55 protein-coding genes and 1 riboswitch (2 of these 56 running past the window's edge) are annotated in these 55,702 nt (G+C 70.0%); of the genes, 33 read left to right on the forward strand and 22 right to left on the reverse strand.

The window, feature by feature from the left end:
• Together CSC71_RS06560 and CSC71_RS06565 are read left to right on the forward strand one after the other, a co-directional pair.
• Positions 1–57 carry the 3' end of a hybrid sensor histidine kinase/response regulator gene (locus CSC71_RS06560; RefSeq protein ID WP_162373562.1) on the forward strand. The gene continues 3,393 nt to the left of window position 1, outside the view, so the window shows 57 of its 3,450 coding nt (coding positions 3,394–3,450); its start codon lies beyond the left edge, outside the window; its stop codon occupies positions 55–57.
• A 227-nt stretch (positions 58–284) separates the two neighbouring features.
• Positions 285–689 (forward strand): DoxX family protein, encoded by a 405-nt coding sequence (locus CSC71_RS06565; RefSeq protein WP_162373563.1) that lies wholly within the window; start codon positions 285–287, stop codon positions 687–689.
• Positions 690–752: 63 nt separating this feature from the next.
• On the opposite strand, the gene CSC71_RS06570 is transcribed toward CSC71_RS06565, so the two are convergent.
• From CSC71_RS06570 to CSC71_RS06600, 7 genes are all read right to left on the reverse strand, one after another.
• Complete coding sequence (locus CSC71_RS06570; RefSeq protein ID WP_162373564.1) at positions 753–1,157, reverse strand: transposase; 405 nt, start codon at positions 1,155–1,157, stop codon at positions 753–755.
• Positions 1,158–1,718: 561 nt separating this feature from the next.
• Positions 1,719–2,645 carry a LysR family transcriptional regulator gene (locus CSC71_RS06575; protein ID WP_162373565.1) on the reverse strand — a complete coding sequence of 309 codons (927 nt, stop codon included), beginning with the start codon at positions 2,643–2,645 and terminating at the stop codon, positions 1,719–1,721.
• 8 nt (positions 2,646–2,653) lie between these two features.
• The gene (locus CSC71_RS06580; RefSeq protein WP_162373566.1) at positions 2,654–4,162 is read right to left on the reverse strand and encodes a sensor histidine kinase; all 1,509 of its coding nucleotides are present in this window, start codon (positions 4,160–4,162) and stop codon (positions 2,654–2,656) included.
• A 2-nt stretch (positions 4,163–4,164) separates the two neighbouring features.
• Positions 4,165–4,671 carry a Rab family GTPase gene (locus CSC71_RS06585; RefSeq protein WP_162373567.1) on the reverse strand — a complete coding sequence of 169 codons (507 nt, stop codon included), beginning with the start codon at positions 4,669–4,671 and terminating at the stop codon, positions 4,165–4,167.
• Positions 4,668–6,392: a hypothetical protein gene (locus CSC71_RS06590; protein ID WP_162373568.1), complete on the reverse strand. Its 1,725-nt coding sequence runs from the start codon at positions 6,390–6,392 to the stop codon at positions 4,668–4,670. The genes CSC71_RS06585 and CSC71_RS06590 overlap by 4 nt, the downstream gene beginning before the upstream one ends.
• A 17-nt stretch (positions 6,393–6,409) precedes the next feature.
• A complete protein-coding gene (locus tag CSC71_RS06595; RefSeq protein ID WP_162373569.1) occupies positions 6,410–7,006 on the reverse strand; it encodes a hypothetical protein in 597 nt (198 codons plus the stop codon).
• A 107-nt stretch (positions 7,007–7,113) separates the two neighbouring features.
• Positions 7,114–7,863, reverse strand: a complete 750-nt coding sequence (locus CSC71_RS06600; RefSeq protein ID WP_162373570.1) for a GntR family transcriptional regulator — start codon at positions 7,861–7,863, stop codon at positions 7,114–7,116.
• Positions 7,864–7,999: 136 nt separating this feature from the next.
• Here CSC71_RS06600 and zwf point away from each other — a divergent pair, with 136 nt between their 5' ends.
• The 3 genes from zwf (at position 8,000) to CSC71_RS06615 (ending at position 10,833) form a co-directional block, all read left to right on the forward strand.
• Positions 8,000–9,478, forward strand: coding sequence for a glucose-6-phosphate dehydrogenase (gene zwf, locus CSC71_RS06605; protein WP_162373571.1), 1,479 nt, complete (start codon positions 8,000–8,002; stop codon positions 9,476–9,478).
• 10 nt (positions 9,479–9,488) lie between these two features.
• Positions 9,489–10,202, forward strand: coding sequence for a 6-phosphogluconolactonase (gene pgl / locus CSC71_RS06610; protein ID WP_162373572.1), 714 nt, complete (start codon positions 9,489–9,491; stop codon positions 10,200–10,202).
• A gap of 115 nt (positions 10,203–10,317) precedes the next feature.
• Positions 10,318–10,833, forward strand: a complete 516-nt coding sequence (locus tag CSC71_RS06615; RefSeq protein WP_162373573.1) for a c-type cytochrome — start codon at positions 10,318–10,320, stop codon at positions 10,831–10,833.
• Positions 10,834–10,923: 90 nt separating this feature from the next.
• Here CSC71_RS06615 and CSC71_RS06620 read toward each other — a convergent pair whose 3' ends face one another.
• Positions 10,924–11,787, reverse strand: a complete 864-nt coding sequence (locus CSC71_RS06620; protein WP_162373574.1) for an EamA/RhaT family transporter — start codon at positions 11,785–11,787, stop codon at positions 10,924–10,926.
• A gap of 78 nt (positions 11,788–11,865) precedes the next feature.
• On the opposite strand from CSC71_RS06620, the gene CSC71_RS06625 reads away from it, so the two are divergent.
• Together CSC71_RS06625 and zapE are read left to right on the forward strand one after the other, a co-directional pair.
• Positions 11,866–12,534: an alpha/beta hydrolase gene (locus CSC71_RS06625; protein ID WP_162373575.1), complete on the forward strand. Its 669-nt coding sequence runs from the start codon at positions 11,866–11,868 to the stop codon at positions 12,532–12,534.
• Positions 12,531–13,640, forward strand: coding sequence for a cell division protein ZapE (gene zapE, locus CSC71_RS06630; protein WP_162373576.1), 1,110 nt, complete (start codon positions 12,531–12,533; stop codon positions 13,638–13,640). The genes CSC71_RS06625 and zapE overlap by 4 nt, the downstream gene beginning before the upstream one ends.
• On the opposite strand, the gene CSC71_RS06635 is transcribed toward zapE, so the two are convergent.
• Positions 13,637–14,566 (reverse strand): alpha/beta hydrolase, encoded by a 930-nt coding sequence (locus tag CSC71_RS06635; RefSeq protein WP_162373577.1) that lies wholly within the window; start codon positions 14,564–14,566, stop codon positions 13,637–13,639. The genes zapE and CSC71_RS06635 overlap by 4 nt on opposite strands.
• A gap of 212 nt (positions 14,567–14,778) precedes the next feature.
• A riboswitch (cobalamin riboswitch) is annotated at positions 14,779–15,066 on the forward strand.
• 291 nt (positions 15,067–15,357) lie between these two features.
• Between CSC71_RS06635 and CSC71_RS06640 the strand changes: the two genes are divergently transcribed.
• Positions 15,358–17,667, forward strand: coding sequence for a ribonucleoside-diphosphate reductase subunit alpha (locus CSC71_RS06640; protein WP_246192048.1), 2,310 nt, complete (start codon positions 15,358–15,360; stop codon positions 17,665–17,667).
• Positions 17,668–17,710: 43 nt separating this feature from the next.
• Here the strand turns inward: CSC71_RS06640 and CSC71_RS06645 are convergent, their stop codons facing one another.
• Positions 17,711–18,067 (reverse strand): four helix bundle protein, encoded by a 357-nt coding sequence (locus CSC71_RS06645; protein ID WP_162373579.1) that lies wholly within the window; start codon positions 18,065–18,067, stop codon positions 17,711–17,713.
• A 67-nt stretch (positions 18,068–18,134) separates the two neighbouring features.
• Between CSC71_RS06645 and CSC71_RS06650 the strand changes: the two genes are divergently transcribed.
• Both CSC71_RS06650 and hglS read left to right on the forward strand, forming a co-directional pair.
• The gene (locus CSC71_RS06650; RefSeq protein WP_162373580.1) at positions 18,135–19,181 is read left to right on the forward strand and encodes a ribonucleotide-diphosphate reductase subunit beta; all 1,047 of its coding nucleotides are present in this window, start codon (positions 18,135–18,137) and stop codon (positions 19,179–19,181) included.
• A gap of 112 nt (positions 19,182–19,293) precedes the next feature.
• A complete protein-coding gene (gene hglS / locus CSC71_RS06655) occupies positions 19,294–20,664 on the forward strand; it encodes a 2-oxoadipate dioxygenase/decarboxylase HglS (RefSeq protein ID WP_162373581.1) in 1,371 nt (456 codons plus the stop codon).
• Positions 20,665–20,680: 16 nt separating this feature from the next.
• Here hglS and CSC71_RS06660 read toward each other — a convergent pair whose 3' ends face one another.
• The gene (locus tag CSC71_RS06660) at positions 20,681–21,175 is read right to left on the reverse strand and encodes a GNAT family N-acetyltransferase (RefSeq protein ID WP_162373582.1); all 495 of its coding nucleotides are present in this window, start codon (positions 21,173–21,175) and stop codon (positions 20,681–20,683) included.
• 143 nt (positions 21,176–21,318) lie between these two features.
• Here CSC71_RS06660 and CSC71_RS06665 point away from each other — a divergent pair, with 143 nt between their 5' ends.
• On the forward strand, positions 21,319–21,963 hold the full coding sequence (locus tag CSC71_RS06665) for a glutathione S-transferase family protein (RefSeq protein ID WP_162373617.1): 645 nt from the start codon (positions 21,319–21,321) through the stop codon (positions 21,961–21,963).
• A gap of 39 nt (positions 21,964–22,002) precedes the next feature.
• On the opposite strand, the gene CSC71_RS06670 is transcribed toward CSC71_RS06665, so the two are convergent.
• On the reverse strand, positions 22,003–22,194 hold the full coding sequence (locus CSC71_RS06670) for an oxidoreductase-like domain-containing protein (RefSeq protein WP_162373583.1): 192 nt from the start codon (positions 22,192–22,194) through the stop codon (positions 22,003–22,005).
• A 90-nt stretch (positions 22,195–22,284) separates the two neighbouring features.
• Between CSC71_RS06670 and CSC71_RS06675 the strand changes: the two genes are divergently transcribed.
• From CSC71_RS06675 to CSC71_RS06700, 6 genes are all read left to right on the forward strand, one after another.
• Positions 22,285–23,040 carry a glutathione S-transferase family protein gene (locus CSC71_RS06675; protein WP_162373584.1) on the forward strand — a complete coding sequence of 252 codons (756 nt, stop codon included), beginning with the start codon at positions 22,285–22,287 and terminating at the stop codon, positions 23,038–23,040.
• Between the two features lie 106 nt (positions 23,041–23,146).
• Entirely contained in the window at positions 23,147–23,965 is an 819-nt protein-coding gene (gene queF, locus CSC71_RS06680; protein ID WP_162373585.1) for an NADPH-dependent 7-cyano-7-deazaguanine reductase QueF, read from the forward strand.
• Positions 23,966–24,073: 108 nt separating this feature from the next.
• Entirely contained in the window at positions 24,074–24,376 is a 303-nt protein-coding gene (locus tag CSC71_RS06685) for a LysM peptidoglycan-binding domain-containing protein (protein WP_162373586.1), read from the forward strand.
• A 35-nt stretch (positions 24,377–24,411) separates the two neighbouring features.
• Positions 24,412–24,891 carry a hypothetical protein gene (locus CSC71_RS06690; protein WP_162373587.1) on the forward strand — a complete coding sequence of 160 codons (480 nt, stop codon included), beginning with the start codon at positions 24,412–24,414 and terminating at the stop codon, positions 24,889–24,891.
• A 308-nt stretch (positions 24,892–25,199) separates the two neighbouring features.
• Entirely contained in the window at positions 25,200–27,425 is a 2,226-nt protein-coding gene (locus CSC71_RS06695; RefSeq protein ID WP_162373588.1) for an NADP-dependent isocitrate dehydrogenase, read from the forward strand.
• A 410-nt stretch (positions 27,426–27,835) separates the two neighbouring features.
• Positions 27,836–28,393 (forward strand): pseudouridine synthase, encoded by a 558-nt coding sequence (locus CSC71_RS06700; protein WP_162373589.1) that lies wholly within the window; start codon positions 27,836–27,838, stop codon positions 28,391–28,393.
• Positions 28,394–28,446: 53 nt separating this feature from the next.
• Here CSC71_RS06700 and CSC71_RS06705 read toward each other — a convergent pair whose 3' ends face one another.
• Both CSC71_RS06705 and hrpB read right to left on the reverse strand, forming a co-directional pair.
• Positions 28,447–28,818 (reverse strand): hypothetical protein, encoded by a 372-nt coding sequence (locus CSC71_RS06705; RefSeq protein ID WP_211367912.1) that lies wholly within the window; start codon positions 28,816–28,818, stop codon positions 28,447–28,449.
• 132 nt (positions 28,819–28,950) lie between these two features.
• Positions 28,951–31,452, reverse strand: a complete 2,502-nt coding sequence (gene hrpB, locus CSC71_RS06710; RefSeq protein ID WP_162373590.1) for an ATP-dependent helicase HrpB — start codon at positions 31,450–31,452, stop codon at positions 28,951–28,953.
• 116 nt (positions 31,453–31,568) lie between these two features.
• Here hrpB and CSC71_RS06715 point away from each other — a divergent pair, with 116 nt between their 5' ends.
• Both CSC71_RS06715 and CSC71_RS06720 read left to right on the forward strand, forming a co-directional pair.
• On the forward strand, positions 31,569–32,360 hold the full coding sequence (locus CSC71_RS06715) for a TatD family hydrolase (protein ID WP_162373591.1): 792 nt from the start codon (positions 31,569–31,571) through the stop codon (positions 32,358–32,360).
• Positions 32,361–32,595: 235 nt separating this feature from the next.
• Positions 32,596–33,000, forward strand: a complete 405-nt coding sequence (locus CSC71_RS06720) for a winged helix-turn-helix domain-containing protein (RefSeq protein ID WP_162373592.1) — start codon at positions 32,596–32,598, stop codon at positions 32,998–33,000.
• Positions 33,001–33,044: 44 nt separating this feature from the next.
• Here CSC71_RS06720 and panE read toward each other — a convergent pair whose 3' ends face one another.
• The 3 genes from panE to CSC71_RS06735 are packed head-to-tail and all read right to left on the reverse strand — an operon-like array spanning position 33,045 to position 35,795.
• Entirely contained in the window at positions 33,045–33,983 is a 939-nt protein-coding gene (gene panE / locus CSC71_RS06725; RefSeq protein WP_162373593.1) for a 2-dehydropantoate 2-reductase, read from the reverse strand.
• 43 nt (positions 33,984–34,026) lie between these two features.
• Positions 34,027–34,845 (reverse strand): ABC transporter permease, encoded by an 819-nt coding sequence (locus tag CSC71_RS06730; RefSeq protein WP_162373594.1) that lies wholly within the window; start codon positions 34,843–34,845, stop codon positions 34,027–34,029.
• Positions 34,842–35,795, reverse strand: a complete 954-nt coding sequence (locus CSC71_RS06735; protein WP_162373595.1) for an ABC transporter ATP-binding protein — start codon at positions 35,793–35,795, stop codon at positions 34,842–34,844. Before CSC71_RS06735 ends, CSC71_RS06730 begins: the two co-directional genes overlap by 4 nt.
• 110 nt (positions 35,796–35,905) lie before the next feature.
• Between CSC71_RS06735 and CSC71_RS06740 the strand changes: the two genes are divergently transcribed.
• From CSC71_RS06740 to CSC71_RS06770, 7 genes are all read left to right on the forward strand, one after another.
• Positions 35,906–36,670, forward strand: coding sequence for a ferredoxin--NADP reductase (locus CSC71_RS06740; RefSeq protein WP_425501924.1), 765 nt, complete (start codon positions 35,906–35,908; stop codon positions 36,668–36,670).
• 149 nt (positions 36,671–36,819) lie between these two features.
• The gene (locus CSC71_RS06745; RefSeq protein WP_162373596.1) at positions 36,820–36,978 is read left to right on the forward strand and encodes a hypothetical protein; all 159 of its coding nucleotides are present in this window, start codon (positions 36,820–36,822) and stop codon (positions 36,976–36,978) included.
• A complete protein-coding gene (locus CSC71_RS06750) occupies positions 36,975–37,562 on the forward strand; it encodes a hypothetical protein (RefSeq protein WP_162373597.1) in 588 nt (195 codons plus the stop codon). The genes CSC71_RS06745 and CSC71_RS06750 overlap by 4 nt, the downstream gene beginning before the upstream one ends.
• Positions 37,559–37,756 (forward strand): helix-turn-helix transcriptional regulator, encoded by a 198-nt coding sequence (locus CSC71_RS06755; RefSeq protein ID WP_162373598.1) that lies wholly within the window; start codon positions 37,559–37,561, stop codon positions 37,754–37,756. Before CSC71_RS06750 ends, CSC71_RS06755 begins: the two co-directional genes overlap by 4 nt.
• 33 nt (positions 37,757–37,789) lie before the next feature.
• A complete protein-coding gene (locus tag CSC71_RS06760; protein ID WP_162373599.1) occupies positions 37,790–39,328 on the forward strand; it encodes an alpha/beta fold hydrolase in 1,539 nt (512 codons plus the stop codon).
• A complete protein-coding gene (locus CSC71_RS06765; RefSeq protein WP_162373600.1) occupies positions 39,325–40,080 on the forward strand; it encodes an ABC transporter ATP-binding protein in 756 nt (251 codons plus the stop codon). Before CSC71_RS06760 ends, CSC71_RS06765 begins: the two co-directional genes overlap by 4 nt.
• Positions 40,077–41,306 carry an ABC transporter permease gene (locus CSC71_RS06770; RefSeq protein WP_162373601.1) on the forward strand — a complete coding sequence of 410 codons (1,230 nt, stop codon included), beginning with the start codon at positions 40,077–40,079 and terminating at the stop codon, positions 41,304–41,306. The genes CSC71_RS06765 and CSC71_RS06770 overlap by 4 nt, the downstream gene beginning before the upstream one ends.
• A gap of 66 nt (positions 41,307–41,372) precedes the next feature.
• Here the strand turns inward: CSC71_RS06770 and CSC71_RS06775 are convergent, their stop codons facing one another.
• The 5 genes from CSC71_RS06775 to rpmH all read right to left on the reverse strand — a co-directional run bounded on the left by CSC71_RS06775 (position 41,373) and on the right by rpmH (position 46,477).
• A complete protein-coding gene (locus tag CSC71_RS06775; protein ID WP_162373602.1) occupies positions 41,373–42,359 on the reverse strand; it encodes an energy transducer TonB in 987 nt (328 codons plus the stop codon).
• A gap of 83 nt (positions 42,360–42,442) precedes the next feature.
• Complete coding sequence (gene mnmE, locus CSC71_RS06780) at positions 42,443–43,786, reverse strand: tRNA uridine-5-carboxymethylaminomethyl(34) synthesis GTPase MnmE (protein ID WP_162373603.1); 1,344 nt, start codon at positions 43,784–43,786, stop codon at positions 42,443–42,445.
• Between the two features lie 268 nt (positions 43,787–44,054).
• A complete protein-coding gene (gene yidC, locus CSC71_RS06785; protein ID WP_162373604.1) occupies positions 44,055–45,764 on the reverse strand; it encodes a membrane protein insertase YidC in 1,710 nt (569 codons plus the stop codon).
• 13 nt (positions 45,765–45,777) lie between these two features.
• The gene (rnpA, locus tag CSC71_RS06790; RefSeq protein WP_162373605.1) at positions 45,778–46,242 is read right to left on the reverse strand and encodes a ribonuclease P protein component; all 465 of its coding nucleotides are present in this window, start codon (positions 46,240–46,242) and stop codon (positions 45,778–45,780) included.
• 94 nt (positions 46,243–46,336) lie between these two features.
• Complete coding sequence (gene rpmH / locus CSC71_RS06795) at positions 46,337–46,477, reverse strand: 50S ribosomal protein L34 (RefSeq protein WP_162373606.1); 141 nt, start codon at positions 46,475–46,477, stop codon at positions 46,337–46,339.
• Between the two features lie 256 nt (positions 46,478–46,733).
• Here rpmH and dnaA point away from each other — a divergent pair, with 256 nt between their 5' ends.
• From dnaA to CSC71_RS06830, 7 genes are all read left to right on the forward strand, one after another.
• Entirely contained in the window at positions 46,734–48,071 is a 1,338-nt protein-coding gene (gene dnaA / locus CSC71_RS06800; RefSeq protein ID WP_162373607.1) for a chromosomal replication initiator protein DnaA, read from the forward strand.
• A 373-nt stretch (positions 48,072–48,444) separates the two neighbouring features.
• The gene (gene dnaN / locus CSC71_RS06805) at positions 48,445–49,545 is read left to right on the forward strand and encodes a DNA polymerase III subunit beta (RefSeq protein WP_162373608.1); all 1,101 of its coding nucleotides are present in this window, start codon (positions 48,445–48,447) and stop codon (positions 49,543–49,545) included.
• A 118-nt stretch (positions 49,546–49,663) separates the two neighbouring features.
• On the forward strand, positions 49,664–50,755 hold the full coding sequence (gene recF / locus CSC71_RS06810; RefSeq protein ID WP_162373609.1) for a DNA replication/repair protein RecF: 1,092 nt from the start codon (positions 49,664–49,666) through the stop codon (positions 50,753–50,755).
• A 121-nt stretch (positions 50,756–50,876) separates the two neighbouring features.
• The gene (gene gyrB, locus CSC71_RS06815; protein WP_162373610.1) at positions 50,877–53,360 is read left to right on the forward strand and encodes a DNA topoisomerase (ATP-hydrolyzing) subunit B; all 2,484 of its coding nucleotides are present in this window, start codon (positions 50,877–50,879) and stop codon (positions 53,358–53,360) included.
• Between the two features lie 31 nt (positions 53,361–53,391).
• Positions 53,392–54,216, forward strand: a complete 825-nt coding sequence (locus CSC71_RS06820; RefSeq protein ID WP_162373611.1) for a CPBP family intramembrane glutamic endopeptidase — start codon at positions 53,392–53,394, stop codon at positions 54,214–54,216.
• A 67-nt stretch (positions 54,217–54,283) separates the two neighbouring features.
• The gene (locus CSC71_RS06825) at positions 54,284–55,090 is read left to right on the forward strand and encodes a M48 family metallopeptidase (protein ID WP_162373612.1); all 807 of its coding nucleotides are present in this window, start codon (positions 54,284–54,286) and stop codon (positions 55,088–55,090) included.
• 124 nt (positions 55,091–55,214) lie between these two features.
• Positions 55,215–55,702: the start of a tetratricopeptide repeat protein gene (locus CSC71_RS06830; RefSeq protein WP_162373613.1), read on the forward strand. Its footprint extends 712 nt past the window's final position; only the first 488 of its 1,200 coding nucleotides appear in the window; the start codon lies at positions 55,215–55,217; its stop codon lies off the right edge, out of view.

The following is a 55,702-nucleotide window of genomic DNA, read 5'->3' on the forward strand; positions in this document are numbered from 1 at the left end:
CCGGCCTCGCTGCGCGCCTTCCTCGCCGCCGCGCAGAGCCAGGCGGTCGGCGCCTGAGCCCGGGGCTTCCTCACGAATCTTCCGGTTCCGATCCGCCCCCTGCGGAAAGGGGGAATCCCGGCCCCGGGAATATGGGAAGACCTTGGCCTGGAAGACGCGGGGAGGCGGCCTGCCCGCAGACGCAGCGCCTCGTTTTCCTGCTTGCCTGCACGAAGGTCGCGCGCCTATCGTCGCCTCGCCGTCGCCGGCCCGGGACGGCCCACCACCAACTTGGGAGAGAACCGATGAAGGATTTCGCCGTGTTGCTGGGCCGCATCGGCCTGGCGCTGGTTTTCCTGTGGTCCGGCTGGGGCAAGCTGCAGGGCTACGACGCCACCGCGGCCTACATGGCGTCGGCCGGCGTCCCGGGCGCGCTGCTGCCGCTGGTGATCTTCGTCGAAATCGCCGGCGGCCTGGCCGTGCTGACCGGTGCGCTGACGTTCTGGGCGGGCACGGGCCTGGCCCTGTTCTCGCTGGCCTCGGCGTTCCTGTTCCACCGCGCGGCGCCGGGCATGGACGCGATGGCCGCGATGAACCAGCAGATCCACTTCATGAAGAACGTGGCGATGGCTGGCGGCCTGCTGGTGCTGGCCGCGCACGGACCGGGCGGCCACAGCATCGATGCGTGGCTGAAGAAGCGCAGGAAGTAGGCGTTCCGCCACGGTTCCGGCGTCCCCTCGCGCCCGCGCGGTGCGGGCGCGAACCGGCGCGTCTCAGCCGCGCTGGCGCTTGCGTTCGCGTCGCGACGCGATGTTGTCGGCGTATCTGCCGACCAGCGCGCGCAACGCGGCCTGCGCTTCGGGCAGCATGCCCATCGCCGCGATCACGCTGGGCCACAAGCCCTCGTCGTGCCAGCGCCCGAAGCGGATGTAGATGGTGTGCCAGCGGCCGTATTCGGCCGGGATGTCCGACCAGTAGGCCTCGGCCTGCGCGACCCACAGCACCGCCTCGACGAAACGCCGCGCATTGCCGCCGTTGTGCGCGCGCGCGCCGACCCGGCCGGGCAGCTCCGCTTCGATCCGGTTCCATTGCCGGTCGGTGAGCCGCAGCCGCGAGTGCCATTGCGGCGGCTTGGCCCGCTTCTGGCCATTGCTGTCCGTGGAAGTTTCCAGCGCCATTGCCCTGTCACCGAATATCGCGAAAGGATCGGGGGGCGGATGACCGCCCCCCGACGATGTCGCCATCGCGGCGACGGCCGGATCCGCGCGAGCTCGGGGAAGGCGTGCGGACCGGCTTCGGGGAAACAGGAAACGGGTTCCTGCCTCCCGACAGCCGCCAGTGGGGATAGACCGGCGGAAGCCTGAAATTTGGCGCCCCGTCCATGGGGCCTGGATCCCTGGGGGATCCCTTGCGGTCGCCGCCTGGCGACCGCAAGGGCGCAGGCCGGCCCCCATGCCTGCGTGTGCGGGTTCTGCTCGTCCGTAAGCGGAAGTCCGCACGTCACTGCTCCATGGCGCACATGGTTGGCGATGTGACTTGGGTCTCATAGCGGCCGGGCACGAACGCTTGGTTGCCGAAGCGCGAACGGTGCCGGCAGCGGCGCGGCGGCGAGCCCCCTGCCGCGCGCAAGCACCTTCGAATCGCCGCTGGCGAGGCTGGGAGACGCCCGGGGATGGAGGAGATTTCCCGGAAGCCGGCCAAGGGCGGCCCGGGACGCGCAGCGCGGCGCCTGGCGGCCGCTAGCCGCGGATCGCCGCTTCCATCGCCGCCTGCCAGGGCGGCGGATCGGTGATGCGCTCGGCGAGGAACCCGAGCAGGGACTGCACCTTCGGCGAATTGCGCCGGCTCTTCGGATAGACCAGCGAGACCGGCTCCGGCACCGGCGCGTGCTGCGGCAACAGCACGCGCAGCTGGCCGGCCACCACGGCATCGACCGCGACCGGGCCCGGCAACAGCGCGATGCCGAGCCCGGCGACCGCGGCATCGCGCAGGTGCACGGCGCTGCTGCTGCGCAGGCGCTCGCGCACCCGGCAGGCCTGCGCCTCGCCGCCGGACTGCAATTGCCAGAAGCCGTTGCCGTCGGCGAGCGCGTCGAGCAGGCCATCGTGCCCGGCCAGGTCGGACAGCGATTGCGGCGTGCCGTTCGCCTGCAGGTAGGCGGGGCTGGCGCACAGCCAGCGCCGGAACGCGGTCAGCGGCCGCGCGACCAGGGTCGAATCGCCGAGTCGGCCGACGCGCAACGCAAGGTCGAAATGGCTTTCGCTGAGGTTGGCGTCGCGCTCGCCGGATTCGACCTCGAGCAGCACTTCCGGGAATTTCGCCGCGAACGCGTCCAGCAGCGGCAGCAGCAGGCGCGCGCCGGCATCGCCCGGCACGGCGATGCGCAGGCGGCCCCTGACCAGCTGGTTGTGGCCGGCGACGAAGTCGTTGGCGGCGCCGACCGATTCGAGGATGCGCACGCACTTGGCGTAGTAGACCGCGCCGACCTCGGTGGCGCGCACGCTGCGCGAGGAGCGGTCCAGCAGCGAGGCGCCGAGTTCCTTTTCCAGTTCGGCGATGCGCCGGCTGACCACCGACTTGGTGGTGCCGAGCCGGCGCGCGGCGTCGGTGAAGCTGGCGGTTTCGACCACGGCGACCAGCGCGGTCATGTCGGCGAATTCGACCATGGCGACCGCTACGCCCCCATCGCCAGCAGTTCGGCGAGCACCGCGCGCAGCGTGTCGCGGTCGGCGTGCGGCGATGCGACCGCGCTGCGGCCGTCGCGCGTCCAGCCGGTTTCGCCGGTGCCCGCGGCGGCGTCGAGCAGCAGCACGGCGACGCCGGCTCCGCGGCCGAGTCCGCGCGCCAGTTCGCGGCCAGCGCCGTCGCCGAAGTCCGCCGACAGCACCAGCAGCGACACCGCGCCGTCGCGCAGCAACGCTTCGATCCGCGCCGGTTCCGTCGCCGCCAGCGCCGGCACGCCGAGCGCGGTCAGCACTTCGACCAGCGCCTCGGCGGTGCGCGCCGGTTGCGCCGCGACCACCGCGATGCGTTCGGCGCCGGTCCGGGCCGCCGCGCCCGCCCGTTCGCCCGCGTGCGATCGGGTGGGCGCGCCGACCACGCGCGCGACCGGCACGCGGATCCACAGTTCGTGGCCGCCGGCCTTGCGCGGGACCAGTTCGACCCTGGCCTTCATCCGCCGCAGCAGCAGTTGCGACGCCGCCAGCGCTAGGCTGCCGCCGGCATCGGTCTGCGCGAGCAGGTCGGAGCTGGTGGCCAGCGCGCCGAAGCGCTGCGCGTCGAAGCCGTCGGGCTCGCGCGCCAGTTCGATCTCCAGCGCGCCCGACGCGGCCGCCAGCGACACGGCGAGGCTGCCGGACTCGGCGCCGTCGAGCGCATGGATGACCAGGTTGATCAGCACCTGGCGCAACCCCAGGTCGTCGACCTCGACCGTCGCGCCGCGCTTGGGCAGGCGCACTTCGAACGCGATGCCCTGCGCGCACGCCTGCAGGCCGAAACTCTGCTGCAGCAGCGCGGCCAGCTGCGCCAGTTCCAGCACGCCGGGCGCGCCGTCGGCATCGGGCCCGCCGAGCGCGAGCAGCGCGTTGTTCGACATCGCCTCCAGCCGCACCGCGGCATGCTGGATCGCGGCGACCGAGCGCTGCGTGGCCGGGTCGTCGCGGTGGCGCTGGCCGAGCAGGCGCGCGTGTCCGGCCAGCAGCGCCAGCGGCGCGCGCATCTCGTCGGCGAGTCCGGCGAACAGCTCGGCGTCGCGGCGGAACGGTTGCAGCGCGCGCGGACGCGCGCGTCCGGCGCCGCCCTTCAGCATCGCCTTGCGCAGCTTCGCCTCGCGCAGTTCCGCTTCGTTGCCGGCCTGCTGCTTGCGCTGCAGCGCGCGTTGCAGTTCGGTCGCGTCGCGCAGCACGAAGTGGCAGCTGTCCTCTTCCTCGACCACGTGCACGTCGGCGTAGCGGCCCTCCGACAGCTCCACCGCCGGCACCAGGTCGGGCACGCCGGCGCCGCCGCCGCGCAGGTCGCGCAGGCGCCGGCACACGTCCTCGCGCGCGTCGCCGCCGGCGACGAACCAGTCGAGGTCGCCGACCACGTCGAGCAGCTCGCCGTCGCGGTCGAAGGTCACCACCACCGGCGGGCGCGGCGCGCCCCTGGCGGCGGAAGCGGCATGGCGCGGCGTCCTCGGGCCCACGGCTATGCGCCCTCCGCGACCGCCCGGGCCAGCGCGGCGCAGGCTTCCTCGACGCCGGCGCCGCTGAGCGCGCTGGCGCTGAACACCGGCAGCTGCGCGGCGAGCTTCTCGATCCGCGCCGGCGCCACCTCCCATTCGCCGGCCAGGTCGTTCTTGTTCACCAGCAGCACCGCCGGCAGCGCGCGGCCGAGCAGCCGCTGCGCCTGTTCGCGCAGTTCCAATGCGGTGTCGACGGTGTCGGCGCGGGTGCCGTCGGCGACCAGCAGCAGGCCGTGGCAGCCGCCGAGGTAGTTGGCGCGCATCTGGTCGAGCGCGTTGGCGCCGGCGATGTCCCACAGCACCAGGCGCAGTTCGTCGTCGCCCAGGCGCAGGGTCTTGCTGTCGACCTTGACCCCGACCGTGGTCAGGTAGGCCGGCGAGAAGGTGTTGCGCACCGTGCGCGCGACCGTGCTGGTCTTGCCGACCGCGAAATCGCCGAGCAGGCAGACCTTGCGCGACACCGAGCTCATCGCGCCGCCTCCCGCTTCGCCGGCATCGGCACCGCGACCACGCGCGCGCCGCGTTGCCCGATGGCCGCATCCGCCGCAGCCAGCGCCTGGTCGACCGCGACGTCGGAGGGCGCGCGCACTTCCGCGGCGAGCCGGCCGGCGAGCCATTCGGCGCGCTGCCGGCGCAGTTCGGCGTTCTGTTCGCCGCTGCCGGCGCCGTCGGTCAGGCCGGCGGTGCGGAAGCCGAACGCGATGTCGCCGCCGCCGGCCGCCTGCAGCCCGCGCACGCCGGCGACGATGCGCGCCAGCGCGGCTTCCGCGTCGGCGTCGGGCACGCCGGCGCCGCTGGCGAACGGGATCGTCAGCCGCTTGAGTTGCGCGCCCAGCGCTTCCACCCGCGCCTGCTGCGGGTACGCCAGCGCGCTGGCGTCGATGCCGGTCACCCCCGCCATCGCCAGCCCCGGCGGATCGTGGCGCAGGCGGTACCAGGTGGCGAACGGCACCTCGCCGCGCAGCTTCAGCACGCCCTGCGCGTCCGGCGGCAAGACGTTCTCTTTCGGCAGCCCCAGCGCGAGCGCGGCGCGCGCGGCGGTGAGCTCGGGTTCCAGCGACATGAAGCCGCGCAGCTTCCACCGCGCTTCGATCTTCGGGTGGGCTTGCGACAGCCATGCCTGCGGATCGGCGGCGGCGGGATCGCGCAGGCCCTCGATGCGCAGTTCGCCGCGGGCCGAATCGTCGAACTGCGTCACCACGACGCCGGGCATCGACGACAGCTGCCGGCGGATCCCGGCGACCTGCTTCGACCAGCTCCATGACGCCCACGCCCACCATGCCAGCAGGCCGGCGACGACGGCGAGCGCGCCCCACAGCACGTAGCGCGACGTATTCGATTGCGATTGCGGTTGCGGCGCGGCCGTGGCGTCGTCGCGCGCGTTGAGCGCGTCGAATTGCGGCTGTTCGAGCAGGCCGGCGCCTTCCGCGCCGACGCCCGTGCCCTCGGCCAGCGCCGCGCCGTGCCGCGCATGCAAGGCTTCGATCAGTTCATCGAGGCGGGTCGGGAAATCGACCGGCGGCACGCCGCGCACGAACGCGACCAGCCGCGCCTGCGGGCCTTCGCCGACTTCCAGCCGGTAGTCGCCGACAGTCGCCGAGTTGATCGCGTGGGCGTCGTCTCCCGACACCGAATCGCGCACGAACTGCTGGATCGCGGTGAACATGCCGGCGACCGCGTCGGCGTCGAGCTCGGGCAGCCCGCTGGCGGTCAGGTGGCCGAGCAGCAGGCCGGATTCGGGCTGGATCAGGAACAGGTGCTCGACCCGCCAGCTCGCGGTATGCCGCAACACGACCTGCGCGTACGGCACGCCGCTGCGCCAGGCTTCGACGCGCCATTTCAGCGAGCGCGGGCTCAGCGCGTTGTTGACCGCGCGGTCGATGTCGGCGGAGAGCTGGCGCATCGCTTCCTGGATCGAGCGCCGGATCGCCGGGCCGATCACCGGGAACACTGCGTTGACCACGGTTTCCGGCCTGCGCTGCACCGCCTGTTCGAGGCCGCTGACCGTGGCCTCGGCCAGCGCGCGGCTCAGCCGCGTCGGCCTGCCGCTGGCGAGGCCGCGTTCGATTTCGTCGGCGACGCGGTCGGGTACGCGCTCGCCGCTTTCGCGCAGGTCGGCCTGCAGCGCATCGAGGCGATCGCGCTCCTGGTCGAGCAACAACTGGCGAAGACGGTCGTATTCGCCGTTCATGCGTGGGACCTGCGTCCTCAGCGGCGCTTGCCGCCGCCCTTGCCCCCGGCGGTGACCACGTCCTGCGCGCCGCGCAGCCGCAGCGAAACCTCGGCCATCAGGTCGGCCAGGTCCTCGCGCGCCAGCTTCTCGCCGCCCAGCTCGTCGCGCGCGCTGGCCAGCGCCTCGCGCACCTGCTGCAGCGCGGCCTGCAGTTTCTGTTCGCTCTGCGCCAGCGCTTCGCGCGCGCGCGCGGCGGCGGCCTCGGCGTGGTCCTCGTGCTGCTGCAGCACGGCGTTGATTTCGTCGCGCTGGCTGCGCAGCGCCTGGCCGAAGCGGGTGTCGACGTCGTCGAGCGCGCTCTTGCGCGCGGCGCTCTCCTGGCGCAGCTGCTGCACCAGCTTCTCGATCTGCGGGGCCAGCCTGCTTTCCAGCGCCGCGATCCGCGCCTCGTAGTCGCCGGCGATGCGCGCGGCCTCGGCCTCGAGGCGGTCGCCGAGTTCCTTCATGCGCCGCTCGAAATCGCGCACGGTGCCGCCGAACATCAGTTCGCGGATCTGCTCCATCTTGTCGGCCGGTTCGGCGTTGGCTGCCGGTACGTTCTTGCCGATGCCCAGTTGTGCCTTGCCGCTCATCCGAACCTCCCGCCTCGTCTCGATCGTGCTGCGTGCCGCGCAAATGTGACTTCCGGAACATGGCGACCGCCCCGCGCGGCGTACGGGACGGCCAGCATAGGCCGCGCTTATTCGCTCTGCAATTCGGCGACGAAGTCGTAGGCGTCGCCGCGGTAGAACGAGCGCGTCGATTCGACCACGCGGCCGTCGCCGAGGAAGGCGCGGCGCTCGACCAGCAGGCCGGGGCTGCCGACCGGCAGCTGCAGGTGCCGCGCCGGTTCGTCTTCCAGTGCCACCGCGCGCAGCCGCTGTAGCGCGCGCTTCGGCCGGTGGCCCCAGTGGTCCAGCGCCTCGTACAGCGAGCCGGCGATGCGCTCGGGTTCCGGCAACAGCGACAACGGCACCAGGGTGCGTTCGATCGCGATCGGTGAACCGTCGACATGGCGCAGGCGGTACAGCCGGACCACACCGCTGCCCGGCGACAGGTTCAGCGCCATCGCTTCCTCCGGGGTGACCTCGCCGATGCTGCGCTCGAGGAAATCGACCTTCGGGTCGAGGCCGCGCTCGCGCAGGTCGTCGGTGAAGCCGGTCAGGCGCGAGAACGAACGCACGATGCGCTCGGCGACGAAGGTGCCGGCGCCCTGGCGCTGGGTCAGCAGGCCCTGCGCGATCAGCCCGGCCAACGCCTTGCGCACGGTGACGCGGGAGACGTTGAGCAGGCTGGCGAGGTCGCGCTCGCTGGGCAGGCTCTGCCCCGGCACCAGCACGCCGCTGTCGATCAGGTTGTTGAGGGCGCGGCGCAGGCGCAGGTAGGCAAGGGTGTGCCCGGTCTCGGCCTGCTGCAGGCGCTGATATTCGCGGGGAATGGCGGTAAGCATACCGGGAGCCTACCAATAAAGTACCAAGCATGCAATTGGTTTGCGGCCAATTTATTGATTTCCCGGCTTTCGCTCGCCAACTTGGTACTTCGGTGGTACTTTTGCGCTCCCGTTGTCCCGAGCCTGCGGAGTTGCCGTGACCGTCAAGACCATTCCCGTCGCCACCTTCGACCTGGTGATCTTCGGCGGCACCGGCGATCTGGCCCTGCGCAAACTGCTGCCGGGCCTGCTGCGCCGCTACGCCGACGGGCAGATTCCCGAGGACAGCCGCATCATCGGCGTGGCCCGCGATGCGCTCGGCGCCGACGGCTACCGCGCGAAGGTCGGCGCGGCGCTGGAGCGCGCCTGCTCCGGCGAAGAGGCGGTGCGCGCGAAGCTGCCGGCGTTCCTGTCGAAGCTGGACTACCACGCGCTGGACGCGACCAAGGACGCCGGCTGGGACGACTTCGCCGCATCGCTCACGTCCGCCGACGGCCGCGTGCGGGTGTTCTACCTGTCGACCAGCCCGGCCCTGTTCGTCGACATCTGCAACCGCCTGCGCGACCACGGCCTCAACGGCGAGCCGTCGCGGGTGGTGATCGAGAAGCCGATTGGCCACGACTCGGCCAGCGCCGCGCAGATCAACAACGCGGTCGGCGCCGCGTTCGCCGAGGGCCAGATCTTCCGCATCGACCACTACCTGGGCAAGGAGACGGTGCAGAACCTGCTGGCGCTGCGCTTCGCCAATATCCTGTTCGAGCCGCTGTGGAACGCCAACCGCATCGACCACGTGCAGATCACCGTGGCCGAGACCGTCGGCCTGGAGAAGCGCGCCAGCTACTACGACACCGCCGGCGCGTTGCGCGACATGGTGCAGAACCACCTGCTGCAGCTGCTGTGCATGGTCGCGATGGAACCGCCGGCGGCGCTCAGCGCCGACGCGGTACGCGACGAGAAGCTGAAGGTGCTGCGTTCGCTGCGCCCGATCCGCGCCGACGAGGTCGCGCAGATCACCGTGCGCGGCCAGTACAAGGCCGGCGCCAGCAGCGGCGGCGCGGTGCCCGGTTACCTCGAGGAGCTGGGCCGGGCCGATTCGCGCACCGAGACCTTCGTCGCGCTGAAGGCGGAAGTGGACAACTGGCGCTGGGCCGGCGTGCCGTTCTACCTGCGCACCGGCAAGCGCCTGCCCGAGCGCGTGTCGGAGATCGTGATCTGCTTCCGCGACGTGCCGCATTCGATCTTCGAGGACAGCGCCGGCCCGGTGGTGCCGAACAAGCTGGTGCTGCGCCTGCAGCCGGACGAAGGCGTCAAGCTGTGGCTGATGATCAAGGACCCGGGCCCGGGCGGCCTGCGCCTGCAGCACGTGCCGCTGGACATGAGCTTCGCCGAGGCGTTCGGCGTGCACCAGCCGGAAGCCTACGAGCGCCTGCTGATGGACGTGGTGCGCGGCAACCAGACGCTGTTCATGCGCCGCGACGAAGTCGAGGCGGCGTGGAAGTGGGTCGATCCGATCCTCGACGCGTGGGAACAGCTGCGCGATCCGCCGAAGCCGTACACCGCTGGCTCCTGGGGCCCGAGCGCCGCGGTCGCGCTGATCGAGCGCGACGGCCGCACCTGGCACGAGGACGCGGCGTAAGCCGGCCCGCATGCCCCCGTCCGTTACCGACGCAGCGATCGCGCTGCAGGCCTTCCCCGATGGCAACGCACTGGCCCGGGCGCTGGCGCAAGCCGTCGCCGACGACCTGCGCGCGGCGCTGGCCGAACGCGGCGCGGCCACGCTGGCGCTGTCCGGCGGCAACACGCCGAAGCGCTTCCTGCAGGCGCTGTCGGCACAAAGGCTGGACTGGCCGAAGGTGATCGTGACCCTGGTCGACGAGCGCTGGGTGCCCGAGGACAGCCCGCGCTCGAACGCCGCGCTGCTGCGCGCGAACCTGCTGCGCGACGAAGCCGCGGCGGCGCAGTTCCTGCCGCTGCACCGCGACGCCGACCAGCCCGAGGCGGCGCTGGACGCGCTGGAAACCGTGCTCGAGCCGCTGCTGCCGCTGGACGTGGCGGTGCTGGGCATGGGCAGCGACGGCCATACCGCGGCGTTCTTCCCCGGCGGCGACCGCCTCGCCGAGGCGCTCGCCCCCGCGTCGACCGCGCTGGTGCTGCCGATGCGCGCGCCCGGCGCCGGCGAGCCGCGGATGACCCTGACCCTGCCGGTGCTGCTGGCGGCACGGCGGCGCTACCTGCACATCGAAGGCGGCGAAAAACGCCGCGTGCTGGAGCAGGCCCTGGCCCCGGCCGGCGCCGCGCTGCCGGTCCGCGCCGTGCTGCAGGCCGTGCCGGCGCCGCTGCCGGTGTACTGGTGTCCTTGAGGCCGCCCGTCCCGGCCTGCTTATAATGCGGGCGTCCGCCGCCCCACGCGCGGTCGCAGTCGAGCCCTCCCGATACCCAGCCCCGCGCCCACGGGCGCGCCGCCACAGGTGGAAAGTGCGCAACTACGATCTGGTTTTCCTCAAGCATTTCTCGATGGTGATCGGTTTCCTGGTACTGGTGACGCTGGGGCTGATCCTGTTCGCCCGCCACCTGCACCACGCCCTGCCGCCGGAAGTCTCGCCGACCGCCAAGCAGCAGACCGAGGCGCGCATCGCCCCGGTCGGCGCGGTCTACGCCGGCGCCACCGGCGCCGCCGCGCAGGCGGCCGCGCAGGCCGCGGCGCTGGCGTCCGCCTCGGCCAACGCGGCCTACGGCGGCACCACCGACGGCAAGGTCATCTTCGACAACCTGTGCACCGCCTGCCACACCAGCGGCACCGGCGGCGCGCCGACGCTGGACAAGGCGCACTGGAACGCGCGCATCGCGCAGGGCACGGAAACGCTGTACAAGCACGCGATCGAAGGCTTCACCGGCAACGCCGGCATCATGCCGCCGAAGGGCGGCAACCCGGCGCTGACCGAGGAACAGATCCACGCCACCGTCGACTGGATGATCGGCAACCTGAAGTAAGCCGCTTCCGGCCGGACGCGAAAACGCCACCCCACGGGTGGCGTTTTCGTTTCCGCTCGCCGTTTCCCCCTCCACGGGGGCGACGGGCGATTACCGCGCGCCGAGCGCGACCAGCGCGATCGCGACCACCGCCAGCGCCAGGCCGATCCGGTTCCAGGCGCTGGTCTTCTCGCCGAACCCGACCGTGCCGACCAGCGTGCCCAGCGCGACCACGCCGATGTTCATCGTCGCGAACACCGTGGCCGGGCTGTGCGGCAACGCCTGGTGCGCGCGCACGTAGAAGAAGATGTTGGCGAAGTTCAGCGCGCCGAGCAGCAGGCCGCCGAACAGGCTGCGCACGGTGAGGCGGGTCTTCCCGCGCCAGGCGCGGACGGCCTGCAGCGCGGCCATCGCCGCGAACGCGAGCACGAAGCTCGCCTGCAGCGCGGTCATCGACGCCGTGCCCGACAGCGCGATGCGCTTGAGCAGCACGTCGACGCAGGCATAGCCGGCGCAGGTCGCCAGCAGCCACGGCCACGCCCGCCGCCACGGCGCCACGCCCCGCTCGGCCGGCCGCGCCAGGATCCCGGCCAGCGCGACGATGCCGACGCACAGGCCGCCCAGCTTCCATCCGTTCAAGGCCTCGCCGAACAGCGCGAACGCCGCGGCCAGCGACAGCAGCAGCGACAGGCGCTGCGCCGCGTCGCTGCGGACGATGCCCGACAACGCGACCGCGCGCGCGAACACCAGGAAGATCGCCGGCAGCGCGACGGCCAGCGCCAGCAGTTCCGGCCACGGCGCGCCCGTTTCGCGCAGCGGCGCGAGGGCAGGGCGCAGCAGCAGCGCGCACAGGACCGCGGCGACCGCGTAGTTCCAGGTCACCGCCTGGGCGACGTCGATGCCGAGGCGCGCGGCGCGCTTCAGCAGCACCGAGACGAGGACGCTGCAAAGGACGGCGAGGAAGAGAAAGGGCATGCGGGAAACGGGGAAAGTGGAACGGTTCGGGCCGTGCGCGCGCGGCGGCGGCGCGAACCGCGCGGTTATCATGTTCGCATGCCGAGCCCCGCTTTCCCCACCGAACCGACCACGCTGTCGCTGCCCGGCCCGGCCGGCGCGCTCGAGGCCGTGGTCGATCCGCCCGAGCCCGGCGTCGCCGCGCTTCCGGTCGTCGCCATCGTCTGCCATCCGCTGTCGACCGACGGCGGCACGATGCACAACAAGGTGGTGACGATGGCCGCGCGGGCATTGCGCGAACTCGGCATCGCCACGGTGCGCTTCAACTTCCGCAGCGTCGGCGCGTCGCAGGGCGAATTCGACCACGGCGTCGGCGAACTCGACGACCTGCGCGCGGTCGCGGCGTGGGTGCGCGAACAGCGTCCGCACGCCGCGTTGTGGCTGGCCGGCTTCAGCTTCGGCTCGTACGTCGCCCTGCGCGGCGCGCGGGAACTCGGCGCCGACGCGGTGATCTCGATCGCGCCGCCGGTCGCCGGCCGCGGCTGGGATTTCGGCCGGATCGACTTGCCCGAAGTGCCGTGGCTGGTGGTGATGGGCGAGGCCGACGAGATCGTCGCGCCGCAGGCGGTGTTCGACTGGGTCGATGCGTTGCCGCGCAAGCCGGTGCTGGTGCGCATGCCCGACACCAGCCACTTCTTCCACCGCAAGCTGATCGACCTGCGCGCGGCGATCCAGGACAGCGTGCGCGGCTGGCTGCCGCACGCATGAACGCCGCGCCGGAGAACGCCAGCGCGGCGCTGCCGTCGCGCCGCTACGCCGAGGGCGCGGCGCGCGGCGACTGGCGCGACGACCCGGCGCAACACCCGGCGCTGGCCGAGCTCGACCGCATCCACGCGGCGCTGCTCGATGCGCCGAAGGCCGGCTTCCTCGGCAAGCTGTTCGGCAAACCGACCGCACCCGTGCGCGGTTTGTACTACTGGGGCGAAGTCGGCCGCGGCAAGACCTTCCTGGTCGACCTGTTCTACGAAGGCCTGCCGATCCAGGCCAAGTACCGCACCCATTTCCACCGCTTCATGCGCAACGTGCACGAGCGCCTGCGCGCGCACGCCGGCGAGGCCGACCCGCTGGCGAAGATCGTTCGCGAGGCGCGCGGCCGGCTGCGCGTGCTGGTGCTCGACGAGTTCTTCGTCACCGACATCGGCGACGCGATGCTGCTGGCGCGCCTGCTGGAACGCCTGTTCGCCGAAGGCGTGACCCTGGTGACCACCTCGAACACCGCGCCGGAAAACCTGTACCGGGACGGCCTGCAGCGCGCTGGCTTCCTGCCGGCGATCGCGCTGCTGCAGCGGCACTGCACGGTGCTGCGCAGCGACGGGCAGGAGGATTACCGCCTGCGCGCGCTGACCCGTTCGCCGGTGTACCGCATCGCCGACGGCGACGGCGACGATACCTGGCTGGCGCAGCGCTGGAAGGAACTGGCCGGCGGCGAGGACGCGCGCGCCGGCAACATCGAGATCGATTCGCGCAAGATCCCGGTGCGCGGCCGCGGCCACGGCATCGCCTGGTTCGACTTCGCCGCGCTGTGCGAAGGCCCGCGCGGCACCACCGACTACATCGAGATCTCGCGCGAGTTCGGCACCGTGCTGCTCGGCGGCATCCCGCGCTTCGACGCGATGAACGAGGACGCCGCGCGCCGCTTCGTCAACTTCATCGACGAGGCTTACGACCGCCAGGTCAACCTGGTCTGCACCGCCGCCGCCGCGCCGCCGCTGCTGTACGCCGGCACGCGCCTGCAGGGCGCGTTCGAGCGCACCGCCTCGCGCCTGATCGAAATGCAGAGCGCCGAATACCTGGCCACGCCGCACCGCGCCTAGCGCCCGCGCACCCGCGCATCGACGTACCTGCCGACCGCGTTGGTGTATTCCGACGGCGCGCCGAGATCGCGGTTGATCTCCCCGTGGCCCATGTCCTCGGGCAGCAGCTGCATCGCGACGCCGAGCGTAGCCCCCTTGCGGGCGAACTTGCGGCCTTCGTCGCAAGGAGCGGTGGGGAAGCGGCGTTCGCTGGAACAGACGATCAGCATCGGCAGCGCGGCGCGGCGCAACCGGTGCTGCGGCGACGCGGCGACCCAGTCTTTTTCGTCGTCGCCGAACGCGTTGCGATACAGCCGCGGCACGCGCGGCAAACCCATCAGCGCCGGCACGTCGAGCGCGCCGCTGTCCAGCGACACCACGCCGCGCGCCGGCTGCGCCCCGGCGTCGGCGAGCATTCCCGGATCGGCGCCGAGCAGCGCGACCAGGTGCGCGCCGGCCGAGTGACCGACCAGCACGAACCGCTCCGCATCGACGTTCCATTCGGCCGCATGCTTCTGCGCCGCGGCGACCGCGCGCGCGACGTCGCGCGCCTGTTCCAGCGGCCTCGCGGCGGGCAGCATGCGGTAGTTGCCGGAAATCACCGCGTAACCCTTCGGCAACCAGTACGCCAGCTTGTTCTCGATGCCGGGGTTGGTCTTGTCGCCGTTGGCCCAGCCGCCGCCGTGGACGTAGAACACGACCGGCGCGTGCTTCGCGTTGGCCGGCAGGTACACGTCGAAACGCTGCGCCGGATCCGCGCCGTAGGCGACGTTGCGGATCGCCACGGCCCCGGCCGGCACGGCGACCGGACGTTCGCGCCTGCTGGCCTCGCGCGCCTGCTGCAGACGCTCGCGCAGGCCGGATCCGGGCTGCGACGACGACGCGACCGGCACGGTCGCGGCGGACAGGCACAGACACAGCAGGCAGCGGCCAAGCATGGTGTTCATGACGTTCTCCGGCGAGGGTTGCGGGCGGTTTCGCGCGCTTGGCAACGTCCGGCCTGCGCGCCGGGATGACGCCTCCGGCCGGTGCGGGCGATGGCATTGGGGGAAGAGACAGGAACCCTGGGCGGGCAGGGACCGAAACCGGGATTCCACTCGCGGCAGTCCTTTCCGCGCGCCACCTCACCACATCTTCCGTTGACGCTGCCGCTCGACCCCACTATCTTGTGGCCGTCGGTTCCGTTGGCCGCAAGCCAACGGATCAAAAGGGAAGCCGGTCGAATGCCGGCGCTGCCCCGCAGCGGTAGGTGGAAACGAACCCGTCATTGGCACTGAGGCGACGCCTCGGGAAGCGACGGGCTAGGAAAAAGCGAGGAACGAGCGAAGAGAAGTGGGAAACGAGTAAGAGCGAAAGCATTGCCTTTGCGCTCACTCCTCACGCCTCTCCGCTCGTTCCTCGCTCCAAGTCCACGAGCCCGAAGACCTGCCGACAGCCGCGCGCAGCACGCCGCGCGGTGCCGGCCGCAGGATCTCCGGGGGGAGATGGCTGGCGAAGCAGGGCCGGCCGCGATCCCGCGTTGCCGTCGCGCCCGTTGCGACGCCGCTTTCCCATCCTCCACGGCATCCCCGGCCCTCCACGGCCTGCGAGGGACGGCCGTCCGTGCGCCCGCATTTGGAGGAACGCCATGAGCCAGACCCTGCTTCAAGCCGGCACGGACGCCGTCGCCGCCGGCGAAGCCGCCCCGTCTTCGAACCACGCCCTGTTCGCGCTGACCCCGCCGCCGACCGCGACGGCGATGAGCGTGACCAAGCGCAACGGCGTCCGCGAGCCGGTCGACCTGAACAAGATCGTGCGCGCGGTGCAGCGCTGCTGCGACGGCCTGCACGCGGTCGACCCGATGCGCGTGGCCACGCGCACGATCTCCGGCCTGTACGACGGCGCGACCACGCGCGAGCTGGACGAACTGTCGATCCGCACCGCCGCGCTGCTGACCGGCGAGGAACCCGAGTACGGCCGGCTCGCCGCGCGCCTGCTCGCCAACTACATCGGCAAGGAAGTGGCCGGGCAGGAAATCCACGCGTTCTCGCAGTCGGTCGCGCGCGGCTTCGATGTCGGCCTGATCAACGACCGCCTGCTCGGCTTCGTCCAGGCCAACGCGCGCAAACTCAACGACGCGCTCGACCCGGCGCTCGACCTGCGCTTCGACTACTTCGGCCTGCGCACGCTGTACGACCGCTACCTGCTGCGCCACCCGCACACGCGCAAGGTCATCGAGACGCCGCAGCAATTCTTCCTGCGCATCGCCTGCGCGCTGAGCGGGGACGTGGCCGAAGCGCTGGCGCTGTACCGGTGCATGGGCGACCTCGACTACCTGCCATCGTCGCCGACCTTGTTCAACGCCGGCACCCGCCACGAGCAACTGTCGTCGTGCTTCCTGCTCGATTCGCCGCAGGACTCGCTGGAATCGATCTACCAGCGCTACGGCGACATCGCCCAGCTGTCGAAGTTCAGCGGCGGCATCGGCGTCGGCTACAGCCGGGTGCGCTCGCGCGGCTCGCTGATCAAGTCCACCAACGGCCACAGCAACGGCATCGTGCCGTGGCTGAAAACGCTGGATTCGTCGGTCGCCGCGGTCAACCAGGGCGGCAAGCGCAAGGGCGCGGCCTGCGTCTACCTGGAAACCTGGCACGCCGACATCGAGGACTTCCTCGAGCTGCGCGACAACACCGGCGACGAGGCGCGGCGCACCCACAACCTCAACCTCGCCAACTGGGTGCCGGACCTGTTCATGAAGCGGGTCGAAGCCGACGCCGAATGGTCGCTGTTCGACCCGCGCGCGGCGCCGGAACTGGCCGACCTGTACGGCGAGGCGTTCGAACGCGCCTACGAACAGGCCGAAGCGCAGGGCAGGGCGGCGAAAACGATCCCGGCGCGCAAGCTGTACGCGCGGATGATGCGCACGCTGGCCGAGACCGGCAACGGCTGGATGACCTTCAAGGACAAGTGCAACCGCGCCGGCAACCAGACCGTGAAGGCCGGCAACGTGATCCACCTGTCGAACCTGTGTACCGAGATTCTCGAAGTGACCTCGGCCGAGGAAACCGCGGTCTGCAACCTCGGCTCGATCAACCTGGCCCGGCATATCGACGCGCACGGCGAATTCGACTTCGACAAGCTGGCCGAGACCGTGCGCCTGGCGGTGCGCCAGCTCGACCGCGTCATCGACCTGAACTTCTACCCGATCGAGACCGCGCGCCGCGGCAACCTGCGCTGGCGCCCGGTCGGCCTCGGCTGCATGGGCCTGCAGGACGTGTTCTTCAGGCTGCGCCTGCCGTTCGACGGCGAACCGGCGCGGGCGCTGTCGAGGAAGATCGCCGAAACGATCTACTACCACGCGCTGGAGACCTCGTGCGAACTGGCCGAAGAGCGCGGCCCGCACCCGTCGTTCGCCGACACCCGCGCGGCGGCCGGCGAATTGCAGTTCGACGCCTGGGGCGTGCAGCCGGACGACGATGGCCGCTGGGAAACCCTGCGCGACCGCATCGGCGAACACGGCCTGCGCAACTCGCTGCTGATCGCCATCGCGCCGACCGCGACGATCGCTTCCATCGCCGGCTGCTACGAATGCATCGAGCCGCAGGTCAGCAACCTGTTCAAGCGCGAGACGCTGTCCGGCGATTTCCTGCAGGTCAACCGCTACCTGGTCGCGGAACTGAAGAAGCTCGGCCTGTGGACGCCGGAGATGCGCGACGCGATCAAGCTGGCCGACGGTTCGATCCAGGGCATCGCGGAGATCCCGGAAACGCTGCGGCAGATCTACCGCACCGCATGGGAGTTGCCGATGCGCTCGCTGATCGACATGGCCGCCGAGCGCGGCGCCTACATCGACCAGTCGGCGTCGCTGAACCTGTTCATGGAAAGCCCGAACATCGGCGCGCTGTCGTCGATGTACATGTACGCGTGGAAGCGCGGCATCAAGACCACGTACTACCTGCGCTCGCGGCCGGCGACCAGGATCGCGAAGACGACGGTGGCGGCGTATGCGCCGGCGCAGGCGGTGGCGTGTTCGCTGGAGAATCCGGAGAGTTGCGAAGCCTGCCAGTAGGAGAGAGCGGAGAGGAGCGAGGAGTGCGCGAGAGCGAAACTCCTTACCATTCGGTTCTTTCCTTACGTCTCAGTACGGTCGGCATGCGGCTGATTTCGTCGATCAGCCGCATGGGCTCCATCAACGACCCGGACGGTAGCCAGGAGATGCGTTCACAAAGGGCTAGTTGCGTACGGAGTTCGGACAGCGAGCCGTGGGCGATGGCAAGGAACTGGCTTCTCTCGCGCTTCGACTCCCGCGTCCAGCCTTCGGCGATGTTGCCCGCAACCGATACCGCCGACCGAGTGATCTGCAGGCGGATCCCGTACCGCTCCTGCGCAGGCAAGCCGGCCGAACTCATGCAAACGAGTTCAGCCAGCCGAATCGCCTTCTTCCAGACAACCGTTTCCTGATAGTGCATGCGCTCCTCCTGCCCATCGAGTCTGCACAACCAAACCCCTTTCCCCCATCAGAAAATTCCCATTCCCATGTCCTCCAGCGCCCCGCTCACTCCTCGCTCCTCTCCGCTCACTCCTCGTTTGCTCGATCCGGGCTTCGAACTGACCCTGCGCCCGATGCGCTACCCGCGGTTCTACGAGATGTACCGCAACGCGATCCGCAACACCTGGACGGTCGACGAGATCGACTTCCAGATCGACAGCTCCGACCTGCACCACAAGATGTCGCCGGCCGACCGCCACCTGATCCACCGCCTGGTCGCGTTCTTCGCTACCGGCGATTCGATCGTGTCGAACAACCTGGTGCTGAACCTGTACCAGCACCTCAACGCGCCCGAGGCGCGCATGTACCTGTCGCGGCAGCTGTACGAAGAGGCGCTGCACGTGCAGTTCTACCTCACGCTGCTGGACAACTACCTGCCCGACCCGGGCGAGCGCGCCAAGGCCTTCGCCGCGGTGGAGAACATTCCCTCGATCCGCAAGAAGGCCGAGTTCTGCTTCAAGTGGATCGATTCCCTGCAGGATCTGCGCCGCATCGAGACCCGTGACCAGCGCATGCAGTTCCTGCTCAACCAGATCTGCTTCGCGGCGTGCATCGAGGGGCTGTTCTTCTTCGCCGCGTTCGCCTACGTCTACTACTTCCGTTCGCGCGGGTTGCTGCCGGGGCTGGCCAGCGGCACCAACTGGGTGTTCCGCGACGAGAGCTGCCACATGGAATTCGCGTTCGAGTGCGTGCGCACCGTGCGCGCGGAAGAGCCGGACCTGTTCGACGAACGGATGAAGGCGCAGGTCTACCGGATGCTGGAGGAGGCGATCGACTGCGAACTGCAGTTCGCCGAGGACGTGCTGTCCGGCGGCGTCGCCGGCATCTCGACCCGCGACATGCGCCAGTACCTGCAGCACTGTGCCGACCAGCACTTCGCCAAGCTCGGCATGGAGAAACGCTACAACGTGCGCAACCCGCTGCCGTTCATGGAATTGCAGGACGTGCAGGAGCTGACCAACTTCTTCGAACGACGCGTCTCCGCCTACCAGGTCGGCGTGCAGGGCGAGGTCAGCTTCGACGTCGCTTTCTGAACCCCGGGCGGCGCCACGCCCGCGAACACGCCTTGCCCCGCCGTCGGCCGGCTGACGCGCGGGCGGCGGGTCGGCGACAATAGGCGTCCGATCTACGCCGCCGCACGCCCGCATGCCCCCTGCCTTCGTTTCCCCCGACCGCATCCGCAGCCTGTTCGCGCGGGCGATGTCCGACATGTACCGCGCCGAAGTGCCGCTGTACGGCACGCTGATCGAGCTGGTCGCGCGGATCAACGCCGACACGCTGCGCGCCGACCCGGCGCTGGCCGCGCAGGTCGAACGCAATGGCGAACGCGAGCGCCTCGACCTGGAGCGCCACGGCGCGATCCGCGTCGGCAGCGCCGCCGAGCTGTCGATGCTGCGCCGGCTGTTCGCGGTGATGGGCATGTTCCCGGTCGGCTACTACGACCTGTCGGTGGCCGGCGTACCGGTGCATTCGACCGCGTTCCGCCCGCTCGACGGCGCGTCGCTGGCGGCCAACCCGTTCCGCGTGTTCACCTCGCTGCTGCGCCTGGAGCTGATCGGGGACGCCGCGCTGCGCCAACAGGCCGCCGCGATCCTTGCCGGGCGCGACATCTTCACCGCAGGCGCGCGCGAACTGATCGCCAAGACCGAGCGCGATGGCGGTCTGGACGAAGCCGACGCGCAGCGCTTCGTCGCCGAGGCGCTGGAGACCTTCCGCTGGCACGGCGACGCCACCGTGTCGCTGCACGACTACCACGCGCTGCATCGCGCGCACCGGCTGGTCGCCGACGTGGTCTGCTTCCGCGGCCCGCACATCAACCACCTGACCCCGCGCACGCTCGACATCGACGCCGCGCAGGCGGAAATGCAGCGCCGCGGCATCGACGCCAAGGCGGTGATCGAAGGCCCGCCGCGGCGCGCGGTGCCGGTGCTGCTGCGCCAGACCAGCTTCAAGGCGCTGGAGGAAACGGTCAGCTTCCCCGATGCGGAAGGCAGGCTGGCGCCGGGCACGCACACCGCGCGCTTCGGCGAGATCGAGCAGCGCGGGCTGGCGCTGACGCCGAAGGGCAGGGCGCTGTACGACGCGTGCCTGGCCAAGGTGCGCAACATGCAAGGCGCGGGCAGCACGCCGGGCGATTACCAGGAGAGGCTGGCCGCGGCGTTCGCCGATTTCCCGGACACGCCCGACGAGCTGCGCCGGCAGGGGCTCGGCTCTTTCCGCTACCGGCCGACCGGCGCCGGCGCGAAGCCGTCGGCGGACGAGCGCGAGACGCTGCCGCCGGAAGCATGGGTCGCCCGCGGTTACGCCAGCGCCGACCCGATCGTCTACGAGGATTTCCTGCCGGTCAGCGCGGCGGGCCTCTTCCAGTCGAACCTCGGCGGCACCGAGCAGCGCGCCTATGCGGCGAACGAGAACCAGGCCGAGTTCGAGGCCGCGCTCGGCGCGAAGGTCGACGATCCGTTCGCGCTGTATGCGCGGCTGCAGGAAGAATCATTGGCCGCACTGCGCAAGGCCTGAGCCGCCGCGCCCGGCTTCAGGCGCCCACCAGTTTCTCCTTCAAGGCGGCCACGCCCGCCACTAGGTAGAGGTAGGGCGCCACGACGGGGTCGTGCTCGGGGTAGTCGGCCTCCCGGAAGCCCAACCCGCGATACAGCCGGGCGGCGCGGACATTGTCCCTGGCCACGAACAGCGAGCACTCGCCGGCATCGAATTGTCGCGAACCCAGTTCGGCCAGCGCGCCGATCAGATGGCGACCGAGGCCCCCGCCACGATGCCCGGGGGCGACGACCAGTCTTCCCAGATGGCACCGGCCGACTCTTTCGTAGTACTGGCCGAAGGCGAGCGGCCGGCCGTCGGCATCGACCCGCACGAAGGAAGGTAATTCGCGGACCCGCGTGTCTTCGACGAAAGTGGCCACGGTAAACGGATAGCGGAATTGCGGGCCGCCCCAGACCAGGCAACTGTGCCGGTCCGGGAACCAGCCCATGAGTTGCCGCAGGTGCTCGTCCGTCGCGCGTTCCAGGTTCATCGACCCGTATGCTCGCACAACGGATTCGCCGCCATCGGGAAATTTCCCGGCCGGCCTGTCGAATTCCGTTCCCGCTGCCCGTCCATGTCTATGCAGGCCATGGCAACCGGCCGGCACGCCATTCAATCACCCGGAGCGTCCCCGTGATTCCCACCATTACCGCTTTTGAAAGGTCGCCCGACGGCGGCAAGGGACTGGCGCGCGACACCCGCGTGCGCTGGGCGCTCGAGGAAGTGGGCCAGCCTTACGAAGTTCGCCTGGTTTCGTTCGCCGCGATGAAGCAGCCCGCGCACCTGGCGCTCCAGCCATTCGGCCAGATTCCGACCTACGAGGAAGGCGACCTGGTCCTGTTCGAGACCGGCGCGATCGTGTTCCACATCGCGGAACGCCACACCGGGCTGCTGCCGGGCGATGCCGATGCCCGGGCGCGCGCGCTGGCGTGGATGTTCGCCGCGGTCAACACGGTGGAGCCGCCGATCCTCGAACTCTCGATCGCCCACGTGCTGGAGCACGACAAGCCCTGGAACCAGGAACGCCTGCCCCTGGTCGGGGAGCGCGTCCGGAATCGGCTGGAACAGCTGTCCGCCCATCTCGGCGATGGCGAATGGCTCGAAGGCGCGTTCAGCGCCGGCGACTTGATGATGGTGTCGGTCCTGGACCGGCTGAGATCGGGAATCCTGGATGAATTCCCGAACCTTTCCGCCTATGTCGCCCGCGGCAAGGCCCGACCCGCCTACAAGCGCGCTTTCGCTGCCCAGCATGCGCTTTACGCCGGGAAGAATCGATGACCTCCGGCGACCCGGATGCGAAGGACGGCGCCGGCGCGCTTACTCCGCTTCCGGGTGCCGCTGCTTCCACGCCGCCAGCTTCTCCCGATACGCCGCCAGCTCCTCCGCATAAAGATCGAACACGCAGATCGGGCAGCCGCTTTCGCAGCAGTCGCTGGGCAGCGGCTTGTCCGGCTCGCGCGGCGGCGGGTCGTCGGGCCAGCGGTCGGCGGGGTGGGTTGCGGCGGGCAAACGGATTTCCTCGCAGGGCTCGACGTTAGCCTAGCAGCGACGCGGGCAGGCTTGGCGTAACCTTCCGCCGGATCGAAACGGAAGCCCGACATGCCCGCACCGCGCTACCACATCATCGGCAACTACTTCTCGCCCTACGTGCGCAAGGCGCTGCTGTTCCTGGAACTGAAGGGCCTGGACTACGAGATCGACCCGATCGCGCCATTCATCGGCGACGACCGTTTCCAGCAACTCAACCCGCTGCGCCGCGTTCCGGTGCTGGTGGACGGCGCACGCGTCGTCAACGACTCGTCGGTGATCTGCCAGTACCTCGAGGATCGACATCCCGAAACGCCGCTGTACCCGGCCGACATCGGCGATCGCGCGCAGGCGCGCTGGCTGGAGGAATTCTGCGACGCGCGGCTGGGCGAAGTGGTGGTGTGGCGGATGTTCTTCCAGAAGGGCGTCAAGCGCCTGCTGTTCGGCGAGGCGACCGACGAGGAGGTGTTCGCGAAGGCGCGCGACGAGGAATTGCCGGCGGCGCTCGACTACCTCGAGTCGCAGTTGCCGGCGGACGGCTTCGCCTTCGGCGCCGTTTCCATCGCCGACCTCAGCATCGCCAGCTTCCTGCGCAACGCCGCGCTGGTGCGCTGCGCGGTCGACGCGCAGCGCTGGCCGCGCGTGGCGGGCGTGCTCGAACGCACCTGGGCGCTGCCCGCGTTCGCGAAACTGGTCGCGCTGGAAACGGCCATCGCGCGCACGCCGGTGCCGGAACAGCACGTGGCGCTGCGGGCGCTCGGTGCGCCGGTCAGCGCGGAAACGCTGGGCACCTGGCCGCCGCGCCGGGGCGTGATGCGGATCGAGTGAGCCGATCGGAAACCCGGCGGAAGCCTCGCCGGATGGCCGTCGGCCGGGCCGCGGCGCCTGCCGCGTTATGAGACGCGGTTCACGGCTGCTGGAATACACTGGCGGCATGACGAATACCCCCCAGGATTCCGCGCTGGGCCGCGAAGTCGCGTATCCGACGCGCTACGACCCCGGCCTGCTGTTCCCGATCCCGCGCGCCGCGGCGCGCGCGCAGATCGGCGTCGACGGCAACGCGCTGCCGTTCGTCGGCCACGACCGCTGGCAGGCCTACGAGCTGGGCTGGCTGGACGCGCTGGGCAAGCCGCAGGCGGCCACCGCGACCCTGATCGTGCCGTGCGATTCGCCGAACCTGATCGAATCGAAGTCGCTGAAGCTGTTCCTCAATTCGCTCAACGACGAACGCTTCAACAGCGCCGAGGCGCTGCGCGAGACCCTCGCCACCGACCTGTCGGTGCGCGCCGGCGCGAACGTCGAGGTCCGGTTCGGCCTGCCGCCGTTGCGCGAAGACGACGACGGCGAATGCATCGACGCGCTCGACATCGAGATCAACGACTACGGGCCGCCGAACGCCGGCTACCTGCGCGCCGACCGCGACGACATCGCCGCCGAGCGCCTGCTGACCCACCTGTTCAAGTCGAACTGCCCGGTCACCGGCCAGCCGGACTGGGCCAGCGTGGCGATCGACTACCGCGGCCCGCGCATCGACCGCGCCGGCCTGTTGCGCTACCTGGTCAGCTTCCGTCGCCACAACGAATTCCACGAACAGTGCGTCGAACGCGTGTTTACCGAAGTCATGTCGCATTGCGCGCCGGCGGCGTTGTCGGTGGAGGCGCGCTTCACGCGCCGCGGCGGCCTCGACATCAATCCATGGCGGGCCACGCCGGGCTTCGCGCCGCCCGTCGCGCTGCGCGAAACGCGCCAGTAGGCAGGCCCCGGCGCACACGCGCGCGCTTCACCGCGCACGCATGAATTCTTAACGGGCCGTGTGTACATTGGCCGTCCGTACCACCACCCCATCAGGGAGGAGCCCTGCATGAGCAGCGAGAAGAAAGCCGACTTTTCGGGCGTCAGCGCCAAGGTCGACAGTACCGAACAGATCGTCGAGAAAGCGGATTTCTCCGGCGTGACCGCGAAGGTCGACAGCACCGAAGAAATCGTCGGCGAACAGACCTACACCATCGCCAAGGGCGACACGTTGTCGAAGATCGCCAAAGAGCATTACGGCAAGGCGAGCGCATGGCACCGGATCTTCGAAGCCAACCGCGACGTCATCGACGACCCGGACCGGATCTTCCCGGGCCAGGTGATCAAGCTGCCCGTCCTGCCGCAGGACTGAGACTTCCTCTTCTCTTCACAACAAGGACCGAAACCATGAAGCACAACCGCATCGCTTATGCCCTGATCGTGGCCCTGGCCGGCAGCATCGCCGTGACCGGCTGCAAGAAGAAGGAAGAACCCGTCGCCGCGACCCCGCCCGCCGCGACCGAACCGGCGCCCGCCCCGGTCGAGCCCGCCGCGGCGCCGGCGCCGGCCGCCAGCGTCACCGTCGGCAACGCCGCCGCCGCCGACAAGTCGGTCGCCGCGATGAGCAGCTTCGGCGCCAACGACAAGATCATCGTCTCGGTGAAGACCGACGCCAGCGTGCCGGTCGACGCCACCATCAACGCCAGGCTGACCTACCAGGACGGCCAGGTCGCCGGCGACCAGACCACCACGATCAAGGCCGACGCCGCCGGCACCACCAACATCGAGTTCAGCAACGCCAACCCGTGGCCGACCGGCAAGTACAAGGTCGACGTGACCCTCAACGGCACCCCGGTGGGCATGACCCAGGAAATCGAGGTCAAGTGACGCAAGCGCGCCCGCGCGGCTTTCGCGCGGGCCATTCCATCCCCTCGCAACTGCGAGCACGTTCGGGCGCGGAGTGATCCGCGCCCTTTTTTGTCCCTGGGAAGCGGTGGCGATCCGATGCCCGTCCCGCAGCCGGACGCGCCATGCGCAGGATCCGGTCCGGTTCCATCGCGATCGAGAATCGGGACGCGGAACCTCTCGCCGGCGGCAACGGATTTTGCCCGGACCGCTGCGACGCGCGACAATTGCAGGGTTTCCATCGCCCATTCCGCCATACGCGCCCGTATCTCCCAGGGAACCCCACACGCATGTCCAGCGACGCCAAGATCATCTATACCCTGACCGACGAGGCCCCGTTCCTCGCCACCCAGTCCTTGCTGCCGATCGTGCAGGCGTTCACCGCCACCGCCGGCATCGCGGTGGAAACCCGCGACATCTCCCTGGCCGGGCGCATCCTCGCGCAGTTCCCCGACGTGCTGAAGCCGGAACAGCGGATCGCCGACGACCTGGCCGAACTCGGCGAGCTGGCGAAGCGGCCGGAAGCCAACATCATCAAGCTGCCTAACATCAGCGCGTCGATGCCGCAGCTGAAGGCGGCGATCAAGGAGCTGCAGGCGCAGGGCTACGCGTTGCCGGACTACCCGGACGCGCCGGCCAGCGACGCGGAAAAGGACATCCAGGCGCGCTACGACAGGGTCAAGGGCAGCGCGGTCAACCCGGTGCTGCGCGAAGGCAATTCCGACCGCCGCGCGCCGCTGAGCGTGAAGAACTATGCGCGCAAGCATCCGCACCGGATGGGCGCGTGGAGCAGGGATTCGAAGACCCACGTCGCGCACATGGCCGGCGGCGACTTCTACGGCAGCGAGAAGTCGGCCGTGGTCGGCAAGGCCGGCAACGTGAAGATCACGCTGCTGCGCGCCGACGGCGGCGTGCAGGTGCTGAAGGAGAAGACCCCGGTGCTGGCCGGCGAGATCATCGACGCGTCGGTGATGAGCCGCAAGGCGCTGGCGCAGTTCTTCGACAAGGAAATCGCCGCCGCACAGCAGGAAGGCGTGCTGCTGTCGCTGCACCTGAAGGCGACGATGATGAAGGTCAGCGACCCGATCATGTTCGGCGTGGCGGTATCGCGCTTCTACAAGGACGCGCTGGCCAGGCACGCCGCGACGCTGCAGGCGGTCGGCTTCGACCCCAACAACGGCATCGGCGACGCCTACGCGCGCATCGCGGCGCTGCCGCAGTACGAGCAGGACGCGATCAAGGCCGACCTGCAGGCCGAGTACGCGCGGCGCCCGGCGCTGGCGATGGTCAATTCGGACAAGGGCATCACCAACCTGCACGTGCCCAGCGACGTGATCGTCGACGCGTCGATGCCGGCGATGATCCGCGACAGCGGCCGCATGTGGAACGCCGAGGGCAAGCTGCAGGACACCAAGGCGCTGATCCCGGACCGTTGCTACGCGACGATCTACCAGGCGGTGATCGACGACTGCAAGGCGCACGGCGCGTTCGACCCGGCGACGATGGGCAGCGTGCCGAACGTCGGCCTGATGGCGCAGGCGGCCGAGGAATACGGCAGCCACAACAAGACCTTCCAGGTCGCGCACGACGGCACCGTGCAGGTGACCGACGACGACGGCGCGGTGATCTTCGAGCACGCGGTCGAGGCCGGCGACATCTGGCGCATGTGCCAGACCAAGGACGCGCCGATCCAGGACTGGGTGAAGCTGGCGGTGACCCGCGCGCGCCTGTCGAACACGCCGGCGGTGTTCTGGCTGGACCCGCAGCGCGGCCACGACGCGCAGGTGATCGCGAAGGTCGAGCGCTACCTGAAGGACCACGACACCGGCGGCCTCGACATCCGCATCCTGCCGCCGGTCGAGGCGATGCGGCTGTCGCTGCAGCGCATCCGCCGGGGCCAGGACACGATCAGCGTCACCGGCAACGTGCTGCGCGACTACCTGACCGACCTGTTCCCGATCATGGAGCTGGGCACCAGCGCGAAGATGCTGTCGATCGTGCCGCTGATGGCCGGCGGCGGCCTGTTCGAGACCGGCGCCGGCGGCTCGGCGCCGAAGCACGTGCAGCAATTCCTCGCCGAGGACTACCTGCGCTGGGATTCGCTCGGCGAATTCCTCGCCCTGGCCGCGTCGCTGGAGCACCTCGGCGAAGCCTGCGGCAACGCCAAGGCGAAGGTGCTGGCAACCGCGCTGGACGTCGCCAACGGCAAGATCCTCGACAACAACAAATCGCCGGCGCGCAAGGTCGGCGAGCTCGACAACCGCGGCAGCCACTTCTACCTGGCGCTGTACTGGGCGCAGGCGCTGGCCGCGCAGGACGACGACGCGGAGCTGCGGGCGAAGTTCGCGCCGCTGGCCAGGGCGCTGGCCGCCGACGAGGTGAAGATCGTGGTCGAGCTGAACGGCGCGCAAGGCAAGCCGGTCGACATCGGCGGCTACTACCACGCCGACCCGCGGAAGGTCGCGGCGGCGATGCGCCCGAGCGCGACCTTCAACGCGGCGCTGGCGGCGCTTTAAGCCGGCCTGGCGTTCAGCGGAACTGCGACAGCGCGACCGAATCCACCGCCACCCAGCCGGGTCCGCGCTGGACCCGCTGTTGCGGATCGACGGCCGGGATCGCAACGATCCCAGCAGCGGCCATGCGCTCTTTGCGAGCCCGCGACCTGGCCGGTACGCGGCCCGTCGCGCAGGGCTTCCCGGCGCACTGGCTGGCAATCGGGTTCATCTGTCGGCCCTCCGCCCTGTGCGGGCATGCTTTTGAACACGACGAAAGGCTACGCCCGGGAAATGCACCTGAAAATCGAACGTTTTACAAGCCCGACTTGATTCTGATTCAACCTTGATTGCCCATGCCGGCGGGCGCGGACAGCCGCTCGTGAGGCGGGTACCTTTGCCGGACGACGACCGACTCCCCCTGCCCGACTGCCGTGCTGATCGCCTTCAACAAGCCGTTCAACGTGCTGTGCCAGTTCACCGACCGCAGCGCGACGCCACGGCGCACGCTGGCGGAATTCGGCCTGCCCGCGGACGTCTACCCCGCGGGACGCCTCGACTACGACAGCGAGGGCCTGCTGCTGTTGACCGACGACGGCCGGCTGGCGCACCGGCTGACCGATCCGCGGCACAAGGAGACCAAGACCTACTGGGTGCAGGTGGAAGGCGCGCCGGACCCGGCCGCGCTGCAGCGGTTGCGCGAAGGCGTGGCGTTGAACGATGGCCCGACCCGGCCGGCGCAGGCGCGGCTGTTGCCGGCGCCGCCGCCGTTGTGGCCGCGCGATCCGCCGGTACGCTATCGCAAGAGCGTTCCCGACGCATGGATCGAGCTGGCGATCCGCGAGGGCCGCAACCGCCAGGTGCGGCGGATGACCGCCGCGGTGGGCCTGCCGACGCTGCGGCTGGTACGCGTGGCGATCGGCGCGCACCGGCTGGACGGACTGCAGCCGGGCGCGTGGCGCGCGCTGCAGGAGCGGCGTCAGCCGCGATAGCCGATCACGTCGGATTCCCAGTGGTCGCGGCTGACGCCGCTCCTACAAAAGCATCAGGCTTCGCCGACGGGCGGCTCGGCGCGCGCTTCCCCGGCCGCCGTCGGCTTGCCCGGCTTGCCGGTACCGTCGACGCGGCGCGCATCGACGCGCTTCGGCCAACCTTCGGTGCTGCCCTGCATCTGCGCGCGTTTGCGCTTGCGGTAGGCGGCAAACGCGAGCACGCCGATGCCGGCCGCCGCGGCGACCGCGACCACCGGGTTGCGGCGCACGAACTTCGCCGCCGCCTTCGCGCCGGTGCGCGCCACGCCCAACGCGGCGCCGGTCTGCAGCAGCTTGCCGGCCTGCGAACCGCTGATCTGCAGTTTCCCGCCGGCCCTTTCGGCCAGCTCCAGTGCACGGTCGGAAAATTCGCCGAACCTGCTCATCGTTGTCTCCGGAATGTGGGGGGATGCGCCGCGCCGGGCGCCGCGCGTTCGAAGCAAGTTAGCGCCGACGACGATGAACCGGAGCCGAAAGCCGGGTTCTCTTTCCCCTTCCCTCGCGGGAAAGGCAACAAGTCACGTTCCCCTCGCCTTCGCCCGATGGGTCGCCTGCGCGGTCCACGGGTCGTCGGGCCAGGGATGCTTCGGATAGCGGCCCTTCATTTCCTTCTTCACTTCCGGATAGGTACGCTCCCAGAAGCCGCGCAGGTCGCGCGTGACCTGCAACGGCTTGCCGCCGGGCGAAAGCAGGTGCAGCAGCAGCGGCACGCGGCCGTCGGCGATGCGCGGCGTCTCGGCCAGGCCGAACAGTTCCTGCAGCTTCACCGCCAGCACCGGCGGCTGCGCGTGGCCATCGTGGCCGGTCGAGTATTCGATGCGCCGCTCCATCCCCGACGGCACGGCGATCCGCGTCGGCGCCAGCGCGTCGATCTTCTGCCGCAGCGGCCAGTCGACGCTCGATCTCAGCGCATCGGCCAGTTCGCCCTCGCCGAGCGCATCGAGTCGCGTCTTCCCGGCGAACGCGGGCTGCAGCCATTGCGTCGCGGTGGCGAGCAGCGCTTCGTCGGAGAGGTCGGGCAGGCCGAGCTCGGGCATCCATTCGCGCAGGCAGCGCACGCGTTCGCGCCATTGCGCCAGCGATTCGCTCCACGGCAGCGCATCCAGGCCGAGTTCGAGCACCGCCCCGGTCAGCGCCTGCGCCGCCAGCGCCGGATCGACGCGCCCCGCGGGCTTCGCCTCGAGCACGATGCCGTCGTAGCGGGTCTCGCGTTGCGCGCCCAGCGCGCGCCGCTCCGGATCCCAGCGCACGGCATCCTCGGTGACGAAGCGCCGCGGGAACTCGCGGCGCAGCGCCGCCTCGTCGAGCGGCGCGGCGCGCAGGATCAGCGCGTCCTTGGCTTCGAAGCGCAATTCGCTGGCGACCAGCCACGGCTCGCCGTAGACGGCGCTGTCGTCGAACAGCCGGGCCATGCGCCCGTTCGACAGCTGGTAGCGGCGCGGGTCGCTGCGGTGCTGGAACGCGATGCGGTCGGGAAAGGCGTGCAGCAGCAGGTCGCCGAGGCGATGCGCGTCGATTGCGTTCGGTGGTTGCGCCTCGGCGCGGATGCGGCGGCGCCACTGCTTCGCCGCCGCGTCGATGGCGGCGAGCCCGGAGCGGTTCGCGTCCGCCGGCGCGCGTCCATTGCGGAACGCGGCCAGGGCGCGCCAGCGTTCCGCGAGCGCGTCGCTGCGGCTGCGCAGCGGATCGCGCGCCTCGACCAGCGCGGCAAGATCGCAGGCCAGCGCCTTGTCTTCGTCGTTCGACGCCGACAGCAGCATCGCCGCCAGCCGCGGATGCGTGCCGAGCGCGAGCATGCGCTTGCCGAGCGCGGTGATCGCGCGCTTTTCGTCGAGCGCGCCCAGCCGCGCGAGCAGGTCGCGCGCGGCGGCGAACGCACCGGGCGGCGGCGGATCGACGAAGCGCAGGTCGTCGCTGCCCCACGCGGCCAGCTCCAGCGCAAGCGACGCGAGTTCGATCTGGAAGATTTCCGCGCGGCGTTGCGGTTCGAGCCGCTGCGACTGCGGCCACAGCCGGTACGCCCAGCCCTCGGCGACGCGGCCGGCGCGGCCGGCGCGTTGGTCGGCGGAAGCCTGCGAGACCGCGACGGTTTCGAGCCGGGTGAAGCCGCTGTTCGGGTCGTAGTGCGGTTCGCGTGCGAGGCCGCTGTCGACGACCACGCACACGCCGGGCAGGGTCACGCTGGACTCGGCGACGTTGGGGGCCAGCACGACGCGGCGGCGACCGTCGGGATCGGGCTGCAGCACCCGCGATTGCTGTTCGACCGGCAGTTCGCCGTGCAGGGCGAGCACGTCGACGCCCTTCGCCGCCGGCGAGCCCGCCAGCGGCGCGTCGACCCGCGCGATCTCGCGCTGGCCGGGCAGGAACACCAGCACGTCGCCCGGATGCGCGGCGAGCGCGTGTTCGATCGCGCGGCGCGCCTGCGGTTCCAGCGCCTCGTCGCGGCGCGCCGGGAAGTGGGAAACCTCGACCGGATACGCACGACCCTCGCTGGACAGGCGCGGCGCATCGAGGAAGCGTTCGAGTTTCTCGCCATCGAGCGTCGCCGACATCACGACGATGCGCAGGTCCTCGCGCAGGCCCGCCTGCACGTCGAGCGCGAGCGCGAGGCCGAGGTCGGCGGAGAGGTGGCGTTCGTGGAATTCGTCGAACAGCAGCGCGCCGACGCCGTCGAGCAGCGGGTCGTCCTGGATCATCCGGGTCAGGATGCCCTCGGTGACGATTTCGATCCGCGTCCCCGCCGACACCCTGTTCTCGAAGCGGATGCGGTAGCCGACGGTGCCGCCGACGGGTTCGCCGAGTTGTCTCGCCATGAACGTGGCCGCCGCGCGTGCGGCCACGCGGCGCGGTTCCAGCATCACGATCTTCCTGCCGCCCAGCCATGCCGCATCGAGCAGCGCCGGCGGCACCCGCGTGGTCTTGCCCGCGCCCGGCGGCGCTTCCAGCACCAGTCGCGGGTGGCCGGCGAGGCTCTCGCGGATGCGCGGCAGCAGCGGATCGATGGGAAAGGCGGGCGACATGCGCTTATTGTAGGAGCGGGCCTGACCGCGACCGTACAATTTCCCCTTTCGGGGAAACCTCCGCGCAGCGCCCCGCACGGCGACCGCGGCCAAGCCCGCTCCCGCAAGAAGCCACCATGCAACTGATCGACATCGGCGCCAACCTGACCCACGACAGCTTCGACCGCGACCGCGACGCGGTGCTGCAGCGCGCGCGCGACGCGGGCGTGGTGGCGATGGTGGTCACCGGCGCCAGCCGCGAACATTCGCCGATGGCGCTGCGGCTGGCGCAGGCGCACCCGGGCTTCCTCTATGCCACCGCCGGCGTGCACCCGCACCACGCGATCGAATACACCGACGAATGCGACGCGGAACTGCGCGAACTGCACGCGCACCCGGAAGTGGTCGCGGTCGGCGAATGCGGGCTGGATTATTTCCGCGACTTCTCGCCGCGCCCGGCGCAGCGCAGGGCGTTCGAGCGGCAGCTGCAGATCGCGGCGGAGAACGGCAAGCCGCTGTTCCTGCACCAGCGCGACGCGCACGCGGACTTCCTGGCGATGATGAAGGACTTCGACGGCCGGCTCGCCCCGGCGGTCGTGCACTGCTTCACCGGCAGTCGCGGGGAGCTGTTCGATTACCTCGACCGCGACTGGCACATCGGCATCACCGGCTGGCTGTGCGACGAACGCCGCGGCCAGCACCTGCGCGAACTGGTGAAGAGCATTCCCGCGCACCGGCTGATGGTCGAGACCGACGCGCCGTACCTGTTGCCACGCACGCTGCAGCCGCCGCCGAAGGACCGCCGCAACGAGCCGATGTTCCTGCCGCACATCGTCGCGGAACTGGCACGGGATCGCGGCGAGGACGTGGCGACGACCGCGGCGGCAACGACGGCGACCGCGGGCGGGTTCTTCCGCCTGCACGGCTGACGCCACGCCTTCCGACCGTCGCCACCGGCGGCGGCGGCGGTCTCCCGCGGGATCGGCACCGGGCCGTTCCCGGTACCGCCCGCTTCACTCCGCAGGCCTGCGGGCCCCGGGGGATCCAGCGGGCCGGCCGCGGGACCTGCGCGGGCCCGTTCGGGGGAAGCCCGGGGAATGGGCCGGCCGCGGCGGCTTTTTGCGTTTGCATGGATGCCACCGCTCCTTGCCTTCCGCAGCCGTCATGCCACAACCCGGACCGACCCGCCTCAGCTTCGAAGACACGGTGGTCGATTTCGCCGGGCGCCGGCTGCTGCACGGTGGCGCCGAACAGCCCCTGGAGCCGAAGGCTTTCGCGGTGCTGGCCCTGCTGGCCGGTGCCCCCGGCCGGGTCTTCGCCCGCGACGAGATCCTCGACGCGGTCTGGGGACACCGCCACGTCACTCCCGGCGCGCTGAACCGGATCATGTCGCTGCTCCGGCACGCGCTGGGCGAGGACGCGCAGCATCCGCGCCTGGTGCACACCGTGCACGGCACCGGTTACCGCTTCGACCTGCCGGTGGCCGCGGATCCGGCGGCGACGGATGCGGAACCGGCCGTCGGCGCACGCGCCGCGGCGCCGGCGCACGCGCCGCGCAAGACCGGATAGCCCGCCATCGCCTTCCCACCGGCGCTGGCGGGCTTGCGGCCGATTCAGCCGCGCCGCTGCGCCTCGTACGCCTGCAGGTGCACCCAGGCCGCCCGCAGCAACGGCGCGGCGATGCCGGCGGCACGCGCGCGATGCAGCATGTCGCCGACGATGTGCGCGGCCTCGACCCGGCCGCCAGCCTCCAGGTCGCGCAGCATCGACGCTTTCACTTCCAGGCCCGGCTGGGTCAGCGTTTCCAGCGCCTTCGCCTGCGCGGCGGCGGGGATCGGCTCGCCGCCGGCCGCGGCGACCGCCACGCATTCGGCATGCAGGGCGCGCATGAAGTCCGCGCCGCCCTCGGTCGCGGCAATCGTGCCGACGCTGGCGCGCATCAGGCAGGTGCCGGCGGCCAGCGCGGCGAGGAACGAGAACTTGATCCACTGTTCCTGCGCGATCCGCGGCGAGGCGACGTGGTCGATGCCGGCCCGCCCGCACAGCCGCGCGAACGCGGCGACGCGCGGACTGATCGCGTCCGCATCGCGTTCGCCGAAGGTGATCGACGCGGGTCTGGCGAGGTGCAGGATCTCGCCTGCCGGCCCCTTGGTCGCGCTGATGAAGCACAGCCCGCCGAGCACCCGCCCGCGGCCGAAGCGCGCGTCGAGCGCGGCGTAATGCCGCAGGCCGTTGAGGATCGGCAGCACCGTGGTGCCGTCGCCGACCGCCGGCGCGATCGCGTCGATCGCGCCGGCGAGGTCGTAGGCCTTGCAGCTGAGGACGACGAGGTCGAAGGCGGCCTCTTTCGCCCGCGCGGGCAGCGCATCGGCAGTGACGTACGGAACCCGGAGGTCGGCGTCGCCGAGCGGGCTGCGGATCTGCAGGCCGTTCCGTGCCAGCTGCTCCGCGCGCGACGGGCGCACGAGGAAGGTCGCGTCGATGCCGTGCTGCGCCAGCCTTCCGCCGAAGTACCCCCCGGTGCCGCCAGCGCCGAGAACCAGTATCCGCATCTGCTCTCCCTTGCGGGGCCGGGCTCGCCCGGCGCCGCGAAAATCAACTGCGCAACCCGGCCCCGCGCCGCAACAGCCACAGCGCGAACAGGCTCAACCCGACCACGAAGCCGATCATCAGCGCGAACGCCACCCACAACGGCACGTCGGACTGGCCGAGCAGGCCGTAGCGGAACGCGTTGACCATGTAGAAGATCGGGTTGGCGTGGGTCATCGCCTGCGCCCATTCCGGCAGCAGCTTGACCGAATAGAACACGCCGCCCAGGTAGGTCAGCGGGGTCAGCACGAAGGTCGGCACGATCGCGATGTCGTCGAACTTCTTCGCGTAGGCGGCGTTGATGAAGCCGGCCAGCGAGAAGATCGCCGCGCCGAGCAGCACCGTGGCCAGGGTCACGAACGGATGCGGCACGCGCAGGCGGGTGAAGAACAGCGCGATCAGCAGCACGATCGCGCCGACCATGATCCCGCGCAGCACCGCGCCGGCGACGTAGCCCCACAGGATCACCCAGTTCGGCATCGGGCTGACCAGCAGCTCCTCGACGTGGCGGCCGAACTTGGCGCCGAAGAAGCTCGACGAGATGTTGCCGTAGCTGTTCTGGATCACGCTCATCATCACCAGGCCGGGGACGATGAACTGCATGTAGCTGAAGCCGCCCATGTCGCCGATGCGGCTGCCGATCAGGCCGCCGAAGATCAGGAAGTACAGGGTCATCGTGATCGCCGGCGGCACCAGGGTCTGGCCCCAGATGCGCAGGATGCGCGCGACCTCGCGGCGGACGATGGTGCCGAGCGCGACGAGGTTGCGCTGCGCGTCGGTCGGCCCGGCGGCCGCGGCGGACTTGGTTTCGACGCGGGTGCTCATGCGGCCTTCTTCCCGTCGCCGCCGTTGCCGGTCAGGCGCACGAACAGCTCCTCGAGGCGGTTGCTCTTGGTGCGCATCGAGCGCACGCGGATGCCGGCGTCGCCGAGCGCGGCGAACACGCGGTTCAGGTCCATCGCGCGCGGCATGTCGAGGTCGAGCGTGTGGTGGTCGGCGGCGTGCAGCGTCGCGCCTTCGATCCGCGGCAGCTGCGCCGGCAGCGCGCCGTCGATGTCGAACAGGAAGCCCTCGACGTCGAGCTTGGCCAGCAGCGCCTTCATCGGCCCCTGCTCGACGATCTCGCCGCGGTCGATGATCGCGAGGTTGCGGCACAGGCTTTCCGCTTCCTCCAGGTAATGCGTGGTCAGGATGATCGTGGTGCCGGCGGCGTTGATCTCCTTCAGCGTCTTCCACATGCCGCGGCGGATCTCGATGTCGACGCCGGCGGTGGGTTCGTCGAGGATCAGCAGCTTCGGCCGGGTCATCATCGCCCGCGCGATCATCAGCCGCCGCTTCATGCCGCCGGACAGGGTGCGGCTCATCACGTTGGCCTTGTCCCACAGCTGCGCGCGCCGGAGTTCTTCTTCCGCGCGCACGATCGCCTCGGCGCGCGGGATGCCGTAGAAGCCGGCGTAGTTCACGCAGATGTCCAGCGGCTTCTCGAACATGTTGAAGTTCAGTTCCTGCGGCACCAGCCCGAGCAGGCGCATCGCGCCTTCGCGGTCGCGCGACAGGTCGACGCCGAACACCGCGACGTCGCCGGAGGACTTGTTGACCAGCGAACTGACGATGCCGATCAGCGTCGACTTGCCGGCGCCGTTGGGGCCGAGCAGGGCGAAGAAGTCGCCCGGCGCGACCTGCAGCGACACGCCCTTCAGCGCGGCGGTGCCGTTGTCGTAGGTCTTGCGCAGCTCGCGGATCGCGAGCGCGGGAACGGGGGTTGCGGAATCCATGCGGAAATCCATCTGGTGCGTGCCGCGGGAATCGATGCGGCGACGCGGCGGGAATGGCGATTATTATAGGCGTCCCGCCGGACCGGTCCCGGCACAGTGCGTCCCATTCCTTGGCCATCGTCCAGTTCCCGTTGCGGCTGATCGAACGCCGCATGCTCGCGCCGAGCGTCGGCCACTACCGTTTCGTCCGCGACGACGGACAGGCGCTGGACTTCGCGCCCGGCCAGTTCATCCAGGTGCACTTCGCCTACGCCGACGGCACCGCGACCAAGCGCAGCTATTCGCTGGCCAGCCTGCACGACCACGCGCGCGGCGCCGGCGATCCGGTCGAGATCGCGGTCAGCTACGTCTCCGGCGGCGCGGCGACCGCGCTGTTCGAAGGGCTCGAACCCGGCGGCCAGGTGCAGGCCAGCGGCCCGTACGGGCGTTTCTGCCTGATGCCCGGCGACGCCAACCGCCGCTACCTGCTGATCGCCACCGGCACCGGCGTCACGCCGTACCGCGCGATGCTGCCGCAGCTGGAAAGGCTGATCGACGAGCGCGGCATCGAGGTCGTGCTGCTGTTCGGCGCGCGCACGCCGGCCGAGCTGCTGTATGGCGACGAGTTCCGCGCCTTCGCCGCCGCGCATCCGCGGTTCCGCTTCGTGCCGTGCCTGTCGCGCGAACTGCCGGCGCCCGGGTCGCCGCACGCGCACGCCGACGTGCGCCACGGCTACGTGCAGCAGCACCTGGCCGAATTCGCGCCGGACCCGGCCACCGACATCGCCTACCTGTGCGGCAACCCGAACATGGTCGACGCCTGCTTCGAGGCGCTGAAACAAGCCGGCCTGCCGGTACCGCAGATCCGCCGCGAGAAGTACGTCAGCAGCAAGTGACCCGCCGAAGCGTCCCTGGGGCGCGACCGCGAAACCTTCCGGACAGGGTGGAGGCGGGCGGGCTTGCCCCCGCGGGAATGTAAAGGACGCTTGACAAGCTGCGGGGACCGGCCTATCTTGGCTGTCAAGCACGCTTGACAGGTCATGCCATGAACTGGATTCCCGCTTGCCGCCATCCCGCGCTCCACTATTTCAGCTGCGCACTGGCCTTCTTCGCGATCGGCACCCGCCAGCCGGCCTTCGTCGGCATTGGTTTCGCCTTCCTGGGCCTGGCCATCGCCGCGCTGCGCAACAACCCGGCGCCATGACCGGTTGTCGCCGCGCCGCCATCGCCGTTTTCTGCATCAGCCTGGTCTCGCTGGCGCTGTCCGCCGGTGCCGGATGGCTGCGGTTGCCGGTGGGCGACGCCGCACGCGGTTTTCTCGCGGGCCTCGGCGTCGGTGGCCTGTTCCTCGCCCTGCTGCTGTGGTTCACGCCGGGCGGCATCCACGACAGCGCGCCGAAGGCATTGGCACGCCGCTATTACCGCGAGTTCTTCCCGCCGATGGCGGCGTATACCGTGGTGATGCTGTTCTGGGGCCGGCTGCTGCGCCATGTCGATGCGACGTGGCTGCGCACGCTGGTCGCGCTGTTGCCGGCCCTGCTGGTGGCGTTGGCGATGCGCGCGATCGCGCGCTACGTCCGCGATTCGGATGAAATGCAGCGCCGCATCGAACTGGAATCGGTCGGCATCGCCGCCGGGCTGGTCAGCATCGGCTACATGACCGCCGGCTTCCTGCAGAGCGCGAAGCTGATCGCGGTCTCCGGCAGCGTGGCGATGCTGATGGTGTTCCCGGCGATCTGCATGGTCTACGGCATCGCCAAGATCTTCATCGCGCGGCGCTACGCATGAACAACCGGTTGCGCGAACTGCGCGAGGCGCGCGGCTGGTCGCAGGGCCAGCTGGCCGAGGAACTCGAGGTTTCGCGGCAGACGGTCAACGCGCTGGAGACCGGCAAGTACGACCCCAGCCTGCCGCTGGCGTTCCGCATCGCGCGGCTGTTCGATTCGAGCATCGAAGCGATCTTCCTGTACGAACACGACTGACCGATTCCCCTTCCCTTCCGGAGCAAACGATCCATGTCCCGCAGAACCAGGATAGTGCTCGCCTTCGCGGTGCTGGCCGCGGTGTTCGGCTGGCGCCTGCTGCACCGGCCGGCGCCGGCCGAGGCGCCGAAGCAGGCCGCGCTCGCGGCGGCGCCCGCAACGACCGTGCCGAAGCGCAAGTACGGCGCGCTGGAATTCTCGCCGTGCGCGCTGCCGTCGCCCGCCGGCGGCGCGCTGGAGGCGCAGTGCGCGACGTTCGAAGTCGCCGAGAACCCGGCCGCGCCGCAAGGCCGCAAGCTCGCGCTGAACCTGGCCTGGCTGCCGGCCACCGAGGAAGCCGACATCGCACCCGACCCGGTGTTCTTCCTCGCCGGCGGCCCCGGCCAGTCGGCGACCGAGTCCTATCCGCCGCTGAATTCCGCCTTCGCCGAACTGCGCAAGCACCGCCACGTGCTGCTGCTCGACCAGCGCGGCACCGGCAAATCGAACCCGCTGTCCTGCCGCCTCGACGGGGCCGGGGACGAAACCGACGAAGACATGGCCGTGGCGGTGAAGCGCGTCGAAACCTGCCGCGACGAATTGTCGAAGCGGGCCGACCTGCGCTTCTACACGACCACCGACGCGGTGCGCGACCTCGAAGCGCTGCGCGCCGCGCTCGGCGCCCGGCAGGTCGACCTGGTCGGCGTGTCCTACGGCACCCGCGTCGCCCAGCAGTACGCGATGCGCCACCCCGAGCGCACGCGCAGCATCGTGCTCGATTCGGTGGTGCCGAACACGCTGGTGCTCGGCAACATCTTCGCACGCAACCTCGACGACGCGCTGGCGCTGCAGTTCGGCCTCTGCGAGAAGGACGCGACCTGCCGCGACAGGCTCGGCGACCCGCGCAAGGAACTCGACAGGCTGCTGGAGACCCTGCGCCGCGACCCGCCGCTGGTGCGCTACCGCGACGCCCGCACCGGCGAGCAGCGCGAGCAGCGCCTGCGCGCGGCGCACGTCGCCGGCCTGGTGCGGATGTACGCCTACATGCCGACCGTCGCGACCCTGCTGCCGGTGCTGATCCACGAAGCCAACCAGGGTCGCTACGAGGCGCTGGTCGCGCTGACCCGGATGCTGTACGGCGAACTCGAGGACGCGATGGCGATGGGCATGCAGCTGTCGGTGGTGTGCAGCGAGGACGGCGACGGCATCGTCCGCAGCAGCGACGACGACGGCACCGTGCTCGGCCACGAGCTGACCGACTTCCTCGCCGCGCAATGCAAGGTCTGGCCGAAGGGCGGGGTACCGGCGGATTTCCACGCCCCGCTGGCGACCGGCGTGCCGGCGCTGCTGCTGGAAGGCGAGTACGACCCGGTCACCCCGCCGCGCTACGGCGAGGAGGTGGCGAAGTCGCTGCCCAACGGCCGCCTGCTGGTGCTGCGCGGGCAGGGCCACAACGTGATCGGCGCCGGCTGCATGCCGAAGCTGTTCGCGCAGTTCGTCGAGAAGACCGACGCGAAGGCGCTCGACGCGGGCTGCCTCGACGCGCTCGCCTACGCGCAACCCTTCACCAGCTACAACGGATGGAACCCATGATCGTCGCCGACCACCTGCGCAAGACCTTCCCCGGCAAGGGCCGGAAAGACCCCCCGGTGATCGCCGTGGACGACGTCGGCTTCGAGGCCCGCGACGGCGAGATCACCGGCCTGCTCGGCCCCAACGGCGCCGGCAAGACCACCACCCTGCGCATGCTGTACACGCTGATGCGGCCCGAGGCCGGCCGGGTGCTGGTCGACGGCGTCGACGTGGCGGCGGACCCGGAAGCGGCGCGGCGCGCGCTCGGCGTGCTGCCGGACGCGCGCGGCGTGTACAAGCGCCTGAGCGCGCGCGAGAACATCGCCTACTTCGGCGAACTGCACGGGCTGTCGCGCGCGCAGGTCGAGGAGCGCACCAGGATCCTGTCGGCCGCGCTGCAGATGGACGACTTCCTCGACCGCCGCACCGAGGGCTTCTCGCAGGGCCAGCGCACCAAGACCGCGATCGCGCGCGCGCTGGTCCACGACCCGAAGAACGTGATCCTCGACGAGCCGACCAACGGCCTCGACGTGATGACCACGCGCGGCCTGCGCGAATTCCTGCGGCAGCTGCGCGCCGAGGGCCGCTGCGTGATCTTCTCCAGCCACATCATGCAGGAGGTCGCCGCGCTGTGCGACCGCATCGTGGTGATCGCGCACGGCAGGGTCGTCGCGCAGGGCACGCCGCAGCAGCTGCGCGCGCAGGCCGGCGAGGACAACCTGGAGGACGCCTTCGTCCGCCTGATCGGCTCGGAGGAGGGCCTGCTCGCATGAACGCGACGACATCGAAGCCATCGAACGGGATCGGCAACCTGTGGACCGTGCTGCGCAAGGAACTGCGCGACTTCACCCGCGACCGCCGCACGCTGGCGCTGACCCTGCTGATCGGGCCGCTGTTCTACCCGGTGCTGCTGTTCGGCATCGGCAAGCTGACGGCGCTGCGCGCGCAGACCCAGCTGGAGAAGCCGCTGGAGATCTACATGGCCGGTGCCGAGGGTGCGCCGAACCTGGTCGCGTGGCTGGCCGGGCAGGGCATCCGCGCCAAGGCCGACGCCGGCGACGCGAAGACGCTGGAAGCGCGCATCGATGCGGCGATCCGCAACCAGAGCGAGGACGTGGCGCTGGTGATCGGCGCGGACTACGCCGACGACTGGCGCGCCGGCCGCCCGGCCAGGGTCACCGTGGTCGCCGATTCGACCAGCCGCAACGCCGACCTGATGGTCGCGCGGGTCAAGGCCGCGCTCGGCGCCTACGGCCAGCAGGTCGGCGCGCTGCGCCTGCTCGCGCGCGGCATCGATCCGTCGATCACCCGCGCGGTCGGCGTCGAGGACCGCGACCTCGCCACGCCGGAGGCCAAGCGCGGCCTGCTGCTGTCGGTGCTGCTGCCGTTGATCATGATGATCTTCGCCTTCCTCGGCGGCGCCGCGATCACGCTGGACGCGACCGCCGGTGAACGCGAGCGCCAGTCGCTGGAGCCGCTGCTGGCCACGCCGGCGCCGCGCTGGGCCATCGTCAGCGGCAAGATGCTGGCGGCGGGCGCGCTGGGCGTGCTCGGGCTGGTGCTGACCCTGCTGTCGTTCAAGTTCGCCGCGACGGTCGCCTCGGGTTCGCTCGGCGCGCTCGACGTCAGCGTGCCGGCGATCCTCAAGCTGCTGCTGGTGCTGCTGCCGCTGGTGCTGCTCGGCACCGCGCTGCTGACCTTCCTCGCGGCGGGCGCGAAGAGCCTGAAGGAAGCGCAGAGCCACATGACCCTGCTGATGTTCCTGCCGATGCTGCCGGCCTACGCGCTGATGGCCTATCCGCTGAAGGCGCAGGCGCTGTGGCAGTACGCGGTGCCGTTCCTGGCGCAGAACCAGCTGCTGGTGAAGATCACCCGCGGCGAAGCGGCGACGCCGGCGCAGTGGGGCGTGTACCTGGTCTGCGCGTTCGGCCTGGCCCTGCTGCTGTGGCTGGGCGCGGTGTGGCGCTACCGGCAGGAGAAGCTGGCGATCTCGGCCTGAGCCGGGCCGCAACGACGAAGGCCGGCTCGCGCCGGCCTTCGTCCGTTTCCGCCTTCATGCGGGCGCTCAGCCGCCCGGGGTGAAATTGATCGTGCGCCGGGTCGTGGTCGGCTGCGGGATCGGCGCGAACTTCCAGCGCCGCACCGCGCTCAGCGCCTCGCGGTCGAAGATCCGCGGCGGGTTCGAGCGGACCACGCGCGCATTGGTCACGGAACCGTCGGTGCCGACGGTCAGCTCCACCATCACTTCGCCGGCGGTGCCGGCGCGCTGCGCCTCGGCCGGGTAGCGCGGCGACGGCATGCTGATCGCGCGCAGGGTGGGAGGCTCGGGTGCCGCGGTGGCCGGCGAGGCCGGGGTCGTCTGCGCAGGCGCCGCGGTGCGGGCCGCCGCCTCGCGCTCGCGCTGCTGCGCGGCGGCCTGTTCGGCGGCACGGGTGCGGGCTTCCTCCTGCTGCGCAGCGAGGGCCTCGGCGGCCTTGCGCTGCTGTTCGGCCTGCTGGGCCTTGCGCTGCTCTTCCTGTTTCTTCGCCAGCTCCTGCGCCTTGGCCGCCTCTTCGACACTGCGCCTGCTGGCCGCCTGCTGCGCCGAGGCGATGGTCTGCTTCAGCCGCGGCAGCGACGGCGCGCGCGGGTCGGTGCGTTCGATCAGCGCGGACAGGCGTTGCGCCTCGGCGAAATCCTCGCGCGCGATGCTCTGCTCGGCGGCGATCACCGTGTACGGCAGCAGGTCGGTCAGCGCGCTGGTGACGGCCGGATTATCCGGCTGCTTGTCGCGCGCGGCCAGGTAGTACTCGAGCGCGTTGTCGCCGCCCGGCGAATAGATGCGGTTGTCGCTGAGCGCCTTGGTCGCCGCTTCGCGCAGCTGTTCGGCGCTCATCGCCGTGACGTTCGCCGCCGGCGCGGCCGGCGCGGCGGTCGTGTCCGCGGCCGGCGTGGCGGCCGGCGTGCTGGCGGTCGGCGCGGCCGCTTGTTCCTGTTTCGAGCATGCCGCCAGCGCGATCAGCAACAGCAACGCCGGCGCACGCGATTTCGTGCAGTTCGTGGCAAAAGACATTTTTTTGGATTCCCCTGATAACCCGAGTTGCGCCCCACGCATAAGAACGCGCCATTTGCCCGCTTTTGTCAACCCGCGGCCGGTTATTTGCCGATGCAGAAGGTCGAAAATATGCGCCCGAGCAGGTCGTCGGGCGTGACCGTTCCGGTGATCTCGCCCAGGGCGTCGTGGGCGAGGCGCAATTCTTCTGCGGCCAGCTCGAGCCGTTCGTGACCGAATTCACGGTTTGCGGCGTCGGCATGGGCGTGGGCGCGGCGCAACGCCTCGACGTGGCGCGCGCGCGCGGAGAATTCGCCATCGCTGCCTTCGCCCGCATGTCCCAGCGCCAGCGCGCGCAGCCGGCTGTGCAATTCCGGCAGGCCCTGTCCGCTGCGCGCGGAAACGAACACGCGGTGCGCATCGCCCGCCGGCGTGGCGGCGAGCAGGTCGGCCTTGTTGTGGATCCACAGCCGCTGCGGCACGCCGGCGATCGCGTCGGCGACCGCGGTCGCGCCGGCTTCCGCATCGCGCGCGTCGAGCACCACCAGGGCCAGGTCGGCGCGCTGCAATTCGTCGCGCGCGCGGCGCATGCCTTCGCGCTCGATCGCGTCGCCGCCCTCGCGCAGTCCGGCGGTGTCGACCAGGGTCAGCTCGAGGCCGTCGATGCGGATGGTTTCGCGCAGCGTGTCGCGGGTGGTGCCGGCGATGTCGGTGACGATGGCGCGGTCGCTGCCGGCCAGCGCGTTCAGCAACGAGCTCTTGCCGGCATTCGGCGGGCCGATGATCACCGCGTGCATGCCGTCGCGCAGCTTGCGCCCGCGTTCGGCGTCGGCGAGCAGCGCGGCGAGCGCGGCGAGCGTTTCGCCGAGGCGTGCGCGCACCTGCGCGCCGCCGAGGGTATCGAGCGGCTCGTCGGCGAAATCGATCGCGGCCTCGACGTGCACGCGCAGCGCCAGCAGCGCCGCGGCGATGGCGTCGACGCGGCGCGAGAACGCGCCGTCGAGCGCGCGGCGCGCGGCGCGCGCGGCGCGGCTGTCGGCGGCGGCGATCAGGTCGGCGATCGCCTCGGCCTGGGCGAGGTCCAGCTTGCCGTTGACGAAGGCGCGCTCGCTGAACTCGCCGGGACGCGCATGCCGCGCGCCGAGCGCGCAGGCGCGCGCGACCAGTTGCTGCAGCACGACCGGACTGCCGTGCGCCTGCAATTCGACCACGTCCTCGCCGGTGAAGCTGGCCGGCGCCGGGAACGACAACGCAATGCCGTCGTCGATCGCCTCGCCATCGTCGCCGCGAAACCGCGCGTAGTGCGCCTGGCGCGGTTCCAGCCGCCTCGCGCAAATCGCTTCCGCGATCGCGCGCGCGCGCGGTCCCGACAAGCGCACGATGCCGACGCCGCCCGCGCCCGGCGCGGTGGCGATTGCGGCGATGGTGTCGGTGCCGGGCGTGGACATCGGGAGCAGGGATTCCGGAGTCGGGTGAAAGCGTATCGAAAGCGCAACGCCCGTGGGAGCGGCTTCCCGCCGCGAGATCCGGCCGCCTTCCGCTTGTCGTCCCGAATGCCGCGGGGGAACCAGCGCTTCGCGGCATTCGGCGCAAGAACGACAACGGGCCCCGACTGCGTTCGGGACGACGGCACCCATCGAGGGTCGAAAGCCCGCGGCTGGGAGTTGCTCCCGCGAAAGCAAAAAGGAACCCGCCTCTCGGCGGGTTCCCTGGCCCTTACTTGGCCGCGGCCGTCGCCGGCTTCGCCTCGCCGTACTTGCGCAGCATGTACCACTGCTGCAGCAGGCCGAGGCCGCCGTTCGCCACCTGGTACAGCACCAGGCCGGCCGGCAGGAAGGCCAGCACCACGCCGAACGCCAGCGGCATGAACTGCATCATCTTCTGCTGCATCGGGTCCATGCCGGTCATCGGCGTGAGCCGCTGCGTGAACCACATGATCGCCATGTTCAGCACCGGCAGCACGAAGTACGGGTCGCGCGCGGTCAGGTCCTGGATCCACAGCGTCCACGGCGCCTGGCGCAGCTCGACCGACTCGGCCAGCATCCAGTACAGCGCCATGAAGATCACGATCTGCGGGATCACCGGCAGGCAGCCGGCCATCGGGTTGATCTGCTCCTTCTTGTACAGCTCCATCATCGCCTGCTGGTACTTCGCCCGGTCGTCGCCGTAGCGTTCCTTCAGCTGCTGCAGGCGCGGGGCGAACTTGCGCATCTTCGCCGCCGACTTGTACTGCGCGGCCGACAGCTTGAACAGCGCCAGCTTCAGCAGCACCACCAGGCCGATGATCGCCCAGCCCCAGTTGCCGAACAGGCCATGCAGCTTGCTCAGCACCCAGAACAGGCCTTCGGCGATCACCGCGAAGATCTTGAACTGGCTGTAGTCGACCGCGCGCTGCAGGCCGGGCACGTTCTGCGCCTGCATCTGCTCGACCAGCTTCGGCCCGACCCACAGCCGCGCTTCGCTGGCGGCTTTCTGCCCCGGCGCGACTTCGACCGCCGGGCCGAGTTCGCGCACCAGCGCCTGCGCGCCGCCGTTGGGCGCGTCCAGCGACACCGTGACCTTGTCGTCCGCCTGCGGGATCCATGCGCTGAAGAAATGGTGCTGCAGCATCGCGATCCAGCTTTGCTGCATGCTCTGGTCGACCTTGCCGTCCTCCAGGTACTTGTCGAACTTGCGGCGTTCGTAGCCGGTGTCCGGGCTGTACCAGGCGGCGCCGCGGAAGCTGAAGGATTCCGGGTTGGTCATGCCGGTCTTGACCACCGGCGGTTTGCGCAGGAGCCAGCGGTAGATCTGGCCCTGCCAAGGCGTGCCGCCGTTGTTGATCACTTCGTCACGCACGCTGATCGCGTATTGCCCGCGCTTGAAGGTATAGGTGCGACGAATGCTGACGCCGCCTTTCCCGTTCCAGACGAAGGGCACCACGATTTCGTTTGCGTCCTGCAGTTCGATCGCTCCGGCCTGTTCGGGCACGAAGCCGCCAAGATGGGTCGGTGCGTTGCCCGCGGCGTTCATCCAACCGCTCTGCGCGACGTAGTAGTGCTCCGCATCACTGGCGAACAACCGGACTGGCGGGCTGCCGGCGGTCTTGCTTTGCGGATACTTGAGCAAATCCGCCTGCAACACGGTAGCGCCGTCGAGAACCACCCGTAGCACATCGGTACTTACGGTGACCACATTGGTAGCGAGCGCCGGCGTGGCGGCCGCGGAAGGCAATGCCGCCGCAGGCCGGGAAACTGGAACCGCTACTTGCGGTACGGCGACGGAATCAGTCGCGCCGGCCGTCGGCGGTGGGGGCGCCACGGGGTTCACCGCCGGCGTCACCGGCGCGGCCGCATCCTTGGGCGCATTGAACTTGCCCCACTCCATCCACAGCAGGGTCGCCACGATCAGCCAGGCGAAAAACAGGAAAACACGGGTCTGGTTCATCGGGCAGGCAGTCTCAACCGGCGTCGGATTCCGGTTCGTCAGTGGAATGGGATGTCGAGGATGCAGCGGGGGAATTCAAGGGCGGCGGCATTGTGCCGTCCACGGCCGGCGCGGGCAATGCACCGGCGCGGCGCAGGGTCTGCACGAACGCTTCGGCCAGTTGCTCGGCGCGCGCCGCGGATGCGCCGGCGCGCGCGACCACGACGTAGTCGCCACCCGCCAGTTGCGCGCGCAGCAGGCGGAAGCGTTCGCGCAACACGCGCTTGATCCGGTTGCGCGCCACCGCGCGCGCATCGACCTTGCGCGACACCGCCAGGCCCAGCCGCGGCGGCGTGGCGGCGCGATGCCAGTGCAGGGTCAGCAGCGGGTGCGAAGTGCGTCGCGCCCGTTCGAACGCGCGCGCGTAGTCGGACTGCGCGCGTACCCGTGCGGTGCGCGGGAAGCGCGCGGCAACCGCGGGTTCCGGGAGATTCGCCATCTTCAAGACACGACAAAGCCCGCACTGGAGTGCAGCGCGGGCTTGGCGGGGACTCGCATTGCGACGGTCGGCCGCGTGGCGCGGCCGGCGGGCCTCAGGCGGTGAGGCGCTTGCGGCCCTTGGCGCGGCGACGGGCCAGGACCTTGCGGCCATCGGCGGTCTTCATGCGCGCACGGAAGCCGTGGTCGCGCTTGCGCTTGAGGTTGCTGGGTTGGAAGGTGCGCTTGGTGGCCATGGGGCCCTCGGGCGTGAAATGGGTGGGAAAGAACCGGAAATTCTATAGGATGCGCGGACTTGCGGTCAAGGCGCGGCGTCCTTCGCGAAGGAACCGGCCGGAGCGGTGCCGACCCGGCCATTCATCCGACCGCCGCGCACGGCGGCGGCGGCGCTTCGTGGTAGTCTCCCCTGCCCCATTTTCCCCGTCCGCGTGCCGCCGAAGGCGTCGCGCCGCTTTTCCGACGACGCCTGCTTTTCGAGGTACCGATTTTCCGATGGATGCTTGGCCCCGCTGCCTGGAACGCCTGGAAGCCGAACTGCCGGCCGAGGACGTGCACACCTGGCTCAAACCGCTGCAGGCGGAACAGCGCAACGACGCGATGGTGCTGTACGCGCCGAACGCCTTCATCGTCGAACAGGTGCGCGAGCGCTACCTGGCCCGGATCCGCGAACTGCTGGCGCATTACGCCGGCCAGCACGACGTGTCGCTGGAGATCGGTTCGCGCGCGCGGCTCGCCGAGCCCCTGGCCTCGCCGACCGCGACTGCGACTGCGACTGCGACCGCGGCGGCGGCGGCGCTGGAGCCGTTCGCCGGCAACCTCGACGGGCACTACACCTTTGACAATTTCGTCGAGGGCCGCAGCAACCAGCTCGGCCGCGCCGCGGCGTGGCAGGCCGCGCAGAAGCCCGGCGACCGCGCGCACAACCCGCTGCTGCTGTACGGCGGCACCGGCCTCGGCAAGACCCACCTGATGTTTGCGGTCGGCAACGAGATGCGCCGGCTGAATCCGGCCGCGCGCGTGCTGTACCTGCGCAGCAACGAGTTCTACAACGCGTTCTTCCGCGCCCTGCAGAACAAGACCGCCGACCAGTTCAAGCGCCAGTTCCAGCACATCGACGCGCTGCTGATCGACGACATCCAGTTCTTCGCCGGCAAGGACCGCACCCAGGAGGAGTTCTTCCACACCTTCAACATGCTGTTCGACGGCCGCCAGCAGATCATCATGACCTGCGACCGCTACCCGCGCGAAGTCGAAGGCCTGGAACCGCGGCTGAAATCGCGGTTGGGCTGGGGCCTGTCGGTGGCGATCGACCCGCCCGACTTCGAGACGCGCGCGGCGATCGTGCTGGCCAAGGCGCGCGAGCGCGGCGTGCAGATCCCCGAGGAAGTGGCGTTCCTGCTGGCGAAGAAGATGCGCAGCAACGTGCGCGACCTCGAGGGCGCGATCAACACGCTGACCGCGCAGGCCAACTTCACCGGCCGCGCGATCACCCCCGAATTCGCCCAGGAGACCCTGCGCGACCTGTTGCGTGCGCAGCAGCAGGCGGTCAGCGTCGGCAACATCCAGAAGATCGTCGCCGACTATTACGGCCTGCAGCTCAAGGACCTGCTCGGCAAGAAGCGCACGCGTTCGCTGGCGCGGCCGCGCCAGGTCGCGATGGCGCTGGCCAAGGAGCTGACCGAACACAGCCTGCCGGAAATCGGCGACGCGTTCTCCGGCCGCGACCACACCACCGTGCTGCACGCCTGCCGGCAGATCCGCACGCTGATGGAAACCGACGGCAAGCTGCGCGAGGACTGGGACAAGCTGATCCGCAAGCTGAGCGAGTAACCGTTCGTTCGGCGCAAGGCGCGGCGATTCCGACGCCCCACCGGCCGGTTGTGGTCCCGAGGCGGACCCGACCCCAGCCGTTGGGGCGTTTGTGCGTCCGCGTCATTCAAACCGCAGACGAAACGCGTACAGTTCCGTAAACTTCGTGGGCAAGCATCGAACGGGTTGTGGACAAGCCGGGGACAGTTTCCGGCCCGGTTTTTTATCCACAGCTTGTCCTGCCCTAGCGGGGAGCCTATCCACGTTCCGGCAGTACTGAAAACTTCTTGTTTTTCAGTGGCTTATCTTGGTTATACCGGATTCGGCGCGACTCCAGCGCCACCGCTTTTCGATTTAATCTACAAACCAGACAAGGCAAGGGGCCGTCCACGACATGCGTTTCAGTCTGCAGCGAGAAGCACTCCTCAAACCGCTGGCCCAGGTCGTCAACGTCGTAGAACGGCGGCAAACCCTGCCGGTACTGGCCAACTTCCTGGTCCAGGTGGAGAAAGGCCAGCTGTCGCTGACCGGCACCGACCTGGAAGTGGAGATGATCGCGCGCAGCGCGGTCGACGACGCGAAGGACGGTGAAACCACGATCCCGGCGCGCAAGCTGTTCGAAATCGTCCGCGCCCTGCCCGACGGCAGCCAGGTCACCGTCTCGCAATCGGGCGACAAGGTCACGGTGCAGGCCGGACGCAGCCGCTTCACGCTGGCCACGCTGCCGGCCAACGATTTCCCGTCGGTCGACGAGGTCGAGGCGACCGAGCGGGTCAACGTGCCGGAAGCGGTGCTGAAGGAACTGATCGAGCGCACCGCGTTCGCGATGGCGCAGCAGGACGTGCGCTACTACCTCAACGGCCTGCTGTTCGACCTGCGCGACAAGACCCTGCGCTGCGTCGCCACCGACGGCCATCGCCTGGCCCTGTGCGAGGCCGCGCTGGAAACCAATGTCGGCGCCAAGCGCCAGATCATCGTGCCGCGCAAGGGCGTGACCGAACTGCAGCGCCTGCTCGAGGGCGGCGACCGCGTGCTCGAGCTGGAAGTCGGCCGCAGCCATATCCGGGTCAAGCGCGACGACGTCAGTTTCACCTCGAAGCTGATCGACGGCCGCTTCCCCGACTACGAGGCGGTGATCCCGATCGGCGCCGACCGCGAGGTCAAGCTGGACCGCGAAGTCCTGCGCGCGGCGCTGCAGCGCGCGGCGATCCTGTCCAACGAGAAGTACCGTGGCGTCCGCGTCGAGGTTTCCCCGGGACAGTTGAAGATCAGCGCGCACAATCCGGAACAGGAAGAGGCGCAGGAAGAGGTCGAGGCCGAAACCAAGGTCGATGGCTTGGCGATCGGTTTCAACGTCAACTACCTGTTGGACGCGCTGTCGGCGCTGCGCGACGAGTTCGTGGTGATCCAGCTGCGCGACGCCAATTCGTCGGCGCTGGTGCGCGAGGCCAGCAGCGAGAAGTCCCGCCACGTGGTGATGCCGCTGAGGCTGTAATGCGAAGCCTGCCGCCAGGGCCCGGCCAACCGTGGCCGGACTTTCCGATACGCCGGTTCCACGTGGAACACGGTCGACGCCCGGAAATCTCCGGGCGTCTGCGTTTCCGGGGGAGGCAATGCGGGTAACCCGGCTGGAAGTGCGCAACCTGCGCCGTTTCGGTTCCGCCGGCCTCGAGCCGGGGCCCGGACTGAACCTGATCACCGGCGACAACGGTGCCGGCAAGACCAGCCTGCTCGAGGCCCTGCATCTGATGGCCTATGGCCGGAGTTTCCGCGGCCGGGTCCGGGACGGACTGGTCCGGAGCGGTGCCGAGGCACTGGAAGTCTTCGTCGAGTGGCGGGAGGGGGCGGAATCGCGCCTGCGTCGCGCCGGATTGCGCCACAGCGGGCAGGGCTGGGAAGGGCGACTGGATGGCGCCAGCGTTTCCCAGCTGGGCGACCTGTGTGCGGCGCTGGCCGTGGTCAGCTTCGAACCGGGCAGCCACGCGCTGGTCGCCGGTGGCGGGGAACCGCGGCGCCGGCTGATCGACTGGGGTCTGTTCCACGTGGAACAGGATTTCCTCCCGCTGTGGCGGCGCTATGCCCGGGCACTGAAGCAGCGCAATGCCCTGCTGAAGGCGGGGGGCGATCCGCGCCAGCTGGACGTCTGGGATCGGGAACTGGCCGAGGCCGGGGAACCGTTGACCCAAAGGCGTCAGAGCTACCTTGAACAGCTGCAGGTGCCTCTGGGTAGGCTGGCCACGGAACTGGTCCCGGGGCTGGGTGCGGCAAGCCTGGAATTCCAGCCGGGCTGGCGTCGCCACGAGCTGCCGCTGGCCGATGCGCTGCTGCTGGCCCGGGAGCGCGACCGCGCCGCCGGTTACACGAGCATCGGCCCGCACCGGGCGGACTGGCGGGTGCGTCATGCGGCCCGGCCGAACGACGAGCCGCTGTCGCGGGGTCAGGCCAAACTGACCGCACTGGCCTGCCTGCTGGCCCAGGCCGAGGATTTCGCGTCACGACGCGGGGAGTGGCCGGTGGTCGCCCTGGACGATCTGGCATCGGAGCTCGACCCGCGGCACCAGCAGCGGGTGGTCGGGCGGCTGGCTGCCAGCGGGGCGCAGGTCTTCGTTACCGGGACCGCGATACCCGACGCCTTCGCCGGCGCCGAACCCTGGTTGTTCCACGTGGAACAAGGCGCCGTGCTGCGACACCCGTCGGCCACCTGAAGGCGGTCCGGCCGGTGACGAAAAATACTCGCACGATACGCTATAATCGCGTGTCAAACTCTATATCTAATGTGTCTCCCGCATTGCCGGGGGCGCGCCAGCATTGCCACGACGCGAACGCATGAGCGAAGAAAACCTCACCGCCCAGAATGCCATCAAGGCCGGCACCCCCGCCGGCAACTACGACGCCAACAGCATCACCGCGCTGGAAGGACTGGAAGCCGTCCGCAAGCGCCCCGGCATGTACATCGGCAACGTCCACGACGGCAGCGGCCTGCACCACATGGTGTTCGAGGTCGTCGACAACGGCGTGGACGAGGCGCTGGCCGGCCACGCCGACACCGTCACCATCACCATCCACGTCGATGGTTCGGTTTCGGTGTTCGACAACGGCCGCGGCATCCCGGTCGGCCGCCACGCCGCGATGAGCGAAAAGCTGGGCCGCGAAGTCAGCGCCGCCGAAGTCGTGATGACCGTGCTGCATGCCGGCGGCAAGTTCGACGACAACAGCTACAAGGTTTCCGGCGGCCTGCACGGCGTCGGCGTATCGGTGGTCAATGCGCTGTCGGAGAAGCTCACGCTCGACATCTGGCGCGACGGCCACCACTACCAGCAGGAATACCGCCACGGCGAACCGGCGTATCCGCTGAAGCAGCTCGAAGCCTCGACCAAGCGCGGCACGCTGGTGCGCTTCTGGCCGGCGAACGATGCCTTCAAGGGCAATACCGAGTTCCACTACGACATCCTGGCCCATCGCCTGCGCGAGCTGTCGTTCCTCAATTCGGGCGTCAAGATCACCCTGATCGACGAGCGCGGCGAAACCAAGCAGGATGTTTTCGAATACGCCGGTGGCATCCGCAGCTTCGTCGAGCACCTGGCGCAGCTGAAGAACCCGCTGCATCCGAATGTCATTTCCGTCACCGGCGAGCAGAACGGCATCACCGTGGACGTCGCCCTGCAGTGGACCGACGCCTACCAGGAAACGATGTTCTGCTTCACCAACAACATCCCGCAGAAGGATGGCGGTACCCACCTGACCGGCTTCCGCGCGGCGCTGACCCGCGTGCTGAACAAGTACATCGAGCAGACCGGCGCGGCGAAGAAGGAAAAAATCACGCTGTCCGGCGAGGACATGCGCGAAGGCATGGTCGCGGTGCTGTCGGTCAAGGTGCCGGATCCGGGTTTTTCCTCGCAGACCAAGGAAAAGCTGGTCACCGAGGAAGTGCGACCGGTCACCGACAGCGTGTTCGGCGCCAAGCTCGAGGAATTCCTGCAGGAAAACCCCAACGAGGCGCGCGCCATCGTCGGCAAGATCGTCGACGCCGCGCGTGCGCGCGAAGCCGCGCGCAAGGCGCGCGACCTGACCCGGCGCAAGGGTGCGCTCGACATCGCCGGGCTGCCCGGCAAGCTGGCCGACTGCCAGGAGAAGGATCCGGCGCACAGCGAACTGTTCATCGTCGAGGGCGACTCGGCCGGCGGTTCGGCCAAGCAGGGCCGCAACCGCAAGAACCAGGCGGTGCTGCCGCTGCGCGGCAAGATCCTCAACGTCGAGCGCGCGCGTTTCGACCGCATGCTCGCCAGTGCCGAGGTCGGCACGCTGATCACCGCGCTGGGCACCGGCATCGGCAAGGACGAGTACAACCCGGACAAGCTGCGCTACCACCGCATCATCATCATGACCGACGCCGACGTCGACGGCTCGCACATCCGCACGCTGCTGCTGACGTTCTTCTACCGGCAGATGCCGGAACTGATCGAGCGCGGCCACGTCTACATCGGCCTGCCGCCGCTGTACAAGCTCAAGCAGGGCAAGAGCGAGCTGTACCTGAAGGACGACGCGGCGCTGAACGCCTACCTCGCCAACAGCGCGGTCGAGGGCGCGGGCCTGATCCCGGCCACGGGCGAGCCGCCGATTTCCGGCGAGGCGCTGGAGAAGCTGCTGCTCGTCTACGCGAACGCGCGCGAGGCGATCGCCCGCAACGCGCACCGCTACGATCCGGCGCTGCTCGACGCGCTGCTCGACTTCGCCCCGCTCGATGCCGAATACCTGCAGCAGAGCGGTGGCGGACGCGACGAACTCGACGCGCTGGAGAAGAAGCTCAACCGCGGCAGCCTCGGCAGCCCGCGCTACGCGCTGCAGCTGCAGCCGGCGACCGAATCGCATCCGGCCGCGCTGCTGGCCACGCGCCGGCACATGGGCGAGGAACTGGTGCAGGTGCTGCCGCTGGCGGTGTTCGAAAGCGGCGAATTGCGCCCGCTGCGCGAAGCCGCGTCGCTGCTGCACGGCCTGATCCGCGACGGCGCGCAGATCGTGCGCGGCAACAAGGCGCAGCCGGTGTCCAGCTTCGCCGAGGCGCAGGCCTGGCTGCTGGAGGAAGCGAAGAAGGGCCGGCAGATCCAGCGCTTCAAGGGCCTCGGCGAAATGAACCCGGAGCAGCTGTGGGAAACCACGGTCAACCCGGACACGCGGCGCCTGCTGCAGGTGCGGATCGAGGACGCGGTGTCCGCCGACCAGATCTTCAGCACGCTGATGGGCGACGTGGTCGAACCGCGCCGCGATTTCATCGAAGACAACGCGCTGAAGGTCGCCAACCTTGACGTCTGAGCTGGTGTCGTCGCCGACAGGAAGTCCGGCCATGGAAGACAACCCGCAGCCCGTCGCCGCAGCGCGGCCGGACGCATTGGCGCGGCGCGGCGCGATCGGCGGTTTCTTCGTCGACCTCGCCATCGCCGTCGTCGTGCTCCTGGCGATGTCGGTGCTGACCGGCATCGCGTGGGCGATGATCCGCGCGGTGCAGGTCGCGGTGCAGGGCGTCGACGCGCAGGACATGCAGGCACTGACGGCCGCGATTGGCCGGCCCGGCGGCCTGGCGATGTTGTGGATGACGCTGTTCAACACCGCGGTCGCCGCGGCGGTGCCGTACTTCTGGCGTCGTCGCGCCAGCGCCGCCGAGCGCGCCATGTCCTTTGCCGCGATCCGCAAGCCCGGCACGTGGGGCTGGATCGGAGTGACCACGGCGGCCGTGTTCGCTTTCAGCAACGGCCTGACCGCGCTGGGCCGTACCGCCGGCTTCGCGCCCGAACCGACCAACATCGCGCCGATCGAACAGGCGATGGCCTCCAGCCCGCTGTTCGTCACCCTGTTCGTGGTGCTGCTGGCGCCCGCCTACGAGGAACTGCTGTTCCGCCGCGTGCTGTTCGGTCGCCTGTGGGCGGCCGGCCGGCCGTGGCTGGGCCTCGTGCTCAGCAGCGCCTGCTTCGCCTTCATGCACGAAATGCCCGGCCTCACCGCCAACAGCGCCCCGGCCACCCTGCTGCTGTGGACCACCTACGGCCTGATGGGCGCGGCCTTCGCCTGGCTGTACCGGCGCACCGGCACGTTGTGGGCGCCGATCGCCGCGCATGCGCTGAACAATGCCGTGGCGCTGCTGGCGCTGCAGCTGTCGACCGCCCCGGTTTGACGAAAAGTTAAGGCTGCTCCGCACACACTTCCGCCCTCACCGGACTTCCCACTGAAGGGGATTGGGCATGAAGCCACGGATGCTCGTACTCGCGGTCGCCGTCCTGCTCGGCGCCTGCGCCACCACCACCTCGCCGACCGGCCGCAAGCAGATGGTCGGCGGCGTTTCGCAGGCAGAACTCAACCAGCTCGGCGCGCAGGCCTTCGCCGAAACCAAGGCCAAGGAAAAGGTCGTCGCCGGCGGCAGCCAGAACGCCTACGTCACCTGCGTGGTCAACGCGCTGGTCGCGCAGCTGCCGGCGCAATGGCGCGGCACCGCGTGGGAGACCGCATTGTTCGACGACAAGGAACCCAACGCCTTCGCCCTGCCGGGCGGCAAGGTCGGGGTCAACACCGGCATCTTCACCGTGGCCAAGAACCAGGACCAGCTCGCCGCGGTGCTGGGCCACGAGATCGGCCACGTCATTTCGCGCCACCACGAGGAGCGCATCACCCGGCAGATGGGCGCGCAGGCCGGGCTCGGCATCCTCGGCGCGCTGGCCGGGGCGAAATACGGTTCCGGCGCGGCGAACACGGTCAACCAGCTGGGCGGGATGACCGCGCAAGCCGCGTTTTTGCTGCCGGGTTCGCGCGAACAGGAAAGCGAGGCCGACGTGGTCGGGCAGCGGTTGATGGCGCAGGCCGGCTTCGACCCGGCGCAGGCGGTGAACCTGTGGCAGAACATGATCGCGGCCGGCGGCAGCCGCCCGCCGCAGTGGCTTTCGACCCATCCCGATCCGGCCGCGCGGATCAGGAAGATGCAGCAGGACGCGCCGGCGCTGGCGCCGACCTACCAGCAGGCGCGCGCGTCCGGGCGCGCGCCGCGCTGCGGTTGAGCATCGCACGCAAGGCCGTTGCGCGGATTCCGGTTTCCACGGGTTTCTGCTAGCGTTGCCACCCCCTGTTTCCCGCGCCGCCCAGCCCGCAGCGCATCCGCTTGTAATTCGTCGAGGTGAACCGATGCTGTCGCGCAATATCAAACGAAACCTGCTGACCCTGGCCGTCGCCGGCCTGCTTGCCGGCACCGTCGTCGCCGAAGCCGCCGCGCAGGACATGCAGACGCGCTCGGAGCAGCGCCGCGCCAAGCAGAAGAAGGGCAACGGCGCCGAGGTGCGTTATCCGGACGCCGCGCGCGAGGAGCCGAAGGTCAAGTCGGCGCCGAAGCTGGCGAAGAAGGAACAGAAGCTGATCGACACCTTCAACGATTCGGAGTTCGAGGCCGCCAAGCCGCTGGCGGAGGAATTGCTGGCCGACCCGGCTGCGACCGATTACGACAAGGCGCTGGTCAATTTCCTGGCCGCGCAGATCGCCTACAACCTCGACGACAATGCCGCGGCGAAGGCCTATGCGCAGAAGGCGATCGAGCTCAACGCGCTGGACAACAACAATCACTTCACCGCGATGCAGTTCCTCGCCCAGCTGCAGACCCAGGACGACCAGTACGCCGA

It is taken from the genome of Pseudoxanthomonas sangjuensis (genome assembly GCF_010211755.1).
GTDB lineage: Bacteria > Pseudomonadota > Gammaproteobacteria > Xanthomonadales > Xanthomonadaceae > Pseudoxanthomonas_A > Pseudoxanthomonas_A sangjuensis.

Coding starts and splice junctions, on each gene's coding strand:
- CSC71_RS06720 (WP_162373592.1), top strand. CDS start 32,596: ATGCCACAACCCGGACCGACCCGCCTCAGCTTCGAAGACACGGTGGTC.
- CSC71_RS06695 (WP_162373588.1), top strand. CDS start 25,200: ATGTCCAGCGACGCCAAGATCATCTATACCCTGACCGACGAGGCCCCG.
- CSC71_RS06745 (WP_162373596.1), top strand. CDS start 36,820: ATGAACTGGATTCCCGCTTGCCGCCATCCCGCGCTCCACTATTTCAGC.
- CSC71_RS06600 (WP_162373570.1), bottom strand. CDS start 7,863: ATGCTTACCGCCATTCCCCGCGAATATCAGCGCCTGCAGCAGGCCGAG.
- zapE (WP_162373576.1), top strand. CDS start 12,531: ATGAACGCCGCGCCGGAGAACGCCAGCGCGGCGCTGCCGTCGCGCCGC.
- CSC71_RS06585 (WP_162373567.1), bottom strand. CDS start 4,671: ATGAGCTCGGTGTCGCGCAAGGTCTGCCTGCTCGGCGATTTCGCGGTC.
- CSC71_RS06660 (WP_162373582.1), bottom strand. CDS start 21,175: ATGAACCTGGAACGCGCGACGGACGAGCACCTGCGGCAACTCATGGGC.
- CSC71_RS06645 (WP_162373579.1), bottom strand. CDS start 18,067: ATGCACTATCAGGAAACGGTTGTCTGGAAGAAGGCGATTCGGCTGGCT.
- CSC71_RS06685 (WP_162373586.1), top strand. CDS start 24,074: ATGAGCAGCGAGAAGAAAGCCGACTTTTCGGGCGTCAGCGCCAAGGTC.
- mnmE (WP_162373603.1), bottom strand. CDS start 43,786: ATGTCCACGCCCGGCACCGACACCATCGCCGCAATCGCCACCGCGCCG.
- CSC71_RS06755 (WP_162373598.1), top strand. CDS start 37,559: ATGAACAACCGGTTGCGCGAACTGCGCGAGGCGCGCGGCTGGTCGCAG.
- CSC71_RS06750 (WP_162373597.1), top strand. CDS start 36,975: ATGACCGGTTGTCGCCGCGCCGCCATCGCCGTTTTCTGCATCAGCCTG.
- hrpB (WP_162373590.1), bottom strand. CDS start 31,452: ATGTCGCCCGCCTTTCCCATCGATCCGCTGCTGCCGCGCATCCGCGAG.
- hglS (WP_162373581.1), top strand. CDS start 19,294: ATGCCCCCTGCCTTCGTTTCCCCCGACCGCATCCGCAGCCTGTTCGCG.
- panE (WP_162373593.1), bottom strand. CDS start 33,983: ATGCGGATACTGGTTCTCGGCGCTGGCGGCACCGGGGGGTACTTCGGC.
- CSC71_RS06765 (WP_162373600.1), top strand. CDS start 39,325: ATGATCGTCGCCGACCACCTGCGCAAGACCTTCCCCGGCAAGGGCCGG.
- CSC71_RS06590 (WP_162373568.1), bottom strand. CDS start 6,392: ATGAACGGCGAATACGACCGTCTTCGCCAGTTGTTGCTCGACCAGGAG.
- CSC71_RS06570 (WP_162373564.1), bottom strand. CDS start 1,157: ATGGCGCTGGAAACTTCCACGGACAGCAATGGCCAGAAGCGGGCCAAG.
- gyrB (WP_162373610.1), top strand. CDS start 50,877: ATGAGCGAAGAAAACCTCACCGCCCAGAATGCCATCAAGGCCGGCACC.
- CSC71_RS06715 (WP_162373591.1), top strand. CDS start 31,569: ATGCAACTGATCGACATCGGCGCCAACCTGACCCACGACAGCTTCGAC.
- CSC71_RS06650 (WP_162373580.1), top strand. CDS start 18,135: ATGTCCTCCAGCGCCCCGCTCACTCCTCGCTCCTCTCCGCTCACTCCT.
- CSC71_RS06775 (WP_162373602.1), bottom strand. CDS start 42,359: ATGTCTTTTGCCACGAACTGCACGAAATCGCGTGCGCCGGCGTTGCTG.
- CSC71_RS06640 (WP_246192048.1), top strand. CDS start 15,358: ATGAGCGTGACCAAGCGCAACGGCGTCCGCGAGCCGGTCGACCTGAAC.
- pgl (WP_162373572.1), top strand. CDS start 9,489: ATGCCCCCGTCCGTTACCGACGCAGCGATCGCGCTGCAGGCCTTCCCC.
- CSC71_RS06565 (WP_162373563.1), top strand. CDS start 285: ATGAAGGATTTCGCCGTGTTGCTGGGCCGCATCGGCCTGGCGCTGGTT.
- CSC71_RS06760 (WP_162373599.1), top strand. CDS start 37,790: ATGTCCCGCAGAACCAGGATAGTGCTCGCCTTCGCGGTGCTGGCCGCG.
- CSC71_RS06595 (WP_162373569.1), bottom strand. CDS start 7,006: ATGAGCGGCAAGGCACAACTGGGCATCGGCAAGAACGTACCGGCAGCC.
- CSC71_RS06575 (WP_162373565.1), bottom strand. CDS start 2,645: ATGGTCGAATTCGCCGACATGACCGCGCTGGTCGCCGTGGTCGAAACC.
- CSC71_RS06620 (WP_162373574.1), bottom strand. CDS start 11,787: ATGCCCTTTCTCTTCCTCGCCGTCCTTTGCAGCGTCCTCGTCTCGGTG.
- CSC71_RS06825 (WP_162373612.1), top strand. CDS start 54,284: ATGAAGCCACGGATGCTCGTACTCGCGGTCGCCGTCCTGCTCGGCGCC.
- CSC71_RS06705 (WP_211367912.1), bottom strand. CDS start 28,818: ATGAGCAGGTTCGGCGAATTTTCCGACCGTGCACTGGAGCTGGCCGAA.
- CSC71_RS06770 (WP_162373601.1), top strand. CDS start 40,077: ATGAACGCGACGACATCGAAGCCATCGAACGGGATCGGCAACCTGTGG.
- CSC71_RS06730 (WP_162373594.1), bottom strand. CDS start 34,845: ATGAGCACCCGCGTCGAAACCAAGTCCGCCGCGGCCGCCGGGCCGACC.
- dnaN (WP_162373608.1), top strand. CDS start 48,445: ATGCGTTTCAGTCTGCAGCGAGAAGCACTCCTCAAACCGCTGGCCCAG.
- CSC71_RS06735 (WP_162373595.1), bottom strand. CDS start 35,795: ATGGATTCCGCAACCCCCGTTCCCGCGCTCGCGATCCGCGAGCTGCGC.
- CSC71_RS06690 (WP_162373587.1), top strand. CDS start 24,412: ATGAAGCACAACCGCATCGCTTATGCCCTGATCGTGGCCCTGGCCGGC.
- recF (WP_162373609.1), top strand. CDS start 49,664: ATGCGGGTAACCCGGCTGGAAGTGCGCAACCTGCGCCGTTTCGGTTCC.
- CSC71_RS06625 (WP_162373575.1), top strand. CDS start 11,866: ATGCCGAGCCCCGCTTTCCCCACCGAACCGACCACGCTGTCGCTGCCC.
- CSC71_RS06820 (WP_162373611.1), top strand. CDS start 53,392: ATGGAAGACAACCCGCAGCCCGTCGCCGCAGCGCGGCCGGACGCATTG.
- CSC71_RS06675 (WP_162373584.1), top strand. CDS start 22,285: ATGCCCGCACCGCGCTACCACATCATCGGCAACTACTTCTCGCCCTAC.
- dnaA (WP_162373607.1), top strand. CDS start 46,734: ATGGATGCTTGGCCCCGCTGCCTGGAACGCCTGGAAGCCGAACTGCCG.
- CSC71_RS06635 (WP_162373577.1), bottom strand. CDS start 14,566: ATGAACACCATGCTTGGCCGCTGCCTGCTGTGTCTGTGCCTGTCCGCC.
- rnpA (WP_162373605.1), bottom strand. CDS start 46,242: ATGGCGAATCTCCCGGAACCCGCGGTTGCCGCGCGCTTCCCGCGCACC.
- yidC (WP_162373604.1), bottom strand. CDS start 45,764: ATGAACCAGACCCGTGTTTTCCTGTTTTTCGCCTGGCTGATCGTGGCG.
- queF (WP_162373585.1), top strand. CDS start 23,147: ATGACGAATACCCCCCAGGATTCCGCGCTGGGCCGCGAAGTCGCGTAT.
- rpmH (WP_162373606.1), bottom strand. CDS start 46,477: ATGGCCACCAAGCGCACCTTCCAACCCAGCAACCTCAAGCGCAAGCGC.